The following is a 57,671-nucleotide window of genomic DNA, read 5'->3' as shown; positions in this document are numbered from 1 at the left end:
ACGCCGGCCCCCTTGGTGCCGGGCAGATTGCCAAGATGTGCAACAACATGCTGCTTGCAATCCATATGGTGGGCACCGCCGAGGCGTTGGCCCTCGGGGTAAAGGAGGGGCTGGATCCGGCAGTGCTCTCCACCATCATGGGCAAGAGCTCAGGCAACAACTGGAGTCTGGAGCGCTACAACCCCTGGCCCGGGGTGATGGAGAACGTACCGGCTGCCCGTAACTATCAGGGGGGCTTTATGACCCGGCTGATGGTGAAAGACCTCGGACTCGTGATGGCGCTGGCCGAGCATGCTCACAGCGCCGTGCCCATGGGGGCACTTGCGCGCAACCTGTTTAATCTGCATGCGGCGAACGGAGAGGGAGAGCTGGATTTTTCCAGTATCGTCCGGCTTTATCTGGAAAAAGGCAGAGAGGGGTAGTGGTCGCCGGGCGCCATCTTGTGGCTTGATGGGTTCAGGCTATCGCTGGCATCACAAGGAGAGAGAATGGATATCAAGCAGAAAGTCATCGCTATTACCGGTGCCGGGCGGGGGCTGGGGCGGGCCATAGCACTCAATCTTGCCGCTCAGGGGGCCGAGCTGGCATTGATTGACCTGAATGCCAGCGATCTGGCTGTGACGCAGGCCGAGGTGCAAAGCCGTGGCGGGCGGTGTGCCATTTTCGTCTGCAACGTGGCAAGCGAACCGGAGGTCGAGACCACCTTTGTCGCGATCAAGGCGCACTTTGGTCGGTTGCACGGGTTGATCAACTGCGCCGGCATTCTGCGTGATGGCATGCTGATCAAGGTGAAAGAGGGGGAAGTTGTAGAGAAGATGAGCCTGGCCCAGTGGCAGAGCGTCATCGACGTCAACCTCACCGGCACCTTCCTGTGCGGGCGCGAGGGGGCCGCACTGATGGCCACCGGCGGGGAGGGGGGGGTCATCATCAATATCTCCTCCATTGCCCGAGCCGGCAATATCGGCCAGAGCAACTATGCCGCCAGCAAGGCAGGTGTGGCTTCGCTGGTAGTGACCTGGGGGCGGGAGCTTGCCCGCCACGGTATCCGGGTGATGGGGATCGCCCCCGGGGTGTTCGCCACCGATATGACGGCCGCGATGAAGCCGGAGGCGATGACCCGGATGCAGCAGGCTATTCCGGTCGGCAAACTGGGTGAGGCGCAGCAGTTGGCCGAGACCGTTGCCTTCATCTTTGCCAACGATTACCTCACTGGCCGGATGATCGAGCTTGACGGCGGTCTGCGGCTGTAGACCTTTACCAAGATTTACATTGAGCCCTGACCTCGTGGTCAGGGCTTTTTTATGCACTCTTTTGAGTTCCAAAGGTACTGAATGGCGATGCATGGGCACCATCCGGGTCGCTCTGTGGCGGCAGAAATATGAGAAATATCAATGGGTCTCAGTTAATTTGAACCAGCTCACAGGCCCTTGAGGTCAGTGCTGTAAAATTGCGCGCGGTCAAGGTGGTGCATGTTTGACGATGCGAGGGATTGCGGTCGGAATAGTCATGCAATATAGTTGCCGCCTTTTTCACGGGGTCCGGATTTTCAGCCCCTCCCATATCGCGCGCAGTATGAATACGGACGCTCTGCCGCCGCCTAATTAAACAGGATTGAGATGGACAAGAAACTAGGGCTTGGCGCCCTCATTTCGCTGGTGATCGGCTCCATGGTCGGCGCCGGGGTCTTCAGTCTCCCACAGAATATTGCTGCACATGCCAGCGCCGGGGCCGTCGCTCTGGGATGGGCCATCACCGGGGTCGGCATGATCTGCCTCGCGCTGGTCTATCAAAACCTCTCCATGCGTCGCCCGGATCTCGATGGCGGTATCTTCAGTTACGCCAAGGCCGGTTTTGGTGACTTCATCGGCTTCAACGCCGCCTGGGGTTACTGGCTCTGCCAACTGCTGGCCAACGTCTCTTACGCCATCGTGGTATTCAGCGCGCTCAGCTACTTCTTTGATACGCCGGATCACGTCATCTTCGGCGACGGCAATACGCCGGTGGCCATCACGCTGGCCTCCATCCTGATCTGGTCGGTACACTCGCTGGTCCTGCGCGGGGTGCAGGTGGCGGCTTTGGTTAACATCGTGACCACCATCGCCAAGATGGTGCCGCTCATCGTTTTCAGCGTGGCCATCCTGCTTGCCTTCAATATGAAGACCTTCACCCTGGACTTCTGGGGTCATGGCAACAGCGATCTCGGTTCCGTGATGGATCAGGTCAAGTCCACCATGAAGGTCACCCTCTGGGTCTTCATCGGTATTGAAGGGGCCGTGGTGGTCTCTGCCCGTGCCCGCCATCGCAAGGATGTCGGTCGTGCGACCGTACTGGCCCTGCTGGGTGCACTGGCGCTCTACGTGATGGTGACCCTCTTCTCGCTGGGGGTAATGACCCAGCCTGAGCTGGCCCAGCTCAAGAACCCCTCTACCGCCATGATCCTGGAAGCGGTAGTCGGCCCCTGGGGCGCCTGGCTCATCAACATCGGTCTGGTCATCTCCGTGATGGGGGCTCTGCTGAGCTGGACCGTGCTGGCGGCTGAAGTGCCCTACATTGCGGGCAAGACCGGGGTCTTCCCGGCCTGGTTTGCCAAGGAGAACAAGAACGGCTCACCGCAGGTATCGCTCTGGTGCTCCACCTGTCTGGTGCAGACTTTCCTTATCATCATCTACTTCCAGAACAGTACCTATCTGGCGTTGGTCAACATCGCCACCTCGGCGGCGCTGGTACCCTATGTCTTCTCCGGTGCCTATGGCCTAAAACTGGCCTTGAAAGGGGAGACCTATCAGGGTCAACCGCATCAGCGCAAGCGTGATCTGTTGCTGGCCCTGATGGCGACCATCTATGGCTGCTGGCTGGTTTATGCGGCTGGCGTCGAGTATCTGCTGCTGGTGGCGCTGCTCTACAGCCCGGGTATCTTCATCTACTGGAAGGCGCGCCAGCACCACGGTCTGCGCGGCCTCAACCGGCTGGAGCAGGGGATGACGGCGGCCTTGCTCGGTTGTGCCGTACTGGCCTTCTACAAGGTGATGGACGGCACCATCCCCCTGAACTGACAGAGACAAGAGATGGCCCAAGGGCCATCTCTTCTTTTACACGCCGTCCGCATCACAGCTTGTCGGCGTCGCCTCGGAAGGAATTTTTATGCTGTTTATGGGTTATCTGCTGCTGGGGGCTTTCGCCGGCATCCTGGCCGGACTGTTCGGGATCGGCGGCGGCCTTATCATAGTGCCGGTGCTGGTGGTGAGCTTTCACGCGCAGGGGGTCGATCCCGATATCATCACCCATCTGGCACTTGGTACCTCGCTGCCGACCATGATCTTCACCGGTTTCAGTTCGCTGCGGGCCCATCAGGAGGCCGGAGCAGTCGACTGGGTGATGATCCGCAGGCTCGGTGCCGGCATGCTGCTTGGCGCCTGGCTCGGCGGGATGACCGCCAATCTGCTCAGTGCCAGCACCCTCAACATCATCATTGGCTGCTTTGCCTGGACCATGGCGTTACAGATGGGGCTCAACCTCAAGCCCAAAGCGGAGCGCCATCTGCCGGGAGCGCTCGGTACCGGCATTGCAGGTACCGTTATCGGCTGGATGTCGGCACTGTTTGGCATAGGTGGTGGCTCGCTCACCGTGCCTTATCTGAGCTGGAATAGCGTGCCTATGCGCAACGCGGTAGCGGCCTCAGCTGCCTGCAGCATGCCGATCGCACTGGCGGGTAGCCTGAGCTATCTCTATGCAGGATGGGGGCATGCGGATCTGCCCGAGTGGAGCGTGGGTTACATCTATCTGCCAGCCCTGATTGGTATTGTGCTCACCAGTACCCAGTTTGCCCGGGTAGGGGCCAAACTGGCACACAGACTCTCTCCGCAGCGACTCAAGCAGGCGTTTGCCCTGCTGATGCTGCTGGTGGGGGCGAAATTCATGCTGTTTAGCTGAACCCTTGGCCAGTTTGTTGAAAAATAAGGCAAACGATCTGTTGGAGGGCAGAAAGCCATTGCATTGAACGCCCAGTTTGCCTATTCTCCTCGCCGGTGGTCCTATTGGTCCTCTCGCATTGATAACCCGTCGACCTGGTCAGGACCGGAAGGTAGCAGCCAAGGCGGGGGACTCGAGTGCCGGGATGTGGCTGGTAGGGCCACCACTTGTTTCTGCAATTCAATAAGTTAGCTTCCTAAAGCCCTTGGTCATCCATTTTGTGTGGACGACGAGGAGCTCATCAATGAATCTCTGAGCTCAGTCCCCACGGCATCTGGTATTACCGGAAAGTCACCACGCTCCCCTGTGGTCGTCGTAAAGAGATCCAAAAATCCCTGCATACCCGAGACAAGCTGACGGCTTGCGCTGTTGTGGCGAAACCATGGCTTCTATTGGTTCGACAGCACCTTGGCCTCTTGGTCAGGGGGCGTTAGGTTAATGGCTGCGTGATACCAAGTCGGAATAGAGTTGCTTCTGTCGTATCAGTCAGCTCACTGACTCCGACCACGCTCCAAAGATCCTCCTCCAGCTTCTTTGCCTTGTGGATAGCAAATTTGGCTATGGTATCCAGCTCGTTGGCGACAAAGTTGATATCTGGTCGGCCGGTACGGGAGATGCCAACCAGCACTGAATAGAACTCTCCCTGCTGTAATGCATGCTCGATAAATTGCCGCTTTTCTTGCACGTTACCGAACGAATTGGCAAGGCAGCTCTTGATTTGGGGCCAACCTGAGTTTGTTTGCACGTACGATACGTAGACCTCTTCCTGCTTTGGTTTGTCATTTCGTTCCTGATGACGCAGCGGGGTCATCAGCACTTCTTTCAACAATTCCCCCTGAAACAGGGGATAGAGGTTGCCATGCTCCGGATTTGCAGTACAAACAGTGAGCACTCTTTGTAATGAACGTGGTTTGAGAGATTTGCCAATAGATGCCGGCTTCGGACTCCCATTGAGCTTGTTGACATAGAGTGGGGTGTTGAAAAGATGGCTGGTGTAAATATTGCGTAGAGCCCTGGCAAGTCCGCGATAGCGGCGGTGCTCCGGGGCTGTTTTCAGCTTTTTCTGGTTACTTTCGATAAGCAGAGTGAAGAACTGTCGGCCAATGTGGCGGGCGGTATCCCCTTCAATGCAAAGGTGCAATACCGTGCGGGTCATGTTGAGGCTGACCAACCGGTAAGGCAGATGCTGCAAGTCCATGGTTTTGGCAAGCTCCTGCAGACGGGGCAGGGCAATGGTCACAACATCGTTTTTCTCACCGATAAAGGCCTCTTCCAGCTCAATTTGCATACCATGGGCGGAAATATCGCGGGTTAAGCCCTGCCAGGATCTGCCATTGTGGCTGATGGTTATCTCCGTTTTGTGGATGTAGCGTTGTTCTTTGCGTAGCTGAACATATTGCAGCAGCTCGATATCGAAAGGCATGGGCTCCTGTTCATGACCAAATCGTTGCAGCTCATTGGGATTGTTGATTGTCCCCCCTTCCTGACGGAACTCTTCCCGTTGTGCGTCGAGGCTGATCTCCTGCAATAAACCGCAATAACCTATCTGTTTGATGCGCTCCAGCAACTGGATGTCATGTAATTGGGACTCTTCGAGTCCGACAATCTGGCCCAGATCCGCTTCTGCCAACTCACACAGTTCCAGTGAAAATTTATAGACACGCCAGCTGGGGCGATGGGCACCCACCTGAAAGAACAGTTTGGTCAAACCACTTAGCCGTAACTCTTCTGATGTGGCCGAGAAGAAGTAGATTTTATTTTGCACGGTATGGGCAAAGCTGTAGAGCAGCGTTTCTTTGGTGGCCCCCGGTGCCGGGCAGAGGCGTTTCATCCGGTCGGCTGAAAACAGTCCAGCCAGTGCGTCACGGTTTTTTTCGTCACGCCAGTACTCGAGAAGGTGCTGATTATTCTCGCTGCGCAGGGCTATCTCCAGCTTGGGGCTTACTCCCGAACTAAAAAAGAGTGGTATGCCTGTCATGCGCGGTAGATAGAACTGCTCGTGCCCCTTGATGATCGCAGCAGAAAGCAGGTGATCGACACTTATTCGATGATGTCCTTTATTGGCCTTGATGAACTCTTTGATAAAGGTATCAAAGGCCGGGTTGTCACCAGTGCGGATCAGTATTAGCCAGAATCGCCCCTCTTTATTCTCCTCCCCCAGAATCTGGTACTGCACAGGCTGTTGTAATAGTGGATTGGCGCTGTCGTGTTCCAACCCGGTAAAGATGACCTCAACCTGATCACCGGTTTGATAGGTCGGTAGATAAGGCACCGAGATACGAATCCCCTCAGGAGAAAGATCCGATGTTTTGGCCAGGAGTTTGACTCCATCCTTGAGCCTGACTTCTACAGGGGAGCTGATATGCATACGCTCTTGGCGACGGCCGTAATAACTGGCGAATGGGATAGTCTTGACTTCATATTGCTGGAAAGGGTTGGCCTGCGCCGTGGCTTTGCCTTTTACCCGGGCTTGCTGCCGCTGTTTTTGCCAGAGCAGCATCACCTCGTAGACACCCATCGTGTAGTCATCACGGTAAATAAAGCACTGGCTCTGGAACAGGCTGATAGCCTCTGCTGGCATGAAGTGGATCATGCCTTTAAATTCATATACTTGACACTCATCTGCCAAGGCGTCCCGCATATCGATGACCCTGCGGCAGGAGGCGCATTTGCGCTGTAGCTCCATTTTGAGCAGAAAGCGTCCGTTATTGCTTTCAGACTCAGTGAGCTGTGCAAAAATGTCTGCGAAATTCTTTTTCCGCAGCTGGGGAATGAGTTGTTCAATCAACTTTTGTTGCTGTACTGGATCCATGTATTCCCACCGCAAAAGTCATTTTATGAGCACAAATACGGATTATCTTGCCGCAACAGTGAGGTGCAATCACGCTTGTTAGTATTGCATATTCTAACGACTCCTCATTATTCGCTAAAAGGCGTTAACAACACCACCGGCATCTCATAAAGCTGCACTGTTCGACTTGTACATTTGGATACATATCGTCACCAACTACACACGGAAGTTCATCGTGCCCGGTCGTAGGATGAAGTCATGGAGAACGGCTCCATTACCCTAATAAGGAAAGTGACCATGAAAAAGATCATCCCCCTGGCAGTAGCTGCAGTTTTCGCCCTGACCTCTGGTTTCACCATGGCTGCTACCCCGACCAAGGCTGCAGCACCGCAAGCGACTCAAACCAAAGTCGTGAAAAAGCAGCATCATAAAACCAAGCATCATGCCAAAGCTCCGGCAGCCAAAGCAGCACCGGCAACCAAATAAGATTTTGGCTCCTGCAGCGTCACCAAGACCACAAGCACGAGTAAAGAGTTTGGTGGTAGTGAAGTAAGCGGAGAGTTGTAATAACAAGGGAGGCTGATGCCTCCCTTTCATATGTTTGTGAAACCGGCAGAAGTTCATGCCAAGCCGCTTTTCTGTATCTATCTCCACTCTGTAAAGCTCATGCATATCCTCTGATGTTTCATCATCTTCAATCTGTTCCACCTTTCTACTGTTACTGTCACCAGCCCGCGCTTGCTGTCTCCTCCGGTTGCGTTGCAGGATTTCCCCAGCGCATTCGGGAGCAAACTGCCGCTGGAGCCGCCGCAAAATGGCTACATGGTCAACACCATGGCATAAATGAGCGTATTTTGATCAGCCAAGCCAGGGGCATCATTAACCTGGCTTTTCTTTTATCGACTTTTATCTTTCTTGATTCATCTCAAGTGAGACCTTGCAAACAAGAATAAATATCATTTTACAGTGTTGGTGCTCATATTTACGTGCTGGTTAATTAACGTGGGTGACGTCAAGGTAAATATGGTGATGGATGTGTTGCTAACAACTGCAACTGTTTTTTTGCTTGTTCTATAAAAAGGCATTGCCAAGCCGATGTCATTATCGAGACCAGTCGAATAAGTTTGGGTTTTTAAATGAATAGGAATGCATTCTTGTGCGTAAAATGAGCCAGTGAAGATATATTATCAAGTTGGGTTGGTGCAGTTTATAGAAATTGTCCTGCAGAAAAGGTATCACCCATGGTGCACTCGATTAACCTGTTGCTGTGCTACTTTGGAGAACCACTCAAAGCCACCTCCGTGTTGGGCTCATGGGGCCTATGACAACTGGCGATGGCAGAGATGTATGCAAAATCGTGAGTAAAGGTATATGGCATAAGGCATTTTTAACATCGACTTCCTGCTTGTTGCATCCTCTTGTTATCTCTTCAGCTATTCATCTGGCTGCGGGGATTACATTAATCGAAAATGCCACCCTGGATCGCTTTGTGATTAATTAAATTACATTCAATTAAAAACTTTAAATTCATGAAGGCATGATTATCTCTTTGGGGGTAAATGCTTTTGTTTGTGATATGACGCGCCCTGTAAATAGGTTCAATCCCTGTGGAATTGATAGAGATCAATACTGAGGGGTAGGTGAGTCCTTAGCATTTCCGCTGTTAAGCATTTATCAGACAAGTGCTCACTACGGGAATAAGAAGAATGGTCGAGGATAATTTTTTATCGGCTCATGGGATTAATCGCCGTGATTTTATGAAATTGTGTGCCGGGATGGCCGCAACCCTGGGATTAAGTCAGAATGCCGTCGCCAAGATGGCCACTGCGCTCACCAGCCCCGAGCGGCCGCCGGTGATCTGGATAGGGGCACAGGAGTGCACCGGCTGTACCGAGTCGCTGCTGCGGGCCACGCACCCCACCATCGAGAACCTGATCCTCAATACTATCTCCCTCGAATACCATGAGGTGCTCTCGGCAGCATTTGGCCATCAGGCTGAAGAGAACAAGCACAACGCCATGACCCGCTACAAGGGCAAGTATGTGCTGGTAGTGGATGGCTCCATTCCGCTCAAAGATGGCGGCATCTACTGCATGGTGGCCGGTGAGCCCATCGTCGACCATATTCGCCGTGCGGCTGCCGATGCGGCTGCCGTCATTGCCATCGGCTCCTGTGCCGCCTGGGGTGGCGTCCCCGCCAGTGGTGGCAACCCGACCGGCGCTGTCAGCCTTGAAGAGGCGCTCGGCAATATTGGTACCCCCATCATCAATATCCCGGGCTGCCCGCCCAATCCCCACAACTTCCTTACTACGGTCGCCTACTACATCACCTATGGCAAGCTGCCGGCGCTGGATGCCAAGAATCGCCCGCTTTTTGCCTATGAGCGGCTCATCCACGAAAACTGCGAGCGCCGTCCGCACTTTGACGCAGGGCGTTTTGCCAAGGAGTTTGGTGATGAGGGCCACCGTCAGGGTTGGTGTCTCTATCATCTGGGCTGCAAGGGGCCGGAGACCTACGGCAACTGCTCGACCCTGGAGTTCTGTGATATCGGTGGTGGCATCTGGCCCGTTGGTATCGGTCATCCCTGCTACGGCTGCAACGAACAGGGTGTCGGTTTCAGCAAGGGGATCTTCCAGCTCGCCAAGGTTGAGAATCCGACCCCGCGGGTCAACAAGCCCGATGTGGCCATTCAGGAGGGGGGTCATATCTCTCCCACTTCCACCGCGCTGATCGGCGGTGCCCTCGGGGTGCTGGTCGGGGTGAGTCTGATGACGGTGCGTGAACTCGGTCGCCAGCAGAAGCGCCATGAAGCCGGGCAGCATCCGTCACGGGAGGAGTAACCGTGAACAGACGCAACTTCCTCAAATTTGCCTCCGTCGGCGCGCTGGCAGCCGGGGCCACCGTGCCCGGTACCGCGCTGGCGGCTGCCAAAAACAAGCCACCCATTCCCGGTGCGCTTGGCATGCTCTACGACTCCACCCTCTGTGTCGGTTGTCAGGCCTGCGTGGCGGAGTGCCAGCGCCTTAACGGCAACCCGGCCAATCCGGCGGGCGAGCAGACCTGGTCCAACAACGACAAGCTGAGCCCCTACACCAACAACATCATTCAGGTGTGGAAGAGCGGCGCGGGCGAGCACAAGGATCAGCTGGTGGATGGCTATGCCTACATCAAGAAGCAGTGCATGCACTGCGTCGATCCCAACTGTGTTTCCGTCTGCCCGGTGCAGGCCCTTAAAAAAGACCCCAAGACCGGCATCGTTCACTACGACCCGAGCGTCTGTACCGGTTGCCGTTACTGCATGGTGGGCTGCCCGTTCGACGTGCCCAAATATGACTACGACAACCCGTTCGGGGCGATCCACAAATGCGAGCTCTGCAACCAGAAGGGGCTTGAGCGGATTGATCAGGGCAAATTGCCCGGCTGTGTCGAGGTATGTCCGACCGGTGCCGTTATCTTCGGCACCCGCGAGGAGCTGATAGCCGAGGCCAGGCGTCGTCTGCTGGCGACTCCGGGCAGCGAATATGCCTACCCGCGCCAGACCCTCAAGGCCAACGACCCCTACCTGCACGAGGTGCCCAACTACCAGCCTTACGTCTATGGCGAGAAGGAGGGGGGCGGCACCCAGGTGCTGGTGCTGGCCGGGGTGCCCTACACCAAGCTCGACATGCCCGATCTGCCGGAGCTCTCATCCGGGGCTCGATCTGAGCATATCCAGCACACCCTCTACAAGGGGATGGTGCTGCCCATGGTGGTGCTGACCGGTCTCTCCGTGCTTATCCGTCGCAACACCAAGAATGGTCACGATCATCACGATGGTCACGATCAGGGCAAGGGGACGTCGGTCGATCAAGGCAAACAACAGGGGGGCAAGGATCATGAGTAACCACAAGGCACATCCCCTTGGCGGCAAGCTGGTCAGCTGGCCGGTGCTGGTGCTGGCACCTTTTGCGGTGCTGTGCGGCATGCTTATCCTCAAGCGCCTCATCTTCGGGCTGGGCTCGGTGACCGATCTGAACGGGGGTTATCCCTGGGGTCTCTGGATCTCCTTTGACCTCTTGATCGGCACCGGTTTTGCCTGCGGTGGCTGGGCGCTGGCCTGGGCGGTTTACGTCTTCAACCGGGGCGAGTATCACCCGCTGGTGCGACCGGCCCTGCTGGCGAGCCTGTTCGGTTATTCGCTGGGCGGCCTCTCCATCACCATCGACGTTGGCCGTTACTGGAACCTGCCGTACTTCTACCTGCCCGGTCACTTCAACACCTCCTCGGTGCTGTTCGAGACGGCGGTCTGCATGACGATCTATATCGGGGTGATGGCGCTGGAGTTTGCGCCCGTGCTCTTGGAGAAGTTCGGCTGGAAAACCTCCATGGCGCGGCTTAACAAGATCATGTTCTTCATTCTGGCGCTGGGGGCACTGCTGCCTACCATGCACCAATCCTCGATGGGCTCGTTGATGATAGTGGCGGGGGAGAAGATCCATCCGCTCTGGCAAAGCTATGAGCTGCTGCCGGTCTTTTCGCTTCTGACCGCTTTCATCATGGGCTTTTCCATCGTGGTGTTTGAGGGCTCTCTGGTGCAGGCGGGATTGGCGGGGCGTGGCCCCAACGAGAAGCCGCTCTTCTACAAACTGACCCAGGTGATCGACATCTTCCTGATCCTGTTTGTGGCGCTGCGCTTTGCCGAGATCGTCATCCACGACAAGTCGGAGTACCTCTCCGAGTTCAACCGCTACTCCATTCTGTTCTGGAGCGAGATCGCGCTGATGATCTTCCCGCTGCTGGTGTTCCACTGGGACAAGAGCCGCCGGGACTCGCGTATGCTCTTTCTGGGGGCTCTCAGCATGCTGCTGGGCGCAGCCCTCTGGCGACTGGATTACTCCCTGATCGCCTTCAACCCCGGCAATGGCTACCACTACTTCCCCTCCGCGACGGAGGTGCTGATCTCCCTTGGCTTTGTTGCCATCGAAGTGTGTGCCTATTTGCTGCTGATCCGGCTGTTGCCGGTACTGCCATCACTTGAACGTGTTCACCAAGATTATCAGGCCCGAGGGAAAGCCAACGTATGAGCCAACGTATCACCATAGACCCCATCACCCGCATTGAGGGGCACCTGCGTATCGACTGCGAAATCGAAGGCGGCGTCGTCACCAAGGCCTGGTCGTCCGGCACCATGTGGCGCGGGATGGAGGAGATCGTCAAGGGCAACGACCCGCGCGATGCCTGGATGATAGTGCAGCGCATCTGCGGGGTATGTACCTCCATTCACGCCATCGCTTCGGTGCGGGCCGTGGAGAACGCCATCGGTGCCAAGGTGCCTGTCAACGCCCAGTACATCCGCAACCTCATCATCGCTGCCCACAACATCCACGATCACATCGTCCACTTCTACCAGCTCTCCGCGCTGGACTGGGTGGATATCACCGCGGCCCTTGAGGCCAATCCGCAAAAAGCGGCGGACATGCTCAAGGGCGTATCGACCTGGTCCCTTAACAGTGCCGACGAGCTGACCAAGGTGCAGGACAAGATCCGCGCGCTGGTAGCCAGCGGCCAGCTCGGCATCTTCGCCAACGGCTACTGGGGGCACAAGGCGATGAAGCTGAGCCCGGAGGTGAACCTCATCGCTGTGGCCCACTATCTGCAGGCACTGGAGTGCCAGCGCGATGCCAACCGCATTGTCGCCATTCTCGGCGGCAAGACCCCCCACATCCAGAACTTGGCGGTGGGCGGCGTGGCCAACCCCATCAACCTGGATGCACCGAGCGTGCTCAACCTGGAGCGGCTGCTCTACGTGAAGAGCTTTATCGATCGGCTCGGCGAGTTTATCGAGCAGGTCTACAAGGTGGATGCCGCCATCATCGCCGCCCACTACCCCGAGTGGCTTAACCTGGGGCAGGGGGCCAAGCACTATTTGAGCGTGCCGGAGCTCCCCACCGACGCCAACGGCGGCAGCTTCCTGATGCCGGGTGGCTATATCGAGAATGGCAATCTGGCGGGTTATCGCCCCATCGAGAGCCATCAGGATGGCTGGCTGATGGACGGCATCGCCGAGAGCAACAAGCACGCCTGGTACAAGGATGACGAGCCCCTCAAACCTTGGGAGGGCAAGACCGAGCCCGATTACACCGGCTGGCAGGATGACGGCAAGTACTCCTGGGTCAAGTCGCCCACCTTCTACGGCAAGGTGGTGGAGGTGGGGCCGCTCGCAGATCTCTTGGTGAAGCTCGCCGCCAAGCACCCGGAGACGGTGGCACACTTCGACCAGCTCAACGGCATCTACAAAGCGCTCACCGGCTCGGCCATCAAGACCGAACAGCTGCACTCCACCATGGGCCGCATCATCGGCCGCGCGGTGCGCTGCTGCGTGCTGAAAGACACCTTGTCACATCAGTGGAAGGCGCTGGTGGACAACATCGGCAAGGGGGACACCACCGCCTACATCAAGGCCGAGATCCCGGCGGATAAAGAGTTTCGCGGGGTGGGCTTTGAAGAGGCGCCGCGTGGCATGCTCTCCCACTGGATCGTCATCAAGGGCGGCAAGATCGAGAACTATCAGGCGGTGGTGCCATCGACCTGGAACTCGGGCCCGCGCAACTTCAACGATGAACCCGGCCCCTACGAGCAATCGCTGGTGGGCACCCCGGTAGCCGATCCGGCCAAGCCGCTGGAAGTGGTGCGCACCGTCCACTCGTTCGACCCCTGCATGTCCTGCGCTGTGCATGTGGTGGATACCCAAAATGGTGAAACGACTCAGGTGAAGGTGCTGTGATGAACACCTTGATCCTGGGCGTGGGCAACCTGCTCTTGAGTGACGAGGCCGTCGGCGTGCGCATCGTTGAGGGGCTGGGGCGCGAATACCGTTTCGCCCCCGGCATCGAGCTGCTCGACGGCGGTACCGCCGGCATGGAGTTGCTCGAAGCGATGGCCAGTCGGGATCACATCATTCTGGTGGATGCGGTGCGCAGCGGTAATCCGCCGGGCACCGTCGTGACCCTGAAGGATGAGGAGATCCCGACCCTGTTTGGCCGCAAGATCTCCCCGCACCAGCTGGGGCTGGCGGACGTGCTCTCGGCGCTGCATATGACGGGGGAGTCGCCAAAGCGGCTCACCCTGATCGGGGTCGAGCCCGAATCCCTCGAGCCCCGTATCGGCCTCACCCCCGTGGTGGCTGCTGCTATGGGGGAGGCGACGGATCGGATTTTGACCCTGTTGGCCAGTGTCGGTGCGCCCGCCATTGCGCTCTCTGAGCAGGAGAAAGCTGAACAAGCGCGGGAGGGCCTATGGCGCAGTCCCATTTAAGCGAGCTTGATGCTGTGAAGGAGCGCGTGCAGGAGTTTTCGGGTTTTGTTAGTAATCCCGCGCCCCTGCTGGTAGCCCAGTACGAGCGGATCGCTCGCGAAGAGATGCAGGCGCTGCCCTTCTATCACGCAACCATGCCCATTGTGGCGGAGTGCGTGCTGTTTGAAGATCAGTGGCTCGGCTGCGTGCTCACCCCCTGGATGTTGAGCGTGGTGGTGCTGCCGGGGCCGGATCAACTGTGGCCGGTGCGCAGCAGCAGCGAGCGGCTCGCCCTGCAGCTTCCCTGCGGCAACATGACCTTTATGGTGGGTGAATTGCCAGAAAGTGGTCAGTTGCTGGCCTGCTCCCTGATGTCGCCGCTCGATCCCCATCTCGGGGCCGAGGAGGGGCGAGCGCTGATGAGCAGCACCCTCAAGATGCTGCTCTCCTTGCCGGTGCAGCAAGGGGCTGGCGGCGTGGATCTGGGTCGCAGACGGCTATTCGGTGCCCGGCGCGGTTAACCGGCATAGTTGCTAGGTTTCACGCGAAATCAAGTTTAGAATAGGGGGCCATTTTGGCCCCTCACTCCCATGTTCAGACACGCATTCCACCTCTTTTTTGAGTGATGATCCGTGAGTGGTACAAAACAAGAAGGATCCCCATGACTGTTCCACGCAATTCCCTTCGCCATTACTGTGGCACCAGTGCTGCCGCCCTGTTGACTCTGCTGCTGGGCACTGCCTCTCACGCGGCGCTGGCCGCTGCCCAACCTGTGCCTGCCGAGCTCAAGCTCGCCATCGGAGCTGAACCCACCGAAGGGTTTGACCCTCTGCTTGGCTGGAGCCACGGCAGCTACCTGCTGCTGCACAGTCCGCTGCTCAAACAAAACGCCGATCTCAGCTGGCAGAATGTGCTCACCCAATCGGTGACCCCGAACAAGGATGGCAAGGGGTGGATCATTACCCTCAAGCCTGACCTGAAATTCTCCAACGGTGCGCCGCTCACCGCCGAAGATGTGGCCTTTACCTACAACAGCGCAGCCCATGGCGGCGGCAAGATCGACATGGGCAACTTTGTCTCGGCCAAGGTGCGCTCGCCTACCGAGGTTGCCATCACCCTGAGTGCCCCCCAGAGCACCTTCGTCAACGTGCTGGGATCCTTGGGGATAGTGTCGAAGCGGGATTACGACGCAAAAGCGTATGCCCAAAAACCGGTCGGTGCCGGCCCTTACCGGCTGGTGAGCTTCCTGCCCGGTCAGCAACTGGTGGTGGAGGCGAACCCCTATTACGCCGGTGGCAACAATGACTTCAAGCGGCTGGTGTTTGTCTTTATCGATGAAGAGAGCGCCTACGCCGCCGCCCAGAGTAGCCAGCTCGATGTGGTGCGCATTGCCCCGTCACTGGCGCCCACCGTGCCTGCCTCCCTCAAGCTGTGGGTGCGGCCGAGCGTGGAGAATCGCGGCATTGTCTTTCCTATTCCGCCTGCGGGCGGCAAGGATGCCAAGGGTTATCCCATCGGCAACGACGTGACCTCGGATGTAGCGGTGCGCCGCGCCATCAACTACGCCATCGACCGCAAGTTGCTGGCCGACCAGCTGCTGGAAGGGCACGCCATCCCCGCTTACAGCGCGGTAGAAGGCTTGCCCTGGCTGAACAAAGCCACCGCCTTCAAGGATGGCGATGCTGCCCACGCCAATGCCCTGCTCGACGAAGCGGGCTGGAAGATGGGCAGTGACGGCATTCGCCACAAGGGCTCCCTGCGCGCCGCCTTTACCCTCTGGTACACCAGTGGCGACAGCACCCGCCGGGATCTGGCGGAAGCGGTGCGCGCCATGCTCAAACCCATCGGCCTTGAGGTGAGCCTCAAGTCCGGCAGCTGGGAGCAGGTGGAGCGGGAGATGCACGCCAATCCGGTGCTGATGGGGTGGGGGAGTCTGGATCCCATGGAGCTCTATCACCACTACCAGAGCGGCTCCGGTGGCGTGGAGTTCTACAATCCGGGCTACTACAGCAACCCTGTGGTGGATGGCCACCTCAAGCAGGCGTTGGATGCCCCCAACTGGCAGGCGGCCGTGCCGTTCTGGCAGCAGGTTGAGTGGGATGGCAAGACCGGCGCCGGAGTGCAGGGAGATGCCGCCTGGGCCTGGCTGCTCAATGTGCAGCACACCTATCTCGCCAACCGTTGCATCGATCTTGGCAAGGGGGCGCCGGAAATCCACGGTAGCTGGTCCCTGCTCAACAACCTGCAGGATTGGCGGTGGACGTGCCGTTAAGTTCGCCCTTGAGTCATTCAGGTTATCTGTTGCTAAAAGCCCTGCTGCGTCTGGCTGGGCTGTTATGTCTGGTCTCGGTCGCCACCTTTGTGCTGCTGAGTTACTCCCCCATCGACCCCATCAAGGCCTATATCGGCAACGATCTGCTCCATGTGCCGCCGGAGCAATACGCCCGCATAGCCGCCCGCTGGGGGCTGGATCAGCCGCTCTGGCTGCGCTACTGGTACTGGTTTACCCAAGTGCTGCAGGGGGATCTCGGTTACTCCATGCTCTACAACGCGCCTGTAGGTGAGGTCATAGGCCAGCGCTTTGCTGCCTCCTTCCTGCTGCTGGCGGGTGCCTGGCTGCTCTCCGGCTTTTTCGGGATTTTGCTGGGCCTCTGCGCCGGTCGCTATCTCAACCGCTGGCCCGATCGCCTTATTTGCCGTTTTGCCTACCTGCTCGCCTCCTTGCCCACCTTCTGGGTCGGCCTCTTGCTGCTCGCCCTGTTTGCGGTGCACTGGCCGCTGTTGCCAGTCTGCTGCGCCTGGACGCCGGGGCTTGCGGCCGATGAGGCTGATTGGGCTATGCGAGCACGCCATCTGTTGCTGCCGGTGACCACGCTTGCCCTGCTCGGGGTGGGCAATATCGCCCTGCATACCCGGGGGCGGGTGGCCGAGGTGCTGGAGAGCGACTTTATCCGCTACGCCCGTGCTCAGGGGGATGGCGGCTGGCCCATGCTGCGTTTTCATGTGCTGCGCCACGCTCTGACCCCGGCGCTCTGCCTGCAGTTTGCCTCCCTCGGCGAGCTGATAGGCGGATCGCTGTTGGCCGAGAAGGTCTTCTCCTACCCGGGGCTCGGCCAGGCCACCGTGGATGCGGGGCTCAGGGGCGATATCCCCTTGCTGATGGGAATCGTACTCTTCTGCACCCTGCTGGTCTTTATTGGCAACACGGTGGCCAGTTTGCTGCTGGCCCGTATCAATCGGGGTTGGGAGGGGGAGCATGCTGTTTAACCCGTTTCCCTCCATACTGCGGCTGGTTTTTGCCCTGCTCGGATTGGCGCTGCTGGCCACTTACGGCTGGAGCCTCTCTCATCAGGATGTGCCAATGGATCTGCTGGCGCGCCAGCAACCTCCCTCGCTGACCCACTGGTTCGGCACCGATCAGATGGGGCGGGATCTCTGGTTGCGCGCCTTTCAGGGCACCCTCACCAGTCTGGAGCTGGGCATCAGCACGGCTCTCTGCAGTGGCCTGCTGGCCATGGTGGCGGCAAGCGTGTCGCTCATCCATCCCAGATGCGATGCTGCGGTGCGAATGGTGATCGACGCCATGCTGGCGCTGCCCCATATGCTGCTCTTGATCCTTATCTGCTTCACCGTGGGGGGCGGCATGCGCGGGGTGATCCTGGCGGTGGCGCTCACCCACTGGCCCAAGTTGGCGCTGATCCTTTGCGCAGAAGCGCGGCGGATCGCCTGCAGCGACTATGTGGTGCTGGCCCGCTGTCAGGGGATGGGGGCGCTGCGTCGCTGGCGCATCCACCTGCTGCCGGGGCTGTTGCCCCAGTGGTTTATCGGCACCTTGCTGATGTTTCCCCATGCGGTGCTGCACAGCGCGGCCTTGAGCTTTCTCGGTTTTGGGCTGGCGGCCCACGAGGCCTCGCTGGGCCTGCTGCTGGCCGATGCCCTGCGCTATCTGGCCGGTGGCGGTTGGTGGCTGGCGCTCTTCCCGGGGCTGATGTTGCTGCTGCTGGTTCTGCTGTTTGATCAGGCTACCCGCGCCTTGCAACAGCTGTTGTGGCACAGGAGTGAACCATGCTGAGTTTTGATCAGGTGACCATAGAGGCGGCCCACTACTCCTGGCTGGGGCGGCGCAGCTGGCAGCCTTTGCTGACCGATATCAGCCTGCAACTGGCGCCGGGGGAGATAGTGGCGCTGGTGGGGGGGAGCGGCGAGGGCAAGAGCCTGCTGTTGCAAAGCGCTCTGACATTGCTGCCGGAAAACCTGCGCATGCGCGGCTCCATCTCCCTCGATGGCGTGCCCCTGTGTGATGCCAGCCGAGCCCGTCTGCGCGGCCACACTCTCTGCTATGTGCCACAGGGGGTAAGCGCCCTCAATCCATTGCTGACGGTGGAGCGTCAGCTGGGACGGGCGGCACGCCTCTGCGGCCAGAGCGGTTCTCGCGAGCGGCTCGGCGAGCAGCTGCTGCGCTACCAGCTGCCCGCGACCACCCTGGACAGATTTCCGCGCCAGCTCTCCGGCGGCATGGCCAAGCGCATTCTGGCCTGCACAGCGGCGCTCGGCGGTGCCCGCTACATTCTGGCAGACGAGATCACCGCCTGGCTCGACGAGGGGCTGGCCTGTCTGCTGCTCGGCCAGTTGCGTGAATTGGCCAATCAGGGCAGCGGTATCCTCTGGGTGACCCACGACCTGGCGCTGGCGGTCCGCTTTGCCGATCGCATTGTGGCGCTGCATCAGGGGCAGGTGAGCGATACCTTGAGTTGCCACCATCTGCGCCAGGGGCAGGGGAGCGAGATGCTCCGTGCCCACTGGCAGGCGCTGCCGGAGTTCAATGCGCTCTTCTCTGTGCCGGAGGTTTCCTGATGTTGGAAGTACGAAATCTCACTATCGCCCAGGGGGAACGTCCCCTCTGGCAGGGGTTATCGCTGACGGTGAAAGCGGGCGAGCGGCTCGGCATCTCCGCCCCGAGCGGCCATGGCAAGACCACGCTGGGGCGGGTATTGGCGGGTTGGCAACCGGTTGGGGCTGGCGGGCAGCTCCTGCTGGATGGGCAGCCGGTTCCTGAACAGGTAAAAGGCTATAACCCTATCCAGCTGGTGCCCCAGCACCCGGAACTCACTTTCAATCCCTATCGCACCACCGGGCAGGCGCTTTGGGATGTATGGCGCCCCGATGAGGCCATGCTGGCCCGCTTTATGGTCAAGCCTGAATGGCTCAGTCGTAAACCCGGCCAGCTCTCCGGCGGTGAGCTGGCCCGCATCGCGCTGCTGCGCGCCCTCGATCCCCGCACTCGTTTGCTGATTGCCGACGAGGTGACCGCCCAGCTGGATCCGCAAATTCAGCGCCAGCTCTGGCAGGAGTTGATGGTTGAATGCGAGCAGCGCGGGCTTGGCATGGTCATCTTCAGTCACCAGCAGGCATTATTGCGCCAGATCTGTCATCGGGTGCTGCGTTTTGGTGAGGTGCAGCCCGAATCTGGGGAGCTTACCGAAAGCGCGGCTTGAAGGTTAGTTCCCCCTCATCCCCAGCCCTTCTCCCGCAAGGGGAGAAGGGAGCAAATATGTGCTTGACCAGCAAGATGTACCTCGGCGTATCTGGATCCTGGCAGGGCATTATCGATGTCCACTCATCGGTTCCCCCTCCCTAGGGAGAGGGCCAGGGTGAGAGGACGCGAGTATGAAACCTTGGCCATTCGGGAAGGAGAGAACGGCTGACAAGGTGCGCAGATAAAGAGAGGGAGGCATCAGCCTCCCTCTCTTGTTATCCGCCGTTGGTAACGGCATTTAACCGGTTCTGGTTCAGGCCGTAGCCAGCCAGTTGAGCCAGGCATCCATCCCTTCACCGGTAGTGGCGCTGACCTGGATCACCTGAATATAGGGGTTGACCCGTTTGGCGTTCTCGATGCAGCGGGCCACGTCAAAGCTGACGTAGGGCAGCAGGTCGATCTTGTTGATCACCATCAGCTGGGCGGCGGCGAACATGTCCGGGTATTTCAGCGGCTTCTCTTCCCCCTCGGTGACGGAGAGGATCGCCACCTTGTACTTCTCGCCGAGATCGAAGCTGGCGGGGCAGACCAGATTGCCCACGTTCTCGATAAAGAGGATGCCCCCTTGATTGGCGGGCAGCTGGTGGCAGGCGTCGTGGACCATTTTGGCGTCCAGATGGCAGCCCTTGCCGGTGTTGATCTGCACGGCAGGGACACCGGTGGCACGGATGCGATCCGCATCGGCGCTGGTCTGCTGATCCCCTTCGATCACCGCGCAGGGGCGCTTGTCGGCCAGCAGGCGCAGGGTTTCGCACAGCAAAGTGGTTTTGCCTGAACCCGGGCTAGAGACCAGATTGAGCACCAGCTGGTCGGCAGCTGTGAAGTGTTCGCGGTTGTGGGCCGCCAGCGCGTTGTTCTTGGCCAGCACATCCATCTCGATGGCGATCAGCTGGCGCTGTCCCATGCCGGGCACCGACAATCCCGCTTCCCCTTTGCCGTAGTGCAGATCACCCTGCTGATGGTCATGGTCATGGTCATGGTCATGGTCATGGTCATGGCTGTGATCATGGGGATGCGCGTGGGAATGGCCGTGGTCATGAGAGTGGACATGATCATGATGATGGTCGTGGGGGTGATCATGGTGGTGCTCATGGGGGTGGTCATGCCCCTCATGGCTTATGGGCGCCCGCACCCCGTGGTAGTGGTGATGGACATCCCCCTGATGGTGATAGTGGTGGTGAATGATCAGGGTGCGCGGCGCACCCTGCTCGTAGTCATGATGGTGATGGGCATCATGAGCATGATGATGGTCGTGCTCATGACCATGTTCATGGTGATGTTCATGTTCGTGATGATGCTCATGATCGTGCTTATGGCCGGCGATCCGCGCCTGGCCGCATCCGCATACGCTACACATATCAACTTACCTCGATGTCGGTGATGCGCAGGCTATCACCCTGCGCGACTCGTAATTTGTATCCGCCACACTCGGGGCAGGCTTGCCCGCGCTCGGTGAGGGTGACCGTCTGGTTGCAGTCGTAACACCAGGCCTCTGCCGCCTGGTGTTGAAAGTGGAGCTGGGCCCCTTCGACGGCGGTGCCCTTGGCGGCCGCCTCGAAACAGAAGGCAATGGTGTTCGGGTCGACGCAGGAGAAGCTGCCGACCTCGAGCCAGAGGGCGGTCACCTTGGTAAAGCCCCGCTGGGTGGCCTGTTCAGCCGCCAGATCGATGGCGGCCATGGCCAGAGACATTTCGTGCATGGTGGCTCCTTAACCGATATGGGGAGGAGCAGTGACTCCTCCCTGTAAATGACGGAACGGCATGGCTGCTCAACAGATCCGCGGCAGCAGCTCCCCTTGCGGCAGCTCCAGATAGCGGCGGCTGCCCCAGGGGTTGTTGAGGATCACCTTGTGGCGATCGCTTGCCTGCACCACGCCGATCTGGCTTGCAGCGGGGTTGAATTGCCGCAAGATGCCCAGCGCGTCCTGCGCCTGCTCGGCAGGCAGGGCCAGCACCATGGTTCCCTCGTTGGCGAGATCATGGGGCTCGAAACCGTAGAGTTCGCACAGGCCGCGCACCGGATCGCACACCGGAATGGCGGACTCCTCCAGCTCGATGGCAACGCCGGAGGCACTGCTCCACTCGTTGAGCACGGCGGCAAGGCCACCGCGGGTGGCATCGCGCAGGGCGTGAGGGGTAATACCCGCTTTTAGTAGCGCTTCTACCTGTGGCCAGAGGGTGGTGCAGTCGCTCTTGAGATCAGATCCCAGTTGCAGGGCGTCGCGGGCCATCAGGATGCAGGCGCCGTGGCTGCCGATATCCCGCGACACCAGAATGGCGTCACCGGCCTTGAGATTGCGAACCGAGATGCCCCGGCTCTGTTCGGGCAGGGGGAAGGTACCGACCCCGCTGGTGTTGATAAAGATCTTGTCGGCCGCTCCCTTGGGTACCACCTTGGTGTCGCCGCAGACGATGCGGGCGCCGCTCTTGGCAAGCTCCGCAGCCATCGACTCGACGATGCGGGCGAGATCGGTGTAGGGGAAGCCCTCTTCGATAATAAAGCTGCAGCTCAAATACTCGGGCTTGGCCCCCATCATGGCGAGATCGTTGACCGTGCCGGCGATAGCCAGCTTGCCGATATCGCCCCCCTCGAAGAAGAGCGGCGAGACGGTAAAGCTGTCGGTGGTGAAGGCGACGGGGCCCTCTACCGGCAGCAGGGCGGCATCTTCACCGCGCAGCAGGATCTCGTTGCCAAAGTGGCGAAAGAAGAGCTGATTGATCAGCTGATTCATCTCGACACCGCCGCCGCCGTGGCTTAACTGAATTTCTCTCATTGGATCCCCATATATCGGTAGTAGGCATTGCAGGCCCCTTCGGAGCTGACCATGCAGCTGCCCATGGGCTGGGTCGGGGTGCAGCCCCGGCCAAAGACTTTGCACTGGTTCGGTTTGGCCAGGCCGCGCAGGATATCGGCGCACTGGCACGCCTTGTGGTCATCGATGGGAGTCTGATTGAGTTGAAAGTGGCGCTCCGCATCGCGTTTGGCAAAGGCATCGCGCAGGCGCAGGGCGGAGGCGTTGATATCCCCCAGACCTCGCCAGCGAAAGTGCTCGCGGGTCTCGAAAAAGCGCTCGACCAGCCGCTGGGCGGCTTTATTGCCGCTGGCGGTGACGGCGCGGCTGTATTGCACCTCCAGCGCGTAGCGACCCTCAACCTTCTGGCGCACCATCATCAAGAGCGCCTCCATCACATCCACCGGTTCGAAGCCACTCACCACCACCGGCACCTGATAGCGATCGACGATAGGCAGGTAGATATCGGCGCCGGTGATGACACTGACGTGGGAGGGGCCGATAAAGGCGTTCACCTTGGCCACCCCGTCGGCCATCACCGCATGAATGGCGGGGGGCACCAGCACATGGTTGATATGAAACAGCAGGTTCTCAATCCCCTCAGCTTCAGCCGCAGCCAGCAAGGCGGCGGTCATGGGGGTGGAGGTCTCGAAACCGATGGCGAAGAAGACCACGGTTTTTTCCGGGTTTTCTTTGGCGATACGCAGGGCATCGAGGGGGTCATAGACCGGGCGGATATCGCTCCCCTTGGCGCGCTGCTGGGCCAGCGTGCCTTTGGAGCCCGGCACCCGGATCATGTCCCCCAGGGTGACCAGAATAACGTTCGGTTGGCAAGCCAGCTCGATGGCCTGATCGATGCGCTCTTTGGGCATGATGCAGACCGGGCAGCCGGGGCCGTGGACGAACTCGATGCTGGCCGGCAGCAGCTGGTGCAGGCCGTACTTCATGATGGTGTGGGTATGGCCGCCGCACACCTCCATCACCCGCAGCGGCTCGGGCAGATCTTTGGCAAGCTCGGTAATTTGCGCGGCGAGGGCGCGGATCACCTCGGGCTGGCGAAAGCCCTGAAAGAGATCATTGAGGGTCAGCATGGCAAAATATCCTGCTCTGGCATCAGGGCCACCATCTGGCGGAAGCTCTCGAGGCTGGCCTGCGCCTCCTCTTCGTCAATCTTGCTCATCACAAAGCCGATATGGAGCAGCACATAGTCGCCCACCTGGAGGGGCTCTTCGAGCAGCATGCAGCTGACGCGCCGCTGCACCCCCAGGGTGTCGACGGTGACGCAGTTATCTTCGGGGTGCAGCTGCACCACCTGAGAGGGGATGGATAGACACATGAATTTCAGGACTCCGACAAGGTGGCACAACCGGTTGTGACAGGCTGATGCGTGGCAAGATGGTGGATGGCAAACCAGAGCTGACCGGCGGCGATGCCACCGTCATTGAGCGGCAGGGTTTCGCTGGTCAATACCTGCCGACCGGCCGCTTCGAGCGCGGGAACCAGCTGATCCATCAGCACCCGGTTTTGAAAGACGCCGCCCCCCAGCGCCACCGGATAGCCGGGGAAGCGTTCGGCAAGGGCGATGACCAGATTGCTGATGGCGCGGATAAAACCGGCGGCCAGGCTGGCGGTGGAGGTGCCTTGGCGCCGCTCGCTGACAAGGGTATTGATGAGCTCGGCCCACTCGATCTGCAGCGGCCCTTCCGCTGATTGGCTGAGATCAAAGGCAAGGGGTAAGGGCTGTTCATCAGGGGCCAGCTGCAAGGCGGCTGCCTCCAGCAATAGCCCCGCTTCGCCCTCGTAATCGGGGGTGTCGATCACTCCCAAGAGCGCCGCCACCGCATCGAATAGTCGACCGATGGAACTGGTGTAAGGGGCGTTTCGACCCAGCTGCCAGAGCTGGTGCAGATTGTTGATCTGCCCAGCGGGCAGTTGCTTGATCGCCGGAATATCGAGGGCGCTGATCTGCTCAGGAGTGTGCGATTCAAACAGCAGCCCCAGTAGCTGGCGCACCGGCTCGCGAATGGCCGCCTCGCCGCCGATCAGTTTGAAAGGCTGGAGGTGGGCAACCCGCGTAAAGTCCTTCACATCGGCCAGCAGCAGCTCGCCACCCCAGAGGGTGCCGTCATCGCCAAGGCCGGTGCCATCGAAGGCAACACCCAGCACCGGGCCTGTGATGTTGTGCTCGGCCATCACCCCCAGCAGGTGGGCGTGATGGTGCTGCACCTCGAGATGGGTTGCGCCCTGATCCTGGCAATAGCGTTTGGCCCACTGATGGCTGAGATAGCCCGAGTGGCGATCCGAGACCAGCAGTTCGGGTTTGAGATCGTAGAGATCGCGAAAGGTCGTCAGGGTCTGCTCGAAGTGCTCCTGCATCGGCAGGCTGTGCAGATCGCCGATATAGGGGCTGTAGATGCGCTGGCGGCCGAAGGCGAGCGCCAGCTGGTTCTTCTGCTGCGCCCCGACCGCCAGCAGCGGCGCCTTGACCGCCTCTTGCAGGCTGGGGGTGCAGGGGGCATAGCCTCGGGCCAGCCGTAACGTCTGGCGTCGTCCGCCCGCCCACTGCACCAGACTGTCGTCGCACGGGTGCAGGATGGGGCGGTTGTGATCCAGGATGCCGTCAATCTCGCTGCCGAGTTCCCTGATCACCGTCTCGCACTCGATAAGGATTGGGCTGCCGCGACCATTGGCACTGGTGGCCACCAGCGGCATGGCGCAGGCATCCAGCAGCAGCTGATGGAGCGGGGTATAGGGGAGCATGATGCCAAGGTAGGGGATGCCGGGGGCGATCCTCTCAGCCAGCGGCGCGGTTGTCAGTAGGGATTCTGAGAGCCGATCATCGTTAATGCGCTTGCGCAGCAAGGTGATGGGTCTGGCCTGAGAGGCGAGCAGCTTCCACTCTGCTTCGCAGCCGGTGACATGCAGTTTGGCCTCGGCAAGGGAGCCCATCATCACCGCCAGCGGTTTGCGCGCGCGCCGCTTGAGTGTTCGTAATCTGGCCACACTCTGTTCATTGCGGGCATCACACATCAGGTGATAACCCCCCATCCCCTTGACCGCAATCAGCGCCCCCGCTTGCAGGGCGCGGGCGGCGGCGTGCAGCGCCTCTTCGCGCTCGGCCAGCGCATCGCCACGGCCATTTCGCCAGCTGAGATGGGGCCCGCACTCGGGGCAGCTCACCGGCTGGGCGTGGTAGCGTCGATCTAGCGGGTTTTCATAGGCCGCAGCGCAGCGCGGGCACATGGCAAAGCCTGCCATGGCGGTATGGGGTCTGTCGTAGGGGAGGCGGCGGATGATGGTGTAGCGCGGGCCGCAGTGGGTGCAGTTGGTAAAGGGGTAGCGATGGTGGCGATCGTTGGGGTTGGCCACGTCCGTGGCGCATGCCTCGCACATCCCCTGATCCGGCGAGATGGCGACCGTGGCCGCGCTCTGCTGCTGGCTCGCTTTAATTCGAAACTGGCCATGAAATTGGCCATCGAAGTCGGGATCATGAGCGAAGGGCAGTTCCCGCTCGCTGAAATGATCGATGCGGCTCAGTGGCGGCGCCAGTTCCCGCAGTTCGCGGGCAAAGCTGGCGAGCTGCTCGGGCGATCCTTCGGCGCCGATGGTGACGCCGTTGGCATCGTTCAGTACATAGCCGGCAAGGCCGTGGCGCAACGCCAGCCCATAGACGAAGGGGCGAAAGCCGACCCCCTGAACTATGCCGTCGATATGAAATTCGCGGCGCAGCCGGTTGGCCACAGGATTGGCAGAGCCAGAGGGGGCTGTGGCAGCTCTCATGCCGGCTCCATCTCATCTTGAGTCTGCGGCAAACGCAGCACCCGGCGCTCGTTCTCCTCGCGCCGCACCCAGCCATCCATCTCCATGCGCAGGCAGAACGGAATGGCGTATTTACGCGACAAACCGGTGATCTCCTTGAGGGATGCCATGTCGATCAGATCTCCCACCTGCTGGCCCGCCAGCACTTCGGCGACCATCTGGTTGTAAAGCTCGGCGTCGTAGTAGATGGGGCCATCGAGCTGCACCAGATACTTGAGTCGCGCCAGATTGCGCAGCTGCTTTTGCAACGCGCCTTTTTGCAGCAAGCCCTGCTGCAGGGCGGCGGGCAGTTTGCGGGTGATAAAGGGATCCAGCTCCACGCCGCCGGGGCCCAGTTTACCGGGCTCGTACCCCTCCTTGCCTTGATCTCGCACCACCTTGAGCACCAGCTGCGCCTCTTCCCCCAGATCATCTTCCGACTCGCCGCTGCCCTGCTGCCACTTGTCATGGTGCAGGCGAATGTGCTGCTCACTCTTGAGCTGCTGGAGCAGGGCCTGAGTGACCGGCAGGGCGATGCCAAAGCGGGTTGCCAGCTCGGCGGCACTCAGCGGTTCGCTGGCCAGCGTGGCGAGCAGCTGGTCGCGGCTTTGGGCCAGCCAGTGGTTGTCCAGCAGCCACTCACCGAGGGGGGTGACCTGCTCGGGTTGCTGGTCAAAGCGGCCGGCCGGCACATAGCCGTTGAGCCCCAGTTGCAGGGTGGCCGGGTTGTAGTGCTTGAGCTCATCAGGCAGCTCACCCAGCAGGGCGTGTAGCGCCTTGCGTCTGGCGGGATGGATGTCGCCGCACCAGACGATGCGGGCGCCGTGCAGCAGTTCGCTGCTGCCGTGGCGAATGATGGCGAGCGGCTGGCCAAAGAAGCAGGGGATGGGGCTGGTAAAGATCAGCCGTGCCAGCCGGGTATCCTTGATGGGCACGAAACGGGCTCGGCCATGCCAGCTGCCAAGGGCCACTTCGACCTCCTTGTTGTGCTGAGAGGGGCGTAGCGCCTTGTCTCTCAGGCTCTCGGCGTTGAGTCGCACAATAAGGTGGGTTGCCGCCTCGCACTGGCCGACAGTGCTGGTAAGACAGTGACCGCGGGCCACCTCCTTGTGGGGCACCTTTTTAAGGCCCACCGCTACCCGGCAGACGGCGCCAATCTCGTCGACGCTCTGGTGATAGGCCTGCAGGGAGCGCACCTGCACCTCCCGATCGGCGGGGTAGAGGCGCAGCTTGTCCCCCACCTTGAGGCTGCCCTGCTGCAAGGTGCCGGTAAGCACGGTACCGGTGCCATTGGCGGTAAAGACTCTGTCTACATACAGTCGCGGGGCGGCCTGCTCGCGGGGGACATGATGCTCGGCCATATCCCCCAGCTGGCGCACGATGGCGGTGTGCAGGGCGGTCATATTGGCGCCGGTCTTGGCACTGACGCTGACGATGTCGGGCACCATGCCGCTCTCGTCCATCACCCGCTCCAGCAGGCTCTCTTCCAACAGCAAAAGCTCGTCGGAGTTAACCAGATCGCACTTGTTGATGCAGACCAAGAGGCGCGGTACCCCCATCGCCTTGAGCAGGCGCAGGTGATCGCCGGTCATCGGCATCCACCCCTCGTCGGCGGCAATGACCAGCAGCACCAGATCCAGACTCCAGAGCCCCGCCACCATGTTGCGGATATAGCGCTCGTGGCCGGGCACGTCGATGACGCCTATGGTGTTGCCCTGACCGTCATCGAAGTGGGCAAAGCCGAGATCCTGGGTCATACCGATGGCCTGCTCGTGGGCGCGGGCCGTGGTGATGCCGGTGAGGGCCTTGATCAGCAGGGTTTTGCCATGATCCACGTGGCCGGCAAGGCCGATAACGGCGCGATAGGGGGTCATGGGATCAAGGTTCCTCGGTCGCATTTGTTGCATTGAACGGGGCGGGCAGCAGCAACTCCTTGAGTTGGGCGATCAGCAGTTCCATCTCGGTCGGCAGCAGGGTGGCCATATTGAGCAGCACCTTCTGCTGGCGCACCGTGGCGATGACAGGGACGGGCAGTTCGCGCAAATCATCGAGCAGCTGCTGGGCCGGGCGCGGGTCGGTGCACTCCAGCGCGGGCGCCGGGTAGAACTCGTCCGGCAAGGTGCCGCCGCCCACTACCAGCTGGGCGGGGACCGGCACAAAGCAGCCGGGCAGGGCGGCCATCAGCTGGTCGGCTCTCGTCTGCATGGCGGCCGGGTTGCTCAAGGTGCGCTGGGCAATCCCTTCACCGATGGGGGACTTGTTGAGCTTGTGGATGAGCAGGCGTTCGAGCAGGGAGTAGACGATGCGGCTCGGGCGGAAGGTGCGCATCATGGGGTGTTTTTCCAGCCGCTTGATAAGGTCGCTGCGGCCGCTGATGATGCCCGCTTGCGGGCCCCCCAAGAGCTTGTCGCCTGAGTAGCAGACCAGATCTGCCCCCGCCTTGATGTACTGGTGTACCGAGGTTTCATCCGGTGCAAACTCTTCGGTGGTCAAGCCCGACCCCTGATCCACCGCCAGCACTACATGTTCGGGCAGGGCGCGTGCCACCTCGCCGATATCGGGGGATTCGGTAAAGCCGCGAATGGCGAAATTGGATCTGTGCACCATCAGTACCAGCGCGGTCTGATCGGTGATGGCATCGAGGTAATCTTTGGCGGTAGTGATATTGGTAGTGCCCACCTCCACCAGTTTGGCACCGGAGAGCGCCAGAATATCGGGAATGCGAAAGCCGCCACCAATCTGGATCTGCTCGCCGCGCGAGACGATCACCTCGCGCCCCTTGGCCACCTCCTGCAGCAGCAAGAAGAGCGAGGCGGCGTTGTTGTTCACCACCAGCGAATCCTCAGCCTGAGTGAGGCAACGGAGCAGGGGGGCGATCAGCCCCTTGCGCCCGCCGCGTTTGCCGGTGGCGAGATCCAGCTCCAGATTGTTGTAGCCGGTGTTGAGGTCACGCACCTCGTCCCACAGATCGGCACTTAACGGCGAACGCCCCAAATTGGTATGCACCAGGGTGCCGGTGGCGTTGATCACCCGGGTTTGACGCTGGCGCAACTGCTGTTGGCAGCGTTTGGCAATCAGAGCCTCGATCTGCTCGGGGGCGACGCCATGCTGGCGAAAATCTTCGCTCTGGCGCAGCTCGCTCAGGGTGTCGCGCACCGCCTGAGTTACCAACGGGCGGCTTAGCGCCTCGATAAACACGGCGAGAAAAGGTTGTTGCAGCAGCTGTTCCACTTGCGGCAGACGGCGCGTTGGTTGCTGGCTGTTCTGTTGCTGTGAATCTGGCTGTGAATCGTCGGCAGCCGTACCTGATGCGGGCTGGCGGTGGGGGATGGCTGGCGCGTGAGACGAGTTCGGCATGGGATTACCAGTGCAGTGCGTGGGTTCGGGATGCGCACCGGTTTGCCGATAGAGAGGCCGAGCTGACGGGTTATGGCACTGCTGGCGATTTGCGGATGACTGCAAACTGGATGCATCAATGAGCGGGTATAAATTAATGCTGCATCGATGCTGATAAATTAATTTTTGGCCAGCGAGATAACCTGAGTTCGGATTATATTGGCAAGCGGCAAGCACCTTTTTTAAGGTATTACTTCAAACATATTGAACAAACAATGGAAATAACATCCAGGCCGAAAAATTCAGCGAGAGAGTATTTGTTCAATAGATAAATTTGGCGGAAGAGGCAGGAATCGAACCTGCCAAAGCCTTCTCGGCTCACATCGGTTTTGAAGACCGAGGAGGCCACCAGACCCCATCAACTTCCGTAACGGTCGCCATTTTGTGGCAAATTTCTGTGACTGGCAACGCTTTTTTTGTCATAAAAAATCGAGAGTTAGCGATTTTTTGAAAAAAGCAAAGAACCTTGTTTTATATCAAGTTCAGCACAATTAGCCCGATGTTTTTAATTTAACATCGGGCCTCGATCACATTGCCGGAACCGTCGGTCAATAACGGTCGTTAACAACTCGATAAATAATCACCGGTTGGCGTTGGCAATATTCCACTGATCCAGTTTATCTATTAACAGACCGGTATCCCTGGCGGCATCAAGATGCTGATAAAGATAATCCATCGCCTCGCTCACCATCTCGGTCATCGGGAAGGAGAACGCCACGATGGCCGGTTGTACCCCGACAAAGATCACCTCGGGGATAAAGGTCTTGAGCTCGTCGATCAGGAAATTGAGCGGCATATTGTGGGTCGAGAAGATAAACATCTCGGCGATGGTCTCGGGGGGGATCACCTGCAGGGTTCCCGCCTTCTCGCCGATCTCGGCGGCATCCACCAGCACCACCCGCTCCGGTTGCAGCTCCCGCACCTTGTAGACCACATTTTCCGGCGCGATGCCGCCGTCGATATGGATCCAGCCGGGCAGGGGGGCTGCGTGCAGCTTGTCGGCGAGATAGGGGCCGGCACCGTCGTCCCCCATCATGGCATTGCCCACGGTCAACACGAGATTGCAGCCCATCAGCGGCTCCTTACCATCAGGTACATATGGGGGTCGTTAAATAGGGCGGTGAGCTGATCCATAAAGGTGTTGGTCCAGCCCAGCTCCTGCTCATCGAGTAGATTGTCGGTTTTGCGCAGCCGGTCGAAGGCGCAGGCCAGCATATGGCAGTGCTCGCGATAGATGGTGATCTCGCCAAAGGTGAGAAACCCCTCCATCTTGCGGCGCGCTTCACTCCCCTCTGGCAGCTTGGCTACCCAGTCGCGATAACCGGTCAGCGAGCAGACCAGGTCTGCTCGCAGGCAATCGACGATGCCGAGGTGGTGGCCGATGGCGAGGCTGTAGTACATCACCTCCTTGGCCTCTTCCGGCACGTCGAACTGCTCGTCGACGAACTTGCGCGACAGGCGGTAGAAAAAAACCTCGTCAGCCATGCACCGCCTCTCCCTTGCCGGCTGCCCGGTTGAGGCAGGCGTTTGCGAGGTTGTTGACGATCTCCGAGAGGCGCGGATCGTCGTGCTGATCGAGGTAGCTCTGGATACGCAGATCCACATCTTGCTGGGTCGCCCCTTCAAGCAGGGCCATAAACTCGTCGGCGATGATCCGCCCCTGCCGATAACCGGCCATGCGGCGCGCTTCGCGTTCGATCATCACCCGAATTTCGTTGGGGATGCCGGTGTGGCGCAGTTCGACCCGCTCACCCGGTTGCACCTCGTGGCTGGTGGCTTTGAGTTTTTGCTCAAGCAGACCGAGCGCCACGGCAAAGCCGTAGATGGTAGCCGCCGGTGTCGGAGGGCAGCCCGGGATATAGACATCCACCGGCACGATTTTGTCGGTGCCGCCCCAGACGCAGTAGAGGTCGTGGAAGATGCCGCCATCACAGCCGCAGGCGCCGTAGGCGATGCAGATCTTGGGATCGGGCGCCGCCTCGTAGGCGCGCAGGGCCGGCACCCGCATCGCCCGGGTCACCGCGCCGGTAAAGAGCAGGATGTCGGCGTGGCGGGGGGAGGCGACCACCTTGATGCCGAAGCGCTCGGCATCGAACAGCGGGGTGATGGTGGCGAAGATCTCGATTTCGCAGGCGTTGCAGCCGCCGCAATCGACCCGGTAGACATAGGCCGAGCGGCGAATGTCCTTGAGCAGGGTCTTCTTGAGTTTGGTGATCTCGGGATCCTGTGCCAACGGCACGGCGCGGGTATGGGCATGGCCGACAACCGGTTCTATGCCTTTGATCTTGCTCATCACATCCACTCCTTTTGTGCGGCCATCGGTGTGGCTATCGGTGTGATCAGGGCCGAGTCAGGCTGGCTCAGCATGCTCTGTTTTCGTTTGCAGTCGGGGCAGTGGTGCAGTCGCTCCGGGGTGGTCAGCGGCGTGCCCGCCTGCTTGAGGGTGTCCTCCACCAGTGCCACCAGCTTGCTCGGGGCAAAGTAGGTGCCGCACAGGGTGCAGGGGGCCAGCGCGAAGCGGGCCTCCTCATAGAGATCCGCCTTGTTGGTCACCGCCAGCTCAAACTCGGGTGAGAGCGCGATGGCGCGGGTCGGGCAGACCTCCTCGCAGCGGCCGCAGAAGATGCAGCGCGCCATGGAGATCTCCCAGCGCCGTTCGCCGGTCTCCATGTCCACTTCCATCACCAGCGCGTTGGCCGGGCAGGCCTTGGTGCAGGCGGCGCAGGCGATGCACTGATCCGCCTGATATTTCGGTTTGCCGCGAAAATCCCGGTTCACCTCGTAAGGGGCGAAGGGGTACTTGGCGGTCGGGGTGCCAGCCTTGAGGATGGTCTTGAACAGCTTGATCATGATGACCCCTTATTTCAGCGGAGAGTTTTTGCGATCGATGCCGTAGCGCTCGATCTCCTTGTAGGAGACCACGGTGGATTTGCCCTTCTTGGGGTCGACCAGGGTGACCCGGTCGGTACAGGAGTAGCAGGGATCCAGACTGCCGATGATGAGCGGCGCATCCGCCACGGTATTGCCGCGCAGCATGTAGCGCAGGGCGGGCCAGTTGGCGTAGGTGGCGGCGCGGCAGCGCCAGCGGAACAGCTTCTGGTTGTCTCCGGTCATGCTCCAGTGGACGTTCTCGCCGCGGGGCGCCTCGGTAAAGCCCAGCGCAAATTTGCCCGGCTGGTAGGTGAACCCTTCGGTCAAAAGCGGCCCTTCCGGCAGGTGCTCAAGACCAAACTCAATCATGTCGAGGGAGTCGTAGAGCTCGTGGATGCGCACCAGCACCCGGGACTGCACATCGCAACCCGCCTTGGTCTGGATCTCCATCGGCAGCTCGCGGTAGCCGGCAAAGTCGTGGACCCGGCGCACGTCGCGCTTGAAGCCGCTCGCCCGCACCATGGGGCCGACGCAGCTGAAATCGCGGGCAATCTGTGGCTCGAGCTTGCCGATACCGATGAGGCGGGAGGAGATGTTGGCGGTGTCCAGAAGCATGGCCACCAGGGGTTTGAGCTCATCACGCAGCTCCCGTACCAGCTGGGCACCCTTGATGCGATCTTCCTTGAAGATGTCACGGCGTACCCCGCCAATCAGGTTGAGGCCGTAGGTCTTGCGGGCGCCGGTGAGCAGCTCGGCCAGGGTCATGGATTTCTCCCGCACCCGGAAGAACTGCATGAAGCCGGTGTCGAAACCGGTGAAGTGGCTCGACAGGCCGATGTTGAGGATATGGCTGTGCAGGCGCTCCACCTCCAGCAGCACGGCGCGGATCATCTTGGCCCGCTCCGGCACCGGAATGCCCATGGCGTTCTCCACCGAGGTGGTGTAGGCGACGCTGTGGGTAAAACCGCAGATGCCGCAGACCCGGTCGGTCAGAAACGCCACTTCGTTGTAGCCCATCCGGGTTTCCGCCAGCTTCTCCATGCCGCGATGGACATAGAAGAGGCGGTAGTCGGCATCGATGATGTCTTCGCCATCGACGAACAGACGAAAGTGGCCCGGTTCATCCGAGGTGATGTGCAGCGGGCCGACCGGCACGATGCGGTTGGCATCACTGCCGAGCTCATTGACGAAGGGGTAGGTCTCGGTGTCGGTGGTGGGCATCGGGCGCTGGCGATAATCCATGGCGTCCTTGCGCAGCGGGTGGATATCCTCCGGCCAGTCATCCGGCAGTACCAGACGGCGTTCGTCCGGCAGGCCGATGGCGCGCAGGCCGTACATGTCGCGGATCTCCCGCTCGCCCCATACCGCCGCCGGAATGGTCGGGGTGATGGAGGGGTACTCCTGGGTATCGGCATCCACCAGCACCTTGACGGTGATCCAGCATTTGGTGTCGCCCTCCATGGAGAAGACGTGGTAGACGGCGAAGTGGCCGTTGAGGCTGCGCTCGTCATTGGCAAAGGAGAGCGGAAGCCAGCCCCCCAGCTGATGGAAGATCAGGCTGGCGGTCTCGACCAGACTGGTGGGCTTGACGGTAATGGTGGCCTGATCGGCGGTTTGCCACTCCTCGTCGACGATGGCGTGGGGCAGTTGTGCTCGCACCTGCTGGATGTAGTCGCAGCCGATGCGATCCGAAATGGCGATGGTCATGCAGTTCTCACTTTAATGTTCGGGAATGAGCATTCACAAATGATGAAATCGGAAAAAGTTGTTGTGCTGGCGGGCATGATTCAGATCCCGACCAGATAGGCGAACAGCGCCAGCAGGGCCAGCCCCAACCCGTAGCGGGTGAGCTTGTGGGTGCGCACGAACTGGGTTCGGGCCATGGCGTTTTCGATGATGCCGGCCAGTAAAAAGGCCACCAGCAGCTTGCAGGCGAGGATCAGCGCCGCGCCGATCAGTGCAGGCAGACTCCAGTTGGCCGCCTTGCCGAAGGGGAGGAAAATCACCAAAAAGAGCTGCACCACCACCAGCTGCTTGAGGCCGATGGAGAGCTTGAGCAGGGCTAGCCCCGCACCGGAATACTCGGTCAGCGGCCCCTCCTGCAACTCCTGCTCGGCTTCGGCGCAGTCAAAGGGCAGCTTGCCCATCTCGACAAACACCGCGAAGGCGCAGGCGGCACCGGCCAGCAGGGTGGCGATCGGCGCGGCCAGCGGCTGGGTCGCCACATAGTTGCTGATATTGCCCAGATCCGAGCTGCCCACCATCATCGCCATGATGAAGCAGGCGAGCACCAGAATGGGCTCCACCAGAATGCCGAGGGTCAGCTCGCGGCGGGCACCAATACCTGCAAACATGCTGCCGCTGTCGAGCCCCGCCAGCGAGAAGAAGAAGCGGAAGATGGCGAACAGATAGATATCGGTGATGAGATCCCCGGCGATGGGGAAGGGAGACTCGTGAGTCAGGGTCGGCAGCGCCATCCCCACCAGCAGCAAGGCGGCGATGAGCAGCGCAGGCATCAGGTTGAAGATGATGCCGGCAGGCTCGGGGGTCACCTCCTGACGGCGCAGGAGCTTGGCGATATCCCGGTAATCCTGCAGCAGGCCCGGCCCCTGACGGGAGTGCATCTTGGCCCGCAGCACCCGGTTGAAACCGGTGGCGAGCGGCGCCAGCGCCAGCATGGCGATGGCCTGGGTCAGGGCGAGGGCAACCATGCCCCAGCTCGGCATTTCAAGAACAGGCATATCAGACTCCTACAGCCATCAGGATAAAGAGCGCCAGCACCACACCGTGCAGCAGCCAGCCGGTTGTCCCGCTGGTATCGCTCACCCCGTGCAGGGCGCTGGCCAGATCGAGCTGCGGCTGCTTGCGATAGAGCGGCGCGCAGAGTTGGCGCAAGGTGTGGGTGACACCGCCCGAGGTGAGGCTCATGCGCTCCTCGTAGGCGTAACCACAGGCCCACGGCGTGCCGGCGTGACGACGACCCAGCTTGGGCCCCTTGAAGATGGCCAGTACCAGCAACGGGATCAGGAACAGCCCCAGCAAGGTGATGGCGATAACGGGCGGGGAGAGGATCGCTTGTGAGCTGTCGAGCGGCAGCAGGGTGGCTCCAGTGGCCACGTTCATCTGGCCGCTTACCAAGGCTTGGCCATAGCTGGCGATATGGGGGGCAATCCAGGGGGCGCCCAGACCCAGCACCAGACAGACCGCAGCCAGCAGCAGGGTGCCTGCCACCATGGCGCCCGGCACTTCGCGGGCGTGGCTCGCCTTCTCGCTGCGCGGGGCGCCGCAGAAGCAGATGCCATACACCTTGACGAAGCACATCACCGCCATGGCGCCGGTTACCGCCAGCATCACTACCGCGAGCGGCGCAACGACAGAGGTGCCGAGTTTGGTCATGGAAAGGAGCGACTGATAGATAAACCACTCGCTGACAAAGCCGTTGAGCGGCGGCAGCGCCGAGATGGCCATGGCACCGATGAGGAACGCCAGAGCAGTCCAGGGCATCAGCTTGGCCAGCCCCCCCATCTTGTCCATGTCACGAGTGTGCAGGCGGAACATCACAGAGCCGGTGCCCATAAAGAGCAGGCTCTTGAAGATGGCGTGGTTGAGCAGGTGATAGAGGGCACCGAGCAGCCCCAGCACCACCAGTGCCGGTTGCTGGTTGGCGATGCCGATCATGCCGATGCCCATCCCCATCAGGATGATGCCGATGTTCTCCACCGTGTGGTAGGCGAGCAGCCGCTTGAGGTCGTGCTCGGCCAGCGCAAACAGCACCCCGAGCACTGCCGAGCAGGCACCGAAGATCAGCACCACATAGCCCCACCAGAGCTGGCTGGCGCCGAGAAAATCGATGCTGACCCGCAAGATGCCAAAGAGACCCAGCTTCACCATGACGCCGGACATCAGCGCCGAGATATGGGAGGGTGCAACGGGCTCGGCCACCGGCAGCCAGCCGTGCAGCGGTACGAAACCGGCGCGCAGGCCAAAACCGCAGAAGCTGAGCAGGAACACCAGCGAGGCCAATGCGCCCGCCAGATGGTGCTCGCGCAGCGCGGCGAACTCCAGCGAGCCAGATTCGCGGCAGAGCAGCCAGAAGGCGATCAGCACCAGCGCCATGCCGATATGGTTCATCACCAAGTAAAGCCGGCTCTGTTTGGCGGCCTCGGGGTTGGTCTTGACCAGCCAGTAGGTGGTGAGGGTCACCAGCTCGTAGCAGAGCAAGAAACCGAGCGCGTTGTCGGCCAGCACCATGCCCACCATGGCAAAGAGGAAGAGGTTCATCAGCGCGCCGATGGCCACATCCCCCTTGCCCTGATATTCGCGGATATAGGCAAAGGAGTAGAGGGCGACGGCGACGCCGACGGTGCTAATCACCAGCAGCATCAGCGCGGCCAGCATGTCGAGGTGCACCGAGCCCAGCAGCCAGAGCTGGCCGTCGACGGGGGCGCCTTGGGCAAAGATCTGGATGGCGGCGACCAGACCCGCGAGCGAGCCCAGCAGGGCAAAGCCGCTGTTGAGGCGGTTGGCCAGTGCGGGCAGCTTTTGCAGCAGCAAACCGGCGGCAGCGCCCAGCAAAAAGAGCAGGAGCGTGGCCATTACAAGGGGGGACAACATCAGCGAACTCCCTCTGTGGTGGATAAATCGGATGCAGGGAGCGCCGTGGCAGGCGCAGAGAAGGCAGAGGCCCCTTGCGGGTTGGTGTCGGCCGCTTGCTGGCGACGGATACGGGCGGCGCGTTCGGTGTCGCCGTCATTGACCAGCTTCAGCGCCTGGGAGGGGCAGGCACCGACACAGGCGGGGCCTTCGGCGCGAAACTCGCACAGGTCACACTTGACCGCGATGCTGCGCACGCCCGGCTCCCAGCTCAGCAGATCCTCGCCAAAGCAGCGCAGGCCGGCAGAGGTGGAGGGGTTGCTGGAGCGGATGGAGCAGGGGATATAGGTGTCGTAACTGGTGGCCACGGCCACCGGACGGCTGCCGCCGCTCTGGATAGCGCCAAAGGGGCAGGCCACGGCGCAGAGATTGCAGCCGATGCAGAGCGACTCGTTGAGTTGCACGCAATCGCCGGTCTGGCGAATTGCCTCGACCGGGCACACCTTGATGCAGGGGGCATCGTCACAGTGACGGCACTGAACCGGCATGGTCGCCTGCTCGTGTCGCATAACGGTTAAACGGGGGGCTTGCTGCAAACCTTGCGCCTTGTGTACCTCGCTGCAGGCCGCCATACAGGTGCCACAGCCGATACAAAGCTTGGGGTCAGCGATAACGAAGCGGTTCATAGCCTACCTTGTCGTGTCGCGAACGGAGAAAGTAGGGGCAGGTTGGCAAGATACGGGCCAGAATGGTTTTTGCAGCGAAATTGGTTTTAAGTGGCTGTTTTTAAATAAATAAAAATATTCGTGTGGTTGGATGAACGCGCTGATGTGGCTGTCGAACTGTGACGTTCGTCACTTGTGACGAAGCCGCCAAGAGGGTTCGTCACCCCGGAAAAGGCAGCATGAGTAGGGTGCAATGAACGCAGTGAATTGCACCGCTCCGACATATGTTCGCGGTGCACGGCGCTGCGCTTGTTGCACCCTACGGTTGTTGTGAGAGGGGAAATGAGCTGGTTCGATTTGCCGTGGTTTGCCCCCTTCTCCCCTCGCGGGAGAAGGGGTGGGGATGAGGGGGCCGGTAACTGGGTTAACGGAAACAAGAGAGGGAGGCCAATGCCTCCCTCTCTATTTGCTGACGTTTTCTATGCCATCAAGAGGCCATCAACCCGCCATCAGATATCCACCTGCGAACCCAGCTCGATGACCCGGTTGGGCGGGATCTCGAATTGATCCGGGGCGCGCAGGGCGTTGCGCTGCAGCAGCATAAAGAGCTTGCCGCGCAGATAGAGATACCAGGGGCGGTCTTTCATGATGAGCGACTCGTGGGCCATAAAGAACGAGGTCTCCATCATCCGGCAACTGAGCCCCTCGGCGTTGCAGCGGTGGAAGATCTCCTCCACGTTCGGAGTCTCGCGCCAGCCGTAGCTTGCCACTACCCGCCAGAAGGTGGGGGAGAGCTGCTCGATGCAGACCCGGCGCACATTGTGGACGTAGGGCACATCCTCCACCCGCAGGGTGAGCAGGATGATCCGCTCGTGCAGCACCTTGTTGTGTTTGAGGTTGTGCAGCAGCGCATGGGGGATCACATTGACCACCCGCGACATATAGACGGCAGTGCCGGCCACCCGGGTCGGCGGGGATTTCTCCAGCGAGGCGATCATCGGCTCAAGGGAGTTGCCGTGCTCGTTCAGGCGGCGAATAAGCTGGAAACGCTCGCTCTTCCAGCTGGTCATCACGGTGAACATCACCGCGCCCAGGGTGAGCGGCAGCCAGCCGCCGGAGAAGATCTTGGCAAGGTTGGCGGCAAACAGCGGCACGTCGATACAGAGCAGCGCGGCAAACAGGATGGCCACCAGATACTTGTTCCAGTGCCAGCTGTTCTTGGCCACCGAGCAGGAGAGGATGGAGGTAAGCACCATGGTGCCGGTTACGGCGATGCCGTAGGCCGCCGCCAGATTGCTGGAGTGCTCGAAGCTCATGATGACGATCACCACCGAGATATAGAGCATCCAGTTGATGACCGGAATATAAATCTGGCCGGACTCCTGCTCGGAGGTATGAACGATGCGAATGGGGGAGAGATAACCGAGCCGCACCGCCTGCCGGGTCAGGGAAAAGACCCCGGAGATCACCGCCTGCGAGGCGATCACCGTCGCCATGGTTGCCAAGAGCAGCAGCGGCACCAGCGCCCATTTCGGCGCGAGCAGGAAGAAGGGGTTGGCAATGGCGGCGGGGTTACTCAGCAGCAGCGCCCCCTGCCCGAAGTAGTTGAGCACCAGCGAGGGCAGCACCACGATAAACCAGGCGAGGCGAATTGGATTCTTGCCAAAGTGGCCCATATCCGCGTAGAGCGCCTCCACCCCTGTGATGGCCAGCACCACGGCGCCGAGGGCAAAGAAGGAGGTAGTCTGGTACTGGATAAAGAAGCGCACCGCCCAGATGGGGTTAAGCGCACCCAGCACCTCGGGGTTGTGGATGATGCCGCGAAGCCCCAGCACCGCCAGCGTCATAAACCAGATCAGCATGATGGGGGCAAACAGCTTGCCCACCATGGCAGTGCCATGTTTCTGGATGGCAAACAGCAGGGTCAGCACCAGCACCGAGAGGGTGACGATATAGGGGTCGAGGGCGGGGGTGAGAATGCTCAGACCCTCGATGGCTGACATCACCGACATCGCCGGGGTGATCACCACCTCGCCATAGAAAAAGCTGCCGCCAATCAGGCCGAGGATGATCAGCAGCGGCGTCCAGCGGGTGGAGGCGTTGCGGGTCGCCAGCGACATCAGGGTGAGAATGCCACCCTCGCCGGCGTTGTCGGCCCGCATCACAAAGGAGAGGTACTTGACCGACACCACCAGGATCAGCAGCCAGAAGATCAGCGAGAGAAAGCCGAGAATGGAGGCCGGCTCGACGCCGAACCCGAATTGACCTGACAGGCACTCGCGCAAGGTATAGAGCGGGCTGGTGCCGATATCGCCATAGACTACGCCAATCGCCGCCAGCATGACGCCGGACATGGCTTGTTGTTTATCACAGTTCATGAGTTCATCTTGTCAGTTTGATGTTTACACGTTTGCCACAGCAGATCGCCCCGAACACATCAGGTATGTGTGGATACAACATCGGGGGAAATCAAAGGATTGCGATGGGAAGGGAGCTAATCGGATATAAAGATGCGTTTCATGGGACACAGTCTGTTCATCTGTCGTTAAGCTTATAATGACACACACTCTGCGGGTTCATGCTCAGGTATAAATAATCAAAACGCCCTTTTGAGTAAGGCTATTAATTGGCCGTTGATTGAAATATTCACTCGTTCTGCGGGCAACCGTTTGTTTTATCTGGGCAAGTGGTTTGGCCACTATTTTTTACCGAGGCGAGTGAAAAACAGACGATAAAATAGTGACTAATTAATTGCGGGCAGGATGACAAAGGAGAGGGTGTTGGGTAGCAATGGAGTCTTTATTTGGGAGGGGAAAATGTAGGGTGCAATGAACGAAGTGAATTGCACCAAATATTAAAAGAGGCAAGAGGTGCAATGCGTTGCGCTTATTGCACCCTACAGTGTTATTTTTATGAACTCATTACAGCACATTTTATGGTGTGATACTTGGCTACCCTTATTAATTCAGTTGTATGCTCAGGGTATTGTTGCTGCAAGAAGCAGAGGGCATCAGCCAAGGTAATTTGGTGAAGGTTAAAGCAGCTATCAAAAACCAACGCTCGTATTTGTTCAATAAAACCATCTGGATCATGATGGGTTGCGCACGAGTTCCACAAGTTTACATCCAGTTCATCCTCCGGATCTTCAAGGGGACTGACGGCTTGTAAATTGAGATTGCCCAACATGGCATTATATTGAGCATCAGATAACGAGGTTTTGCAGCGATCTATCCAAGCAAGGGTGATAAGGTTATGGCCAAAAAAGCCGGGCTGCTGCAAGCAGGAATGCAATAGATCCTCCAATGATCCCGGTTCTCCAACTGTGATCGCCTCACAGCGCTCTCTATTTTCTTCATTAGGGAAGGTAGCGGTGACAAACTCCGTGACACGATTCAAAAATGCAGGCACCCGCTCGGGAGGAAGGGCGCTGTATACCTCATTAAGCGCAAGCAAAATGGTGACATTATGAGATAAATATTCGGGCTTATTGGCCGCCTTGGCGATATAGAATTTAAAGATATCCTGAAAGCCGCACTCGGCATGCCATTGGGAAACAGCCTGATAGGCTGCGGGATAGATACCACGCGCCAGAATGCGATGTCTGCGTAAATCGGAGAAAGCGACAGGCTGCACACTAACGGTAAGTACCGTTGAAACCAGCAACCCATCCTTGGCAATCAATTTGGCGGTTTGTTGCCACAAGGCTTCCGGTTGCCCAAGGTGCTTCGCAAGAAAGTGAGCCGATAAATAGGCTTTTAGCGCATGAGGCTGATGAATAACAGCGCTGCTGTGTACGGCTTTTTCAAGTAGTTCCCGAGATGTCATTTATCCTCCATGAATTTAACGTGTCCCTTAAGGGGCCGCCAAGCATTACCAGCAAACTCAACAGTCGTAGTCGTAGGGTGCAATGAACAAAGTGAATTGCACCAATTATAAACACCAACTATAGAGGTGCAATGCGCAGCGCTTATTGCACCCTACGGTTCGAATTATGTTCCATGATAATGTTTCAATAAAAAGTAACGGTCAGGACTATTGTTAACGCCGCTCACTTTACCGACTATTTTAAATCCCATTTTTTCATAAAATTTGGGTGCCTGAAATGAGAGGGTGTCGACTTGAGCAGCGATACATCCCCGTTTTTTTGCCTCGCGTTCAGCGACCTCCATTAATTGAATGCCAAGCCCCTGTCCTCTCTTGTCATTGTGTACCCAAAGCACCTCGATCAACAGTTGATGATAAATAGTACGTCCGGCAATGCCACCGACAACTTCGTCATTATCGTCATGAATGGCAACAATTAAAGGTTGGGAGCGCTCCTCACCCATTTTATCAAAGTTAAATTGTCTAAGGTTATCAACAAGTAAATTGAATATTTCATCTTTATGTTCATTATGGATTTTTATATTCATTAAATATTACTCCATTAAAATGTAATTGTAGGGGGCAATGAACGAAGTTAATTGCACCAAATATTGAAAGAAGCAAGAGGTGCAATGCGCTGCGCTTATTGCACCCTACGGAACTACATTAATATGTAGCGGCGTAGATTTTAATTATTTAGCTTTGCATGCTTTATATTCGCGACATTGATTTTTGTAATCATAGAAGCTAATTACAGCATCAAAGTAACTTGCGATGTAATATGAATATACTTCCACTGGTAGTTTTACATTATTTTCTACTGCTTTGATATTGTAGTTATTAGAGAGGACATGTAACACTTTCTCCAATGAAAAAGTGACTTCAGTCCAATATCTTGCCAATAACTTATCTGCTGAATAAGTTACAGGTAAAAGTGATTTATATATCTCATAATGATTGGTAAGGATTTTGCTCAAACTTGGATAGAAATCCATAGTGTCAATAATTTGCTGCTTGTTTAATGGGGGGCGATAATAATCTCTGATTTTTATCGTAGTTTCATAGCTTACTGAGTGTAATGATTTAGCTGTTCCCCTGTAAGATGTAAAATCTACACCAGATAATCCCTGAAAATAATAAATGGTATTGCCAAGGACTTCATCTAATAAGTCTAGCTTATCTAAAGTGTCGAGCTCTTTCGCCCGCTCTCTTTGATAGTCAATAAATATTGTAAATACGACACCATTGAGAAACAAACCCAGCAGCGTGGGTAAAATAATGCTTAGGTAACCATTTGGTGACTTTATAGATAGCCATAATAAAATAGCTGAAATTAATAGGAATGCTATAAACTTGCCTGAGCCAACGACATTTAAAAAATGTCTAATTTGATATCTGTGTCTACTTATCAGTCCGAGAGTTACAGCGCTCGAAATTATGATTCCTATCAAGATAACCATATGCATATTTATATTTACCACCATCAAAGCGCACATTTATCGCAAAACATGCTGTTATCTTAATTTCTTTCTTAGGCCATCTTTGGCTTTTAGTTTTCATCTTGGCATGTTCAAAGTTCCCAGTTCTCGCTTATTTTGTGCGACCTTGTCGATTATCAGCATGAAAACGACCCCAACGGAGCTGGTTGCCAAGTGGCACATATTAACCGGAGGGAGAGAAAACTGAAGGGGCAGGGGCTTAAAACCGGCTCTGGCTCAACAAATCAGTCAATAAGTGGCTCATTTCTGTTCGGTTTGACTTAATGATTGCCTGCCAGTTTGATAGCAAAACCAAACAACCTGGCCACCGCCCCAAGCCGTTTTTGCATGCTGCACTGCCCATTTTGGGCCCTTGGTATGGTTTTTCTCCCGGGATTTCGTTCCTCCGCTTGTCCGGTTTGGGGCGGCCGGTCCTGGCTGCAAGCGTCTTCGAACTGCTCATTATGCGGCTGGGGCAGGGGTTGGTCAGCCGGTGTCGAGCTCGTCACTTTTGTCGTGTCGATCACACTTCCCACCCCGTCGTCACCCTCGTCAGTAGTGGTAAACAGCAAGCCACTCTTGCCGATTACTCCTTTATTTTCATATGGTTGTGAATTTTTATCGCACCCTTGGCCCGTTTTGGTCTGATAAATGCTTTGTGGGGGGCTGGCCGCCTCTTTGCCTGTCGGCGGGCGGCCCGGTGTAACGAACCATTTAGGATCCCTCTCTATGAACAGCTTCGTGATTGCAGATCCCAGTCTCTGTATTGGGTGTCGTACCTGTGAGGTGGCCTGCGCCGTTTCACACCAGTCAGGGTCTTGCAGCGGGACCCTTGAGCGGGAGGGCGGCCTGCATCTTGCCATCGAGGATGGACATCTGGTCTCCAAGGACAGCTACTTTCAGCCGCGCCTGAAGGTGATCGTGGGCAGCAAGGTGACCACGCCGGTGCTCTGTCGCCAGTGTGAAGACAAGCCGTGCGCCATGGCCTGCCCGAACAATGCCATCGTCAGCGAGGATGGTTGCGTCAAGGTGTTGCAGGAGCGCTGCATCGGCTGCAAGTCCTGCGTGGTGGCTTGTCCTTACGGCGCCATGGCGGTGGTGCTCAAAGAGGTGGCACCCGCTGCCGATTCGCTCTTCAAGCGGCCGCAGACCAAGGCGCAGGCGCTCAAGTGCGATCTCTGCCGTCACCGCGAGGCGGGCCCGGCCTGTGTCGAGGTGTGTCCGACCCAGGCGCTGCGGCTGGTCACGCCGGAGCATCTTGAAAACCTGAACCGGCAGAAGCAGCTGGCCAGTGCCGAGGCACTGCTGGCGATGCCGGCGCGGGTATGAGCGGGCTTGCCGAGCCGTTTTTCGTTAACAAACAAGAGTGTGAGTCATGAAAAAAGTCATTACCGTGTGCCCCTATTGCGGCACCGGTTGCAAAATCAACCTGCTGGTTGAAAACGACAAGGTGGTGGGGGCCGAAGGCGCCAACGGCCGGACCAACGAGGGGCAACTCTGCCTCAAGGGCTATTACGGTTGGGATTTTTTGAACGACACCAACCTGCTGACCCCCCGTCTCAAGAGCCCGATGATCCGCCGCGAGCGCGGTGGCAAGTTCGAGGCAGTCTCCTGGGATGAAGCGATCGAGTTCGCCAGCAGCCGTCTCTCCGCCATCAAGGCGAAATATGGCCCGGACGCCATCATGACCACCGGCTCTGCCCGTGGCCCCGGCAATGAAGCCAACTATGTGATGCAGAAATTTGCCCGTGCGGTGATTGGGACGAACAACGTCGACCACTGCGCGAGGGTGTGACACGCACCCTCAGTCTCCGGTCTGGAGACAACTGTAGGCAACGGCGCCATGAGCAACGCCATTCCCGAAATTCAAGAGACCAAGTGCCTGCTGGTGTTTGGTTACAACGCTGCTGACTCTCACCCCATCGTCGCCCGCCATATCCTCAAGGCGAAGGCAAACGGGGCCAAGGTGATTGTGTGTGATCCCCGTATGGTGGAGACCGCCCGCATCGCCGATCAGTGGCTGCCGCTCAAAAACGGTTCCAACATGGCGCTGGTTAACGCCTTCGCCAACGTGTTGATCAATGAAGGGCTCTACAACAAGGCATTTGTCGCCAACTACACCGAAGGGTTCGAGACCTTCAAGGCGACGGTGGCCAAGTACACCCCGGAATATGTGGAGGGGATCACTGGCCTCAAAGCCGCCGATATCCGCGCCGCTATTCGCACCTATGCCGAGTCGCCTGCGTCCATGATCCTGTGGGGCATGGGGGTGACCCAGTACGGTCAGGCGGTGGACGTGGTCAAGGGGCTGGCGGGTCTGGCGCTGCTGACCGGCAACTTTGGTCGCCGTGGCACCGGTTGCGGGCCTGTTCGCGGTCAGAACAACGTGCAGGGCACCTGTGACATGGGGATGCTGCCCCACCAGTTCCCGGGTTATCAGTCGGTGGCCGATCCCGCCATCAGCGCCAAGTTCGCCAAGGCGTGGGGCGTGGAATCCCTCTCTCAAAAGCCCGGCTATCGTCTGACCGAGCTTGGCCACAAGGTGGAGGAGGGCAAGTGCAAGGCCTTCTACATCTTTGGTGAAGATCCGGCCCAGACCGAAGCTGACTTGGGTCAGTTCCGCCGCACTCTGGCGGGGATGGAGCTGGTGATCGTGCAGGATATCTTCATGACCCAGACTGCCGAGATGGCCGACGTCATTCTGCCCGCCACCAGTTGGGGCGAGCATGAAGGGGTCTACAGCTCGGCGGATCGCGGCTTCCAGCGCTTCTACAAGGCGGTGACGCCCCCCGAGAACGTGAAACCGGACTGGGCCATCTTCTCGTTGATGGCGACCGCCATGGGGTATCCCATGGAGTACCACAACACCGAAGAGATCTGGGATGAGATGCGTGCGCTCTGCCCGCTCTATGCCGGGGTCAGCTACGACAAGATGGCCGATCTCAAGAGCGTGCAGTGGCCTTGCCCGACCGAGGATCACCCGGGCACCAGCACTCTGTTCGAGGGGAATGTGTTCACCACCCCGAGCGGCAAGGGTCAGCTGATTGCCTCCGAGTGGCGGCCGCCGCTGGAGCAGCCCTGTGCCGAGTACCCGCTGGTGCTCTCCACCGTGCGCGAGGTGGGTCACTACTCCTGCCGCTCCATGACCGGCAACTGTTCGGCGCTGCAGACCCTGGCCGATGAGCCGGGCTATGTGCAGATCCACCCGAGCGATGCCAAAAAGCTCGGGGTGAAGGATCAGGCGCTGGTCTGGATCTCGTCGCGCCGTGGCAAGGTGATCACCCGGGCCAACTACAACGATCGGGTCAACGCCGGGGTGGTCTACATGACCTACCAGTGGTGGATCGGGGCCTGTAACGAGCTCACCATCGAGCACGTCGATCCCGTCTCCCACACGCCGGAGTACAAGTACTGCGCGGTGAAGATCGAGCGCATCGACAATCAGCCTGAGGCGGAAGTGTACGTCCAGACTGAATACAGCGCGCTCAAGGCGAAATTGCGCAGCGCAGCCAAAGGCTGACCCGCCCTAAAAAAGGACGTTCTGCACAAATAAGGGAACCCGACTCGGATTTATCGAGTCGGGCACCCTTTTATTACCCAAAAACAGGGGATAAATGATGCAACATGAAATTGGTCGCTTATTCGGACTTTTCTATATTGGCACCTATCTGGCGGCGATATTGCTGGGAATAGGTTGCTATATTTGGCGCGACGAGATGATATTTCTGCTCGGCTTCGGTTTTTTCGGCTGTTTTATGGCAGCACGACTTGCCATGGGCAGCGTATTTTCCGCCTTGAGTATTTCCAGTGCCTGGCTGATCGGGTTTATCTCCACTACCTTGATCAACTGCCTGCTGCTGGGGGTGATCACCCTGCTGGTCTACCTCACTCACCAGTGCGTCTCGGTTGAGCTTGCCGACAACGCCAGCTGGCTGCTGCTCGCCTTTCAGGGCTTCTCCGCGCTCTTTATTCTGGGCGGTTTGAAGTGCTGCCACACCCGTCTTGTCACCTCGTGAGTGACCACCGAGCGGTGTTTCGAATGATGCCTTTATTGCACAGCAAAGGGGAGGCAACAGCGAGATCTGACAGTTGACAATGGCCCCTTGTGCGGCCACCAATCCATTATTCAATCCGCGATGTAATTATTGCCTGAATATGGCAACCAGATATATTAAATCGGATTGTAATGAAATTTGAGCTCATCTATGATGAGTCGCCATTCCAATAATAATCACCCGATGACAATGTTATTTTTTGTTATCGTTCGTTAATAACAACGGTGGAATTGCAACATGCGACAAGTGTCGTCACCGCCTTCCTTTTGGCAGCGTGGATAGTGCGCTGCGGCTATTAATTCTGGTGAAACGCTTGTGTCGCGATGCGATGGCATGGACAGCCTGACTGGTGACTGAAATTGATATAACGTGAGGCCGCAATGCTTACTGTGAGTGCCATCCCCCTGGACGAGATCTCTCCCATCTGGGACGACGGTTTCCTCCTGCTCTCCAAATCCCTCCTGTCGGCCGTGACGCTCGATGACTTTATCCACAAACTCAACAAGATAGATGCCGGCTTTGGCGGCGTAACCCGGGTCAACCTGATCCTCAACCGGGGCTCCGGCGAGGAGGCCACTTTCTGTTATATGGGAGAGAGCGGCCCAAAGCACCTTGTCTGCCGCAAGGCAGACCTGCACGCTCCCACTGATGGTACCGAGCAGGCGATCATCCTGCCTGCCGCCCGTTTTGCCAACCGCTGCGCCCCCCTTGCTGCCGAAGGGATTTATGAGGGGCTGCGCTCTTACTGCCAGCTCCCCATCACCACCGCCCGCAGCCATCTGGGCGGGGTCGAGTTCATCAATACCCGCCTCGACAGCTTCACTATGGAGACCTTGGCCAAGCTGACCCAGCTGGCCGCCATCATCGCCATTGCGCTGGAGAACGTGCAGGACAAGGAGCGCACTCTGGAGCAGGCCAACTCCCTGCGCCTTGAGCGCGACAGCTGCAAAATTCTGGTGGATGTGACCAATGCGGTGATCAAGCTGGTGCGCATCGCCGAGCTGCCCAAGAGCCTGTTTGCCATCCTGCACCACCACTTTGGCATCAGCAGCCTCTGTCTGGCCGAGTACAACGCCACCTCCGACAGCTTCAAGAGCTATCTGGTCAATCAACAGCAGAGCGAGCAGCCGGGGATCATCGATCATTCGTGTTTTGAGAAGAACTGCCTGCAGGGGGCGCTGCGCCACAGCGAGCCCTTCTTCGTTTACCGCGAGCAGGGCCACGGCTGCCAGTCGAGCTGCCGCTTTACCTCCCAGATCCTGCCCCCCGATGCCGACAGCTCCTGCATTTTGCCGCTGCGCTATCAGGGCAATCTGCTGGGGGTGCTGATCCTCTCTCATCCAGAGGCCAACTTCTTCGCCGATATCGATATCTCCCTGCTGGAGCAGGTGGCGGCGCGCACGGCCATTGCCATGAACAACGTGCAGGCGCAGCAGGAGATCTCCAACACCAACGGTGCCAAAGAGAAGACCATTCGCATCAACGAGCCGCAGATGCAGGGTGAGTTCCCCCACATCATCTACCAGAGCGCGGTGATGGCGAACGTGCTGGAGAAGGTGCGGCTGGTGGCCGAGAGCGACAGCACCGTGCTGATCCTCGGCGAGACCGGCACCGGCAAGGAGCTGATCGCCCAGGCCATTCATGCCCTGAGTGCCCGCCACGATCACGAGATGGTGAAGGTGAACTGCGCCGCCATCCCGACCGGCCTTATCGAGAGCGATCTGTTTGGCCACGAGAAGGGGGCCTTTACCGGCGCCCTGACCCAGCGCATCGGCCGCTTCGAGCGTGCCCACAAGGGCACCCTGTTCCTCGACGAAGTGGGGGATATGCCGCTGGATTTGCAGCCCAAACTCTTGCGGGTATTGCAGGAGCACGAGCTGGAGCGGGTCGGCAACAGCAACCCCATCGCGGTGGATGTGCGGCTGGTGGCCGCCACCAACTGCGATCTGCTCTCCATGGTCAAGAACAAGCGCTTTCGCAGTGACCTCTACTATCGCCTAAATGTCTTTCCCATCGAGCTGCCGCCCCTGCGCGAGCGGCGCGAGGATATTCCGCTCTTGGTCAACTTCTTCGTCAGAAAGATTGCCAAGCGGATGCGCCGCACCATCACTGCAATCCCCGCCGATGCGATGAAGATGCTGGTGTCGCTGCCGTGGTACGGCAATATCCGCGAGCTGGAGAACGTCATCGAGCGGGCCGTGGTGATGACCCGCGGTCACGTGCTCAACCTCTCGCCGGAGGAGCTGATGCCCCTCAAGGGCTACCACAAGATTGAGACCCTGGTTTATGACGAGCCCGCCACACCGCTCTTTGCCGAGGGGCCGGAGGATGAGCGCGAGGCGATCATCGCCGCCCTGCGCGACTGCAATGGCATAGTCGCTGGCGAGCGGGGGGCGGCCAACCGTCTCGGCATGAAGCGCACGACCTTGCTCTCCAAGATGAAGCGGCTCGGCATTTCGGCCCGGGATCCCGAAATCATTGACGGGGTCGCACCATGAGAGAGGTCATAGAGCTTGAGGCGCGGGGCGAGCAGAGAGAACACAACGAGCAGAGAGAACAGAGCGAACAGAACGAGTTGGCACGCTGCGCTATCCATCGCGAGGTGGTGCACTACCGCGCCGATACCTTGACCTGCGACAGCGAGATGGAGCTCCCCTCCGAAACGCCGGTGGCGCTGGTCTACAACGGCATCGCCCACAGCGTGATGATGTGCTCGGCCTCCGATCTGGAGGATTTTGCCATCGGCTTCTCGCTCTCCGAGGGGATCATCGACAGCCTGCTCGATATCCACGACATCGAGCAAATTGACGGCTGTCAGGGGATTGAACTGCATATCACGTTGGCCAATCGCTGCGTCCATCGCCTCAAAGAGAAGCGGCGCACCCTGGCGGGGCGCACCGGTTGCGGCATCTGCGGCAGCGAGAGTCTGGAGCAGGTGATCCGCACCCAACCAAGCTTGCCCGACAGCCAGCGTCTGGCGGTAGGGCATATCGACAAGGTGCTGAGCGCGCTGCGTCCGCTCCAGCTGTTGGGTCAGCGCACCGGCGCTACCCATGCGGCAGTGCATCTGGATGGTGAGGGCAATATTCTTGCCATCCGCGAGGATGTGGGACGCCATATTGCGCTGGACAAGCTGGTGGGCCATCTGTGCCGCGCTGGCCGCCGTGACGGTGCCATTCTGGTGACCAGCCGCGCCAGTTTCGAGATGGTGCAAAAGTGCGCCAGCGCCGGGGTCGAGATCTTGCTCGCCATCTCGGCTGCTACCGAGCTTGCGGTCGAGCGGGCCGAGCAGACGGGGCTCACCCTGGTGGGCTTTTGCCGCCCCGGACGGGCCGAGATCTACAGCGGCTGTCAGCGTATTTTGCTTAAGTAACAGCAAGAGTGAGAGCCTGCTAAAGGGCTTATAAAAACAGCCAATAAAAAGGGCGGGGAGTGTGACTCCCCGCCCTTGTTGTATCTGCTGCTGTGGCGAATTAGCGCGCCAGCAGGATACGCAGCATGCGGCGCAGCGGCTCGGCGGCGCCCCACAGCAGCTGGTCACCCACGGTAAAGGCGGCCAGATACTCCGGGCCCATATTGAGCTTGCGCAGACGGCCCACCGGAATGCTGAGGGTGCCGGTAACGGCCGCCGGAGTCAGCTCGCGGGCGGTGATGTCGCGATCGTTGGGGATCACTTTTACCCAGTCGTTGTGGGCAGCCAGCAGGGCTTCGATCTCAGCCAGCGGCACATCCTTTTTCAGCTTGATGGTGAACGCCTGGCTGTGGCAGCGCAGGGCGCCGATCCGCACGCAGAGACCATCTACCGGAATGACGGCATTCTCGATACCCAAAATCTTGTTGGTTTCAGCCTGACCCTTCCACTCTTCACGGCTCTGGCCGTTGTCGAGCTTGGTGTCAATCCAGGGGATAAGGCCACCGGCCAGCGGCACGCCGAAGTTGTCCACCGGCAGGGTGCCGGAACGGGTCTTCTCGGTGATCTTGCGCTCGATGTCGAGAATGGCGGAGGCAGGGTCGGCCAGCTCGACCGCCACTTCGTCACGCAGCATCCCCATCTGGGTGACCAGCTCGCGCATATGGCGGGCACCACCACCGGAGGCGGCTTGATAGGTGGCCACGCTGACCCACTCCACCAGATCGGCCTTGAACAGGCCACCTAGGGCCAGCAGCATCAGGCTGACGGTGCAGTTGCCGCCAACGAAGGTCTTGATGCCGTTGTTCAGTGCATGCTCGATGACGTCGCCGTTGACCGGATCCAGAATGATGACGGCGTCTTTCTCCATCCGCAGGGCGGAGGCGGCGTCAATCCAGTAACCCTGCCAGCCGGCGGCTTGCAGGCGCGGATAGACATCCTTGGTGTAGTCGCCGCCTTGGGCGGTGATGATGATATCCTGCTTGGCCAGCGCCTCGATATCGAAGGCGTCCTGCAGAGTACCGGCATCGACGCCGAAGTTGGGGGCGGCCTCACCGGCCTGGGAGGTGGTGAAGAAGGTGGGTTGAATATGGGCGAAATCCTGCTCTTCCTGCATCCGGCTCATCAGAACCGATCCCACCATGCCACGCCAACCGACCAAACCTACTTTTTTCATAATGTCCTACCCTGGATTGCTGCTAATGAAAGGGGTGTTGCACGCCTGCGTCCCTGCTGGCGAAGGCCATTTACAAGGTCTTTACAAGCCATTTAAAAAATATGCGCTGCGAAAAATGCGTCTATCCACATTACGGATTGTGACGGCGGGCGCAAGTCGAATTGCGCAATATTCTGTGCCGTTCGCTGCAATAAGCGGCAACGGCGGAGCGGGGGACAAAACGGGGCGCAGTAATGATGAAAAGGCCACCGCTTATGGCGGTGGCCTGTCAATAAAAGGGGGGAAACAGCCCGACCGCGTGGGCGCTTAGGCGTAGCGCGCCAGAGTCAACCCTTCATCGCTGATGGCGGGCTCGCTGCCGCTGATAAGATCGCACAACAGCTGACCCGAACCGGCCGCCATGGTCCAGCCCAGGGTACCGTGGCCGGTATTGAGCCAGAGACCGGGAATGGGGCTCGGCCCCACCAGCGGGGTGCCGTCCGGCGTCATGGGGCGCAGCCCGGTCCAGAACTCTGCCTGACTGATATCGCCCCCCTCGGGGAAGAGATCCCCCACCACCATCGCCAAGGTGTCGTGGCGTCTGGGGTTGAGGGCAAGGTTGTAGCCCGACAGCTCCGCCATGCCGCCGACCCGGATCCGCTCGTCAAAACGGGTGATGGCCACCTTGTAGGTCTCGTCGAGCACGGTACTGCGCGGCGCGGCCTCGGCGTTGATCATTGGCAGGGTGAGGGAGTAGCCCTTGACCGGATAGACCGGCAGCTCCAGCCCGAGCGGGCGCAGCAGCGGCCGCAAAAAGCCGGTGGCATAGCTGCCAAGCGCACAGACGATGGCATCGGCGCGATAGCGCTGCTCGCCCGCCCGCACCGCCACGGCGCGGCCGCGGGCTTGCTCAATCTCGTCGATGTCGCAGTTGAAGACGAACTTGACCCCGAGCTTCTCGGCTTCAAGGGCAAGGGCTTTGGTGAAGCGGAAGCAGTCGCCGGTCTCGTCGCCGGGCAGACGCAAGCCGCCGACGATTTTGCCGCGCACCCGCGCCAGAGCAGGCTCTGCCGCTTCGCAGCCGCTGGCATCCAGCGACTGGTAGGGGACGCCGTATTCCTCCAGCACCTCGATATCGCGCTGACTGGCATCGAGCTGGGACTGGCTTCTAAACAGTTGCAGGGTGCCGAGTTGGCGTCCTTCGTAATCGATGTTCAGCTCGTCGCGCAGTGCCTTCATGCAGTCGCGGCTGTATTCGGCCAGACGCACCATGCGCCCCTTGTTGGTGGCATAGGCGGTCGGGGTGCAGTTGGCGAGCATCTTCAGCATCCAGCGCAGCTGGAAGGGATCAGCAGTGGGGCGCACGGTGAAGGGGGCATGCTTTTGCAGCATCCATTTGGCCGCCTTGAGCGGGATGCCGGGAGCTGCCCAGGGGGCTGCATAGCCCGGGGATATCTGCCCGGCGTTGGCATGGCTGGTTTCAAGGGCGACGCCCCCTTGTCGCTCCAGCAGGGTCACCTTGTGACCCGCTTTGGCCAGATACCAGGCGCTGGTTACCCCGATCACGCCGCCACCGAGAACCACTATCTCCATATCGTCTTTCCTTAGACTCGTTTTTCTGATGTTTGGTTGATGGAAACCTTGATGTGGCCACCACCATAATCAGCCGCCACAGGATATTCAACCGCTCTGCGCAGGATTGGGATCTCCGTCTGCCTGCCAGTCACGGGGTGGTGTTTGGTGCGATGACGCGCCTGATTGCCAGCGTAAATCGCTGTGCTGCTGTCAGGGGGATGTGTCAGGGGGCATGGCCCGCTTACAGCTGCTCCAGCTGGATCAGGTACTGCTCTGCCGTCGCCAGAATGGCCTGCTGTTGTTCGGCGGCTTGGCCATCCCAGTTGGCATAGGGGAGGGCGAGGCGGGGATTGCCGCCCAGTTTGTCCCGATTGCGCCAAAGAAAGTGCCAGTAGAGGCTGTTGAAGGGGCAACTTCCGTCGCCGTGGCGGGCTTTGACCTGATAGTGGCACCCCTTGCAGTAGTGGCCCATCCGCTCGAGATAGGCGCCGCTGCTGGCGTAGGGCTTGCTGCCCATCAGGCCGCCATCGGCAAACTGGCTCATGCCGCGGGTGTTGGGCAGCTCCACCCACTCGATGGCATCCACATAGATACCGAGATACCACTGATCCACCTCATCGGGGTCAATCCCCGCCAGCAGGGCAAAGTTGCCGGTCACCATCAGCCGCTGGATATGGTGGGCGTAACCGTGCTCAAGGGATTGGTTGATGGCGTGGCGCACGCAGGCCATCCTGGTTTCTCCATTCCAGAAGAAGCCAGGCAGTGGCCGGTTGGCCCCGAGAAAATTGGTCTGCTTATAGTCGGGCATCTTCTCCCAGTAGAGGGCGCGGACAAACTCGCGCCAGCCGAGGATCTGGCGGATAAAACCCTCCACCTGCGCCAACGTGATGGTGGCCTGATTGGCCTGCCAGTGGGCTTCTGCGGCGCGGATCACCTCAAGCGGATGGAGCATCTTGCTGTTGAGGGAAAACGACAAACGGCTGTGAAACAGGCTCCAGCCCCGCTCGCTCAGGGCATCCTGATAGCGGCCAAAGTGGGGCAGGCAGTGCGCCAGAAAATGGGCCAGCAGCTCGCGACTCTGACGCCTTGTGATGGGCCACGGCAGTTGGCTGGCATCCGCCTCGCCGATGGTGCTGACTCCGTGGCGGGTCAGCATGGCATCAATCTCGCTGACCTCGTTGGCAAAGGTGAGGGGGGCCGGGATCGGCTGGCGATCCGGCAGCTTGGCGCGGTTCTCCTCATCAAAATTCCAGCGTCCGCCAAGAGGTTGGCCGCGCTCATCGAGCAGCACTTGATATTGCTTTCGCAGGGCGCGGTAGAAGAACTCCATCCGGCTGTGGGGGTTGTGCTGCCAGCCATCACGGGGGGTGAGAAAATGCTCGCTCTCCACCTCGGTGGCAGGTATGGCAAGGCCCGCCGCCCAGCTTTTCAACTGGCTGGCGAGGCGCCACTCGTCCGGGCTCTGCCAGGCAAAGCTGTCGGCCTGATGTGCTGCGAGCTGAGCCTCCAGCAAGCCGGGCAAGTCGGGCCAGCGGGCACTCTCATCAAGGGTCAGGTAACAGACGCGGTGGCCCGCCTGGGTGAGGGCCGCCGCGAAGGCGCGCATGGCGGCAAAGAAGGCCAGCACCTTCTGGCGATGGTGGCGGCAGTAGTCGGTCTCTTGGCGCAGCTCCGCCATCAGATAGCAGATTGCCGGATCCGGGGCGCGAAACCAGCTGTGACCGGCGTTCAGCTGATCGCCAAGAACAAGACGCAGCTCCATCAGACTCGCTCTCCCACAGGTTGCTGGCTGTTGTGACGAGCGTGGCGACAGCGCTCGCTGCAGTAGCGAACTTCCTCCCAACTGCGCGCCCACTTGCGTCGCCAGCTGAAGGGGCGCTGGCAGACGGGGCAGATCTTCTCGGGCAGATGGGGTTTGCGATGCATGATGGCTTCCGGCCCTGGCTGATGGGGGGATGTGGCGTGTCGGTAGGGAGAATAACGAACCGGGGGGGGCGGGCGGATCAACCTCGCTGTCAGTTTGCCGCGCAGATGCGCACTTTGTGAGCGGGCGCACAGCCCGTCGGTGCACTCCTTGTTTGCAAATTAACCAGCCGTTAACGTGGCGAGGCTGCCTGTTGGCAGCATCTATCAATGGATCTTGTTGGCCACCGACTGTCTACAACCGATATGGAGGGGAGTGATGCCAATCATGACAGCTACGCCCCGGGCAGCTTGCCTGCTCGCCCACTGGTATACCCGGGATCCCATTCTCACCTTCGACTTTCCTCACCGCTGATTGGCGGCACCCGCCGTTTGAATTTGTCAGCTGGACGACTCTGATCGCCCCGGCCTCTTTGCCAATCCCGATTTCAAATACACTGGCCCAGCGCCGGTGAGGAGTCTTTTATGCGTCGTATACCCGAGCCGTTTCGTATCAAGATGGTCGAGCCCATCAAACAGACCACTGGCGCCGAGCGCCGCGCCGCCCTCGAGGCCGCTGGCTGGAATCCCTTCCTGCTGCTGGCCGAGGATGTCTATATCGATCTGCTGACCGACAGCGGCACTGGTGCCATGTCCGATCGTCAGTGGGCCGGCATCATGATGGGGGATGAGGCCTATGCGGGCAGCCGCAACTTCGTCGAGCTGGAGCGCACGGTGCGCGACATTTTTGGTTACCGGCATGTGATGCCCACCCACCAGGGGCGCGGGGCCGAGCAGATCCTCTTCCCCGAGCTGGTCAAGCGCTGCAAGGGCAAGGCGCCGGTGTTTATCTCCAACTACCACTTTGACACCACCAAGGCCCACGTGGAGTTGGCTGGCGCGCGGGCTATCAACCTGCTTACCCCGAAAGCCCTCGACACCACGGCCCCTTATGCCTGGAAGGGGGATTTTGATCTCCCTCGCCTGAGCGACACCATCGAAACCCTGGGGGCCGACAACGTGGCCGGTGTCATCATCACGGTGACCTGCAACAGCGCCGGTGGTCAGCCGGTCTCCATGGCCAATATGGAGGCGGTCTCCGAGCTGGCCCGTCGCCACCATATTCCGATGGTGATCGACGCCGCCCGTTTTGCCGAGAACGCCTGGTTTATCAAGGAGCGGGATCCGGCTTATGCGAAGTGCAGCATCAAGGAGATAGTGCGCCAGATGTTTGCGCTGGGGGACATCTTCACCATGTCGGCCAAGAAGGACGGGCTGGTCAATATCGGCGGGCTTTGCTGCTTTAAAGAGGATCTCGACCTGTTCCGTGCTGTGCAGGTGCGCTGCGTGGCGATGGAGGGGTTTGTCACCTACGGTGGCCTTGCCGGCCGGGACATGGCCGCGCTTGCCATCGGCCTGCGTGAGGGGATGGATGAGGAGTATCTCACCTATCGCATCAGTCAGGTGGCTTATCTGGGTGAGCGGCTGGCTGAGGCTGGGATCCCCATCCAGACCCCCACCGGCGGCCATGCGGTGTTTGTCGATGCCAAAAAGCTGCTGCCCCATATTCCGGCCGAGCAGTTTCCCGCCCATGCGCTCGCTTGCGAGCTCTATCTGGAAGGGGGCGTGCGCGGGGTGGAGATTGGCTCCCTGCTGCTGGGGCGCGATCCCGCCACCGGCAAGCAGGAGGCGGCGGACTTCGAGCTGCTGCGTCTCACCATTCCGCGCCGGGTCTACACCCGGGATCACATGGACTATGTGGCCGACTGCCTGATCGCGGTGAAAGCGCGGGCCAGCGACATTCGGGGGCTCACCTTTGACTACGAGCCGCCGCTGCTGCGCCACTTCACGGCGCGGCTAAAACCTGTCTGATCAGCAACCGGTTAGATGTGGTGATCAACCGCGCCAAGCAGTGAGGTCGAGGGCTGCCCCCGATTAAACGGCCAAGTAAAAAGCCCCCGCACCAAGGTGCGGGGGCTTTCGTTTATCGAAGCAAACTGGGTCAGACCGCCTGATACTCCAGCTCGACGGAGCCCAGCGCCTTGAGGGTGGACTGGGCGGAGTCACGCTGGCTGATCTGGCCGTTTTTATTCTCCAGCAGCACGGCGCGGCGGATGGTGGCGAGATCTTCGCCGTTAAGCACCGCATGGGCGCAGGCCATCTGCATCGGTGGCAGGCTGGGGTTGAAGGCGGCGTTCTCGGCGTAGCGGCCAGAGAAGATGCGGCCATCGGCAAATTGCAGCGCCACTGCAGCATAGCCCTGACTGTAGGGGGCGTAGCTTTGACGGGCGGCGGCCAGCGCAGCCTGCCACAGTGGGTCTTCGCTTTGAAGCTCAAGCTCTGCGTGATCCTGCGGGCTCATCAGCGCATCCGTGATGTCGAGATCTGCCGGCCCAAACGAGTGGGGCAGGAAGGATTGCAGGGCGCTCAGGTCATCGGGCAGAGAGACTTTCAGGATTTTGGCGGTGCTCAGCTCGTTCATGAACTGACGGCAGTGGCCGCAGGGGGTGTAGTTGACGGTGATTTCAGAGATACCGGTCTCGCCACCC

50 protein-coding genes, 1 tRNA gene and 1 other RNA gene (2 of these 52 running past the window's edge) are annotated in these 57,671 nt (G+C 59.4%); 25 read left to right on the top strand and 27 right to left on the bottom strand.

Annotated elements, in window-relative coordinates; genetic code table 11:
• The 5 genes from mmsB to ffs all read left to right on the top strand — a co-directional run.
• Window positions 1–422: the 3' end of a 3-hydroxyisobutyrate dehydrogenase gene (mmsB, locus tag AAHA41_RS12860; protein ID WP_323069109.1), read on the top strand. It extends 499 nt beyond the left edge of the window; the window shows 422 of its 921 coding nt (coding positions 500–921); its start codon lies off the left edge, out of view; its stop codon occupies window positions 420–422.
• 66 nt (window positions 423–488) lie between these two features.
• The gene (locus tag AAHA41_RS12855; protein WP_342697328.1) at window positions 489–1,250 is read left to right on the top strand and encodes an SDR family oxidoreductase; all 762 of its coding nucleotides are present in this window, start codon (window positions 489–491) and stop codon (window positions 1,248–1,250) included.
• Between the two features lie 366 nt (window positions 1,251–1,616).
• Window positions 1,617–3,053 carry an arginine-ornithine antiporter gene (arcD, locus tag AAHA41_RS12850; RefSeq protein WP_033113099.1) on the top strand — a complete coding sequence of 479 codons (1,437 nt, stop codon included), beginning with the start codon at window positions 1,617–1,619 and terminating at the stop codon, window positions 3,051–3,053.
• An 88-nt stretch (window positions 3,054–3,141) separates the two neighbouring features.
• Window positions 3,142–3,930, top strand: a complete 789-nt coding sequence (locus AAHA41_RS12845) for a sulfite exporter TauE/SafE family protein (RefSeq protein ID WP_071910436.1) — start codon at window positions 3,142–3,144, stop codon at window positions 3,928–3,930.
• A gap of 102 nt (window positions 3,931–4,032) precedes the next feature.
• Window positions 4,033–4,129: signal recognition particle sRNA small type (gene ffs, locus AAHA41_RS12840), an RNA gene on the top strand.
• A 270-nt stretch (window positions 4,130–4,399) separates the two neighbouring features.
• Here ffs and AAHA41_RS12835 read toward each other — a convergent pair.
• Window positions 4,400–6,781, bottom strand: a complete 2,382-nt coding sequence (locus AAHA41_RS12835) for a PilZ domain-containing protein (protein ID WP_323069209.1) — start codon at window positions 6,779–6,781, stop codon at window positions 4,400–4,402.
• A 276-nt stretch (window positions 6,782–7,057) separates the two neighbouring features.
• Between AAHA41_RS12835 and AAHA41_RS12830 the strand changes: the two genes are divergently transcribed.
• The 12 genes from AAHA41_RS12830 to AAHA41_RS12775 all read left to right on the top strand — a co-directional run bounded on the left by AAHA41_RS12830 (window position 7,058) and on the right by AAHA41_RS12775 (window position 19,527).
• Entirely contained in the window at window positions 7,058–7,246 is a 189-nt protein-coding gene (locus AAHA41_RS12830; protein WP_033113872.1) for a hypothetical protein, read from the top strand.
• A 1,220-nt stretch (window positions 7,247–8,466) separates the two neighbouring features.
• Complete coding sequence (hybO, locus tag AAHA41_RS12825) at window positions 8,467–9,600, top strand: hydrogenase 2 small subunit (protein WP_041207557.1); 1,134 nt, start codon at window positions 8,467–8,469, stop codon at window positions 9,598–9,600.
• 2 nt (window positions 9,601–9,602) lie between these two features.
• A complete protein-coding gene (gene hybA / locus AAHA41_RS12820) occupies window positions 9,603–10,643 on the top strand; it encodes a hydrogenase 2 operon protein HybA (RefSeq protein WP_323069208.1) in 1,041 nt (346 codons plus the stop codon).
• Window positions 10,636–11,823, top strand: coding sequence for a Ni/Fe-hydrogenase cytochrome b subunit (gene hybB, locus AAHA41_RS12815; RefSeq protein WP_033115848.1), 1,188 nt, complete (start codon window positions 10,636–10,638; stop codon window positions 11,821–11,823). Before hybA ends, hybB begins: the two co-directional genes overlap by 8 nt.
• The gene (hybC, locus tag AAHA41_RS12810; protein WP_323069206.1) at window positions 11,820–13,523 is read left to right on the top strand and encodes a hydrogenase 2 large subunit; all 1,704 of its coding nucleotides are present in this window, start codon (window positions 11,820–11,822) and stop codon (window positions 13,521–13,523) included. Before hybB ends, hybC begins: the two co-directional genes overlap by 4 nt.
• Window positions 13,523–14,053: a HyaD/HybD family hydrogenase maturation endopeptidase gene (locus AAHA41_RS12805; RefSeq protein ID WP_323069205.1), complete on the top strand. Its 531-nt coding sequence runs from the start codon at window positions 13,523–13,525 to the stop codon at window positions 14,051–14,053. Before hybC ends, AAHA41_RS12805 begins: the two co-directional genes overlap by 1 nt.
• Window positions 14,035–14,553: a hydrogenase-2 assembly chaperone gene (gene hybE, locus AAHA41_RS12800; protein WP_323069203.1), complete on the top strand. Its 519-nt coding sequence runs from the start codon at window positions 14,035–14,037 to the stop codon at window positions 14,551–14,553. Before AAHA41_RS12805 ends, hybE begins: the two co-directional genes overlap by 19 nt.
• A 140-nt stretch (window positions 14,554–14,693) precedes the next feature.
• Entirely contained in the window at window positions 14,694–16,304 is a 1,611-nt protein-coding gene (locus tag AAHA41_RS12795; RefSeq protein ID WP_323069201.1) for an ABC transporter substrate-binding protein, read from the top strand.
• Window positions 16,289–17,299 carry an ABC transporter permease gene (locus AAHA41_RS12790; protein ID WP_323069199.1) on the top strand — a complete coding sequence of 337 codons (1,011 nt, stop codon included), beginning with the start codon at window positions 16,289–16,291 and terminating at the stop codon, window positions 17,297–17,299. The genes AAHA41_RS12795 and AAHA41_RS12790 overlap by 16 nt, the downstream gene beginning before the upstream one ends.
• Window positions 17,289–18,104 (top strand): ABC transporter permease, encoded by an 816-nt coding sequence (locus tag AAHA41_RS12785; RefSeq protein WP_139396365.1) that lies wholly within the window; start codon window positions 17,289–17,291, stop codon window positions 18,102–18,104. Before AAHA41_RS12790 ends, AAHA41_RS12785 begins: the two co-directional genes overlap by 11 nt.
• Entirely contained in the window at window positions 18,098–18,886 is a 789-nt protein-coding gene (locus AAHA41_RS12780; RefSeq protein ID WP_323069198.1) for an ATP-binding cassette domain-containing protein, read from the top strand. The genes AAHA41_RS12785 and AAHA41_RS12780 overlap by 7 nt, the downstream gene beginning before the upstream one ends.
• Window positions 18,886–19,527, top strand: a complete 642-nt coding sequence (locus AAHA41_RS12775) for an ATP-binding cassette domain-containing protein (protein ID WP_323069196.1) — start codon at window positions 18,886–18,888, stop codon at window positions 19,525–19,527. Before AAHA41_RS12780 ends, AAHA41_RS12775 begins: the two co-directional genes overlap by 1 nt.
• 294 nt (window positions 19,528–19,821) lie before the next feature.
• Here AAHA41_RS12775 and hypB read toward each other — a convergent pair whose 3' ends face one another.
• Entirely contained in the window at window positions 19,822–20,688 is an 867-nt protein-coding gene (hypB, locus tag AAHA41_RS12770; protein WP_323069220.1) for a hydrogenase nickel incorporation protein HypB, read from the bottom strand.
• Here hypB and AAHA41_RS12765 point away from each other — a divergent pair.
• Window positions 20,569–20,949, top strand: coding sequence for a hypothetical protein (locus AAHA41_RS12765; RefSeq protein ID WP_323069219.1), 381 nt, complete (start codon window positions 20,569–20,571; stop codon window positions 20,947–20,949). The two genes, hypB and AAHA41_RS12765, sit on opposite strands and share 120 nt — an antisense overlap.
• Here AAHA41_RS12765 and hypA read toward each other — a convergent pair.
• The 20 genes from hypA to AAHA41_RS12665 all read right to left on the bottom strand — a co-directional run bounded on the left by hypA (window position 20,927) and on the right by AAHA41_RS12665 (window position 43,013).
• Complete coding sequence (gene hypA / locus AAHA41_RS12760; RefSeq protein ID WP_139396361.1) at window positions 20,927–21,268, bottom strand: hydrogenase maturation nickel metallochaperone HypA; 342 nt, start codon at window positions 21,266–21,268, stop codon at window positions 20,927–20,929. The two genes, AAHA41_RS12765 and hypA, sit on opposite strands and share 23 nt — an antisense overlap.
• 69 nt (window positions 21,269–21,337) lie before the next feature.
• Window positions 21,338–22,342: a hydrogenase expression/formation protein HypE gene (hypE, locus tag AAHA41_RS12755; protein WP_323069194.1), complete on the bottom strand. Its 1,005-nt coding sequence runs from the start codon at window positions 22,340–22,342 to the stop codon at window positions 21,338–21,340.
• On the bottom strand, window positions 22,339–23,451 hold the full coding sequence (hypD, locus tag AAHA41_RS12750; RefSeq protein WP_323069193.1) for a hydrogenase formation protein HypD: 1,113 nt from the start codon (window positions 23,449–23,451) through the stop codon (window positions 22,339–22,341). The genes hypE and hypD overlap by 4 nt, the downstream gene beginning before the upstream one ends.
• Window positions 23,445–23,696 (bottom strand): HypC/HybG/HupF family hydrogenase formation chaperone, encoded by a 252-nt coding sequence (locus tag AAHA41_RS12745; protein WP_017784111.1) that lies wholly within the window; start codon window positions 23,694–23,696, stop codon window positions 23,445–23,447. The genes hypD and AAHA41_RS12745 overlap by 7 nt, the downstream gene beginning before the upstream one ends.
• Window positions 23,697–23,701: 5 nt before the next feature.
• A complete protein-coding gene (gene hypF / locus AAHA41_RS12740) occupies window positions 23,702–26,140 on the bottom strand; it encodes a carbamoyltransferase HypF (RefSeq protein WP_323069191.1) in 2,439 nt (812 codons plus the stop codon).
• Window positions 26,137–28,032 carry a selenocysteine-specific translation elongation factor gene (selB, locus tag AAHA41_RS12735; protein ID WP_323069189.1) on the bottom strand — a complete coding sequence of 632 codons (1,896 nt, stop codon included), beginning with the start codon at window positions 28,030–28,032 and terminating at the stop codon, window positions 26,137–26,139. The genes hypF and selB overlap by 4 nt, the downstream gene beginning before the upstream one ends.
• 4 nt (window positions 28,033–28,036) lie before the next feature.
• A complete protein-coding gene (gene selA / locus AAHA41_RS12730; protein WP_323069187.1) occupies window positions 28,037–29,515 on the bottom strand; it encodes an L-seryl-tRNA(Sec) selenium transferase in 1,479 nt (492 codons plus the stop codon).
• Window positions 29,516–29,829: 314 nt separating this feature from the next.
• Window positions 29,830–29,921: transfer RNA gene (locus tag AAHA41_RS12725), tRNA-Sec, on the bottom strand.
• A gap of 213 nt (window positions 29,922–30,134) precedes the next feature.
• Window positions 30,135–30,626 carry a hydrogenase maturation peptidase HycI gene (gene hycI / locus AAHA41_RS12720; protein WP_323069185.1) on the bottom strand — a complete coding sequence of 164 codons (492 nt, stop codon included), beginning with the start codon at window positions 30,624–30,626 and terminating at the stop codon, window positions 30,135–30,137.
• Window positions 30,626–31,039: a formate hydrogenlyase maturation HycH family protein gene (locus tag AAHA41_RS12715; protein ID WP_151286377.1), complete on the bottom strand. Its 414-nt coding sequence runs from the start codon at window positions 31,037–31,039 to the stop codon at window positions 30,626–30,628. Before AAHA41_RS12715 ends, hycI begins: the two co-directional genes overlap by 1 nt.
• The gene (locus AAHA41_RS12710) at window positions 31,032–31,847 is read right to left on the bottom strand and encodes an NADH-quinone oxidoreductase subunit B family protein (protein WP_005333324.1); all 816 of its coding nucleotides are present in this window, start codon (window positions 31,845–31,847) and stop codon (window positions 31,032–31,034) included. Before AAHA41_RS12710 ends, AAHA41_RS12715 begins: the two co-directional genes overlap by 8 nt.
• A complete protein-coding gene (locus AAHA41_RS12705) occupies window positions 31,847–32,404 on the bottom strand; it encodes a formate hydrogenlyase complex iron-sulfur subunit (RefSeq protein ID WP_042053810.1) in 558 nt (185 codons plus the stop codon). The genes AAHA41_RS12710 and AAHA41_RS12705 overlap by 1 nt, the downstream gene beginning before the upstream one ends.
• A 9-nt stretch (window positions 32,405–32,413) precedes the next feature.
• Window positions 32,414–34,132 (bottom strand): hydrogenase large subunit, encoded by a 1,719-nt coding sequence (locus AAHA41_RS12700; protein ID WP_040065714.1) that lies wholly within the window; start codon window positions 34,130–34,132, stop codon window positions 32,414–32,416.
• An 80-nt stretch (window positions 34,133–34,212) separates the two neighbouring features.
• Complete coding sequence (locus AAHA41_RS12695) at window positions 34,213–35,166, bottom strand: NADH-quinone oxidoreductase subunit H (RefSeq protein ID WP_323069183.1); 954 nt, start codon at window positions 35,164–35,166, stop codon at window positions 34,213–34,215.
• 1 nt (window position 35,167) lies between these two features.
• Window positions 35,168–37,039: a hydrogenase 4 subunit B gene (hyfB, locus tag AAHA41_RS12690; protein ID WP_323069182.1), complete on the bottom strand. Its 1,872-nt coding sequence runs from the start codon at window positions 37,037–37,039 to the stop codon at window positions 35,168–35,170.
• Window positions 37,039–37,704 (bottom strand): 4Fe-4S dicluster domain-containing protein, encoded by a 666-nt coding sequence (locus AAHA41_RS12685; protein ID WP_139411686.1) that lies wholly within the window; start codon window positions 37,702–37,704, stop codon window positions 37,039–37,041. Before AAHA41_RS12685 ends, hyfB begins: the two co-directional genes overlap by 1 nt.
• Window positions 37,705–38,192: 488 nt before the next feature.
• Entirely contained in the window at window positions 38,193–40,061 is a 1,869-nt protein-coding gene (gene kup / locus AAHA41_RS12680; protein WP_024944982.1) for a low affinity potassium transporter Kup, read from the bottom strand.
• Between the two features lie 532 nt (window positions 40,062–40,593).
• Window positions 40,594–41,508 carry a hypothetical protein gene (locus tag AAHA41_RS12675; RefSeq protein ID WP_323069180.1) on the bottom strand — a complete coding sequence of 305 codons (915 nt, stop codon included), beginning with the start codon at window positions 41,506–41,508 and terminating at the stop codon, window positions 40,594–40,596.
• A 164-nt stretch (window positions 41,509–41,672) separates the two neighbouring features.
• The gene (locus tag AAHA41_RS12670) at window positions 41,673–42,095 is read right to left on the bottom strand and encodes a GNAT family N-acetyltransferase (protein ID WP_323069178.1); all 423 of its coding nucleotides are present in this window, start codon (window positions 42,093–42,095) and stop codon (window positions 41,673–41,675) included.
• A 144-nt stretch (window positions 42,096–42,239) separates the two neighbouring features.
• On the bottom strand, window positions 42,240–43,013 hold the full coding sequence (locus AAHA41_RS12665; RefSeq protein ID WP_323069177.1) for a hypothetical protein: 774 nt from the start codon (window positions 43,011–43,013) through the stop codon (window positions 42,240–42,242).
• 741 nt (window positions 43,014–43,754) lie between these two features.
• Here AAHA41_RS12665 and AAHA41_RS12660 point away from each other — a divergent pair.
• From AAHA41_RS12660 to fdhD, 5 genes are all read left to right on the top strand, one after another.
• Window positions 43,755–44,354, top strand: a complete 600-nt coding sequence (locus AAHA41_RS12660) for a 4Fe-4S dicluster domain-containing protein (RefSeq protein WP_033112617.1) — start codon at window positions 43,755–43,757, stop codon at window positions 44,352–44,354.
• 46 nt (window positions 44,355–44,400) lie between these two features.
• Window positions 44,401–46,545 (top strand): formate dehydrogenase subunit alpha, encoded by a 2,145-nt coding sequence (gene fdhF / locus AAHA41_RS12655; protein WP_081376060.1) that lies wholly within the window; start codon window positions 44,401–44,403, stop codon window positions 46,543–46,545.
• Window positions 46,546–46,642: 97 nt separating this feature from the next.
• The gene (locus AAHA41_RS12650; RefSeq protein ID WP_182927954.1) at window positions 46,643–47,041 is read left to right on the top strand and encodes a hypothetical protein; all 399 of its coding nucleotides are present in this window, start codon (window positions 46,643–46,645) and stop codon (window positions 47,039–47,041) included.
• A 419-nt stretch (window positions 47,042–47,460) separates the two neighbouring features.
• Entirely contained in the window at window positions 47,461–49,578 is a 2,118-nt protein-coding gene (locus AAHA41_RS12645; RefSeq protein ID WP_041207586.1) for a sigma 54-interacting transcriptional regulator, read from the top strand.
• Window positions 49,575–50,453, top strand: coding sequence for a formate dehydrogenase accessory sulfurtransferase FdhD (fdhD, locus tag AAHA41_RS12640; protein ID WP_323069176.1), 879 nt, complete (start codon window positions 49,575–49,577; stop codon window positions 50,451–50,453). The genes AAHA41_RS12645 and fdhD overlap by 4 nt, the downstream gene beginning before the upstream one ends.
• A 100-nt stretch (window positions 50,454–50,553) precedes the next feature.
• Here fdhD and asd read toward each other — a convergent pair whose 3' ends face one another.
• On the bottom strand, window positions 50,554–51,666 hold the full coding sequence (gene asd, locus AAHA41_RS12635) for an aspartate-semialdehyde dehydrogenase (RefSeq protein ID WP_323069175.1): 1,113 nt from the start codon (window positions 51,664–51,666) through the stop codon (window positions 50,554–50,556).
• 25 nt (window positions 51,667–51,691) lie between these two features.
• Between asd and AAHA41_RS12630 the strand changes: the two genes are divergently transcribed.
• Window positions 51,692–51,976 carry a hypothetical protein gene (locus tag AAHA41_RS12630; protein WP_323069173.1) on the top strand — a complete coding sequence of 95 codons (285 nt, stop codon included), beginning with the start codon at window positions 51,692–51,694 and terminating at the stop codon, window positions 51,974–51,976.
• On the opposite strand, the gene AAHA41_RS12625 is transcribed toward AAHA41_RS12630, so the two are convergent.
• The 3 genes from AAHA41_RS12625 to AAHA41_RS12615 form a co-directional block, all read right to left on the bottom strand.
• Window positions 51,973–53,268, bottom strand: a complete 1,296-nt coding sequence (locus tag AAHA41_RS12625; protein WP_323069216.1) for a D-amino acid dehydrogenase — start codon at window positions 53,266–53,268, stop codon at window positions 51,973–51,975. The two genes, AAHA41_RS12630 and AAHA41_RS12625, sit on opposite strands and share 4 nt — an antisense overlap.
• 193 nt (window positions 53,269–53,461) lie before the next feature.
• Window positions 53,462–54,982: a cryptochrome/photolyase family protein gene (locus AAHA41_RS12620; protein ID WP_323069171.1), complete on the bottom strand. Its 1,521-nt coding sequence runs from the start codon at window positions 54,980–54,982 to the stop codon at window positions 53,462–53,464.
• On the bottom strand, window positions 54,982–55,146 hold the full coding sequence (locus tag AAHA41_RS12615; RefSeq protein ID WP_201957183.1) for a DUF2256 domain-containing protein: 165 nt from the start codon (window positions 55,144–55,146) through the stop codon (window positions 54,982–54,984). Before AAHA41_RS12615 ends, AAHA41_RS12620 begins: the two co-directional genes overlap by 1 nt.
• A 462-nt stretch (window positions 55,147–55,608) precedes the next feature.
• On the opposite strand from AAHA41_RS12615, the gene AAHA41_RS12610 reads away from it, so the two are divergent.
• Window positions 55,609–56,994, top strand: coding sequence for a tryptophanase (locus AAHA41_RS12610; RefSeq protein ID WP_323069170.1), 1,386 nt, complete (start codon window positions 55,609–55,611; stop codon window positions 56,992–56,994).
• Between the two features lie 130 nt (window positions 56,995–57,124).
• Here the strand turns inward: AAHA41_RS12610 and cdd are convergent, their stop codons facing one another.
• On the bottom strand, window positions 57,125–57,671 hold the 3' portion of the coding sequence (cdd, locus tag AAHA41_RS12605; protein WP_005345271.1) for a cytidine deaminase. Its footprint extends 338 nt past the window's final position; only the last 547 of its 885 coding nucleotides appear in the window; its start codon lies beyond the right edge, outside the window — the gene reads right to left on this strand; it ends in the stop codon at window positions 57,125–57,127.

This window comes from Aeromonas sp. SER (assembly GCF_038739615.1).
Classification (GTDB): Bacteria; Pseudomonadota; Gammaproteobacteria; order Enterobacterales; family Aeromonadaceae; genus Aeromonas; species Aeromonas jandaei.
The sequence above is the reverse complement of the archived record's forward strand: the minus strand, read 5'-3'. Positions and strand labels throughout refer to the sequence as shown.

Bases quoted from the DNA above. Each gene is read 5' to 3' on its own strand.
- AAHA41_RS12855 (WP_342697328.1), top strand. From the start codon at position 489: ATGGATATCAAGCAGAAAGTCATCGCTATTACCGGTGCCGGGCGGGGG.
- arcD (WP_033113099.1), top strand. From the start codon at position 1,617: ATGGACAAGAAACTAGGGCTTGGCGCCCTCATTTCGCTGGTGATCGGC.
- AAHA41_RS12845 (WP_071910436.1), top strand. From the start codon at position 3,142: ATGCTGTTTATGGGTTATCTGCTGCTGGGGGCTTTCGCCGGCATCCTG.
- AAHA41_RS12835 (WP_323069209.1), bottom strand. From the start codon at position 6,781: ATGGATCCAGTACAGCAACAAAAGTTGATTGAACAACTCATTCCCCAG.
- AAHA41_RS12830 (WP_033113872.1), top strand. From the start codon at position 7,058: ATGAAAAAGATCATCCCCCTGGCAGTAGCTGCAGTTTTCGCCCTGACC.
- hybO (WP_041207557.1), top strand. From the start codon at position 8,467: ATGGTCGAGGATAATTTTTTATCGGCTCATGGGATTAATCGCCGTGAT.
- hybB (WP_033115848.1), top strand. From the start codon at position 10,636: ATGAGTAACCACAAGGCACATCCCCTTGGCGGCAAGCTGGTCAGCTGG.
- hybC (WP_323069206.1), top strand. From the start codon at position 11,820: ATGAGCCAACGTATCACCATAGACCCCATCACCCGCATTGAGGGGCAC.
- AAHA41_RS12805 (WP_323069205.1), top strand. From the start codon at position 13,523: ATGAACACCTTGATCCTGGGCGTGGGCAACCTGCTCTTGAGTGACGAG.
- hybE (WP_323069203.1), top strand. From the start codon at position 14,035: ATGGCGCAGTCCCATTTAAGCGAGCTTGATGCTGTGAAGGAGCGCGTG.
- AAHA41_RS12795 (WP_323069201.1), top strand. From the start codon at position 14,694: ATGACTGTTCCACGCAATTCCCTTCGCCATTACTGTGGCACCAGTGCT.
- AAHA41_RS12785 (WP_139396365.1), top strand. From the start codon at position 17,289: ATGCTGTTTAACCCGTTTCCCTCCATACTGCGGCTGGTTTTTGCCCTG.
- AAHA41_RS12780 (WP_323069198.1), top strand. From the start codon at position 18,098: ATGCTGAGTTTTGATCAGGTGACCATAGAGGCGGCCCACTACTCCTGG.
- AAHA41_RS12775 (WP_323069196.1), top strand. From the start codon at position 18,886: ATGTTGGAAGTACGAAATCTCACTATCGCCCAGGGGGAACGTCCCCTC.
- hypA (WP_139396361.1), bottom strand. From the start codon at position 21,268: ATGCACGAAATGTCTCTGGCCATGGCCGCCATCGATCTGGCGGCTGAA.
- hypE (WP_323069194.1), bottom strand. From the start codon at position 22,342: ATGAGAGAAATTCAGTTAAGCCACGGCGGCGGCGGTGTCGAGATGAAT.
- hypD (WP_323069193.1), bottom strand. From the start codon at position 23,451: ATGCTGACCCTCAATGATCTCTTTCAGGGCTTTCGCCAGCCCGAGGTG.
- AAHA41_RS12745 (WP_017784111.1), bottom strand. From the start codon at position 23,696: ATGTGTCTATCCATCCCCTCTCAGGTGGTGCAGCTGCACCCCGAAGAT.
- hypF (WP_323069191.1), bottom strand. From the start codon at position 26,140: ATGAGAGCTGCCACAGCCCCCTCTGGCTCTGCCAATCCTGTGGCCAAC.
- selB (WP_323069189.1), bottom strand. From the start codon at position 28,032: ATGACCCCCTATCGCGCCGTTATCGGCCTTGCCGGCCACGTGGATCAT.
- selA (WP_323069187.1), bottom strand. From the start codon at position 29,515: ATGCCGAACTCGTCTCACGCGCCAGCCATCCCCCACCGCCAGCCCGCA.
- hycI (WP_323069185.1), bottom strand. From the start codon at position 30,626: ATGGGCTGCAATCTCGTGTTGACCGTGGGCAATGCCATGATGGGGGAC.
- AAHA41_RS12715 (WP_151286377.1), bottom strand. From the start codon at position 31,039: ATGGCTGACGAGGTTTTTTTCTACCGCCTGTCGCGCAAGTTCGTCGAC.
- AAHA41_RS12710 (WP_005333324.1), bottom strand. From the start codon at position 31,847: ATGAGCAAGATCAAAGGCATAGAACCGGTTGTCGGCCATGCCCATACC.
- AAHA41_RS12705 (WP_042053810.1), bottom strand. From the start codon at position 32,404: ATGATCAAGCTGTTCAAGACCATCCTCAAGGCTGGCACCCCGACCGCC.
- AAHA41_RS12700 (WP_040065714.1), bottom strand. From the start codon at position 34,132: ATGACCATCGCCATTTCGGATCGCATCGGCTGCGACTACATCCAGCAG.
- AAHA41_RS12695 (WP_323069183.1), bottom strand. From the start codon at position 35,166: ATGCCTGTTCTTGAAATGCCGAGCTGGGGCATGGTTGCCCTCGCCCTG.
- hyfB (WP_323069182.1), bottom strand. From the start codon at position 37,039: ATGTTGTCCCCCCTTGTAATGGCCACGCTCCTGCTCTTTTTGCTGGGC.
- AAHA41_RS12685 (WP_139411686.1), bottom strand. From the start codon at position 37,704: ATGAACCGCTTCGTTATCGCTGACCCCAAGCTTTGTATCGGCTGTGGC.
- kup (WP_024944982.1), bottom strand. From the start codon at position 40,061: ATGAACTGTGATAAACAACAAGCCATGTCCGGCGTCATGCTGGCGGCG.
- AAHA41_RS12675 (WP_323069180.1), bottom strand. From the start codon at position 41,508: ATGACATCTCGGGAACTACTTGAAAAAGCCGTACACAGCAGCGCTGTT.
- AAHA41_RS12670 (WP_323069178.1), bottom strand. From the start codon at position 42,095: ATGAATATAAAAATCCATAATGAACATAAAGATGAAATATTCAATTTA.
- AAHA41_RS12665 (WP_323069177.1), bottom strand. From the start codon at position 43,013: ATGCATATGGTTATCTTGATAGGAATCATAATTTCGAGCGCTGTAACT.
- AAHA41_RS12660 (WP_033112617.1), top strand. From the start codon at position 43,755: ATGAACAGCTTCGTGATTGCAGATCCCAGTCTCTGTATTGGGTGTCGT.
- AAHA41_RS12650 (WP_182927954.1), top strand. From the start codon at position 46,643: ATGCAACATGAAATTGGTCGCTTATTCGGACTTTTCTATATTGGCACC.
- AAHA41_RS12645 (WP_041207586.1), top strand. From the start codon at position 47,461: ATGCTTACTGTGAGTGCCATCCCCCTGGACGAGATCTCTCCCATCTGG.
- fdhD (WP_323069176.1), top strand. From the start codon at position 49,575: ATGAGAGAGGTCATAGAGCTTGAGGCGCGGGGCGAGCAGAGAGAACAC.
- asd (WP_323069175.1), bottom strand. From the start codon at position 51,666: ATGAAAAAAGTAGGTTTGGTCGGTTGGCGTGGCATGGTGGGATCGGTT.
- AAHA41_RS12630 (WP_323069173.1), top strand. From the start codon at position 51,692: ATGAAAGGGGTGTTGCACGCCTGCGTCCCTGCTGGCGAAGGCCATTTA.
- AAHA41_RS12620 (WP_323069171.1), bottom strand. From the start codon at position 54,982: ATGGAGCTGCGTCTTGTTCTTGGCGATCAGCTGAACGCCGGTCACAGC.
- AAHA41_RS12615 (WP_201957183.1), bottom strand. From the start codon at position 55,146: ATGCATCGCAAACCCCATCTGCCCGAGAAGATCTGCCCCGTCTGCCAG.
- AAHA41_RS12610 (WP_323069170.1), top strand. From the start codon at position 55,609: ATGCGTCGTATACCCGAGCCGTTTCGTATCAAGATGGTCGAGCCCATC.